This is a genomic window from Microcoleus sp. Pol10D4, from assembly GCF_036701555.1.
Lineage (GTDB): Bacteria > Cyanobacteriota > Cyanobacteriia > Cyanobacteriales > Microcoleaceae > Microcoleus.
The window spans coordinates 1-57,671 of the sequence record NZ_JAUBRA010000044.1; the positions used below are offsets into that span (position 1 = coordinate 1).

General features: G+C 45.4%; 54 protein-coding genes and 4 pseudogenes (1 of these 58 running past the window's edge). 28 read left to right on the forward strand and 30 right to left on the reverse strand.

Annotation, left to right across the window (positions count from 1 at the left end; genetic code table 11):
• Positions 1-10: 10 nt before the first annotated feature.
• Complete coding sequence (locus QUA36_RS20230; protein WP_333458870.1) at positions 11-658, reverse strand: phytochelatin synthase family protein; 648 nt, start codon at positions 656-658, stop codon at positions 11-13.
• A 746-nt stretch (positions 659-1,404) separates the two neighbouring features.
• Between QUA36_RS20230 and exaC the strand changes: the two are divergent.
• Positions 1,405-2,925: pseudogene (gene exaC, locus QUA36_RS20235) on the forward strand (acetaldehyde dehydrogenase ExaC).
• A 179-nt stretch (positions 2,926-3,104) separates the two neighbouring features.
• A complete protein-coding gene (locus tag QUA36_RS20240) occupies positions 3,105-3,452 on the forward strand; it encodes a DUF779 domain-containing protein (protein ID WP_333458871.1) in 348 nt (115 codons plus the stop codon).
• Between the two features lie 83 nt (positions 3,453-3,535).
• On the opposite strand, the gene QUA36_RS20245 is transcribed toward QUA36_RS20240, so the two are convergent.
• The 3 genes from QUA36_RS20245 to QUA36_RS20255 form a co-directional block, all read right to left on the reverse strand.
• Positions 3,536-4,027 carry a DUF3598 family protein gene (locus QUA36_RS20245; RefSeq protein ID WP_333456116.1) on the reverse strand — a complete coding sequence of 164 codons (492 nt, stop codon included), beginning with the start codon at positions 4,025-4,027 and terminating at the stop codon, positions 3,536-3,538.
• A gap of 113 nt (positions 4,028-4,140) precedes the next feature.
• Positions 4,141-5,211 (reverse strand): FAD-dependent monooxygenase, encoded by a 1,071-nt coding sequence (locus tag QUA36_RS20250; RefSeq protein ID WP_333458872.1) that lies wholly within the window; start codon positions 5,209-5,211, stop codon positions 4,141-4,143.
• A 211-nt stretch (positions 5,212-5,422) separates the two neighbouring features.
• Positions 5,423-5,974 (reverse strand): DUF2854 domain-containing protein, encoded by a 552-nt coding sequence (locus tag QUA36_RS20255; protein WP_333168292.1) that lies wholly within the window; start codon positions 5,972-5,974, stop codon positions 5,423-5,425.
• Between the two features lie 80 nt (positions 5,975-6,054).
• Between QUA36_RS20255 and QUA36_RS20260 the strand changes: the two genes are divergently transcribed.
• Positions 6,055-6,555, forward strand: coding sequence for a hypothetical protein (locus tag QUA36_RS20260; protein ID WP_333168291.1), 501 nt, complete (start codon positions 6,055-6,057; stop codon positions 6,553-6,555).
• A gap of 202 nt (positions 6,556-6,757) precedes the next feature.
• The gene (locus tag QUA36_RS20265; protein ID WP_333168289.1) at positions 6,758-6,928 is read left to right on the forward strand and encodes a hypothetical protein; all 171 of its coding nucleotides are present in this window, start codon (positions 6,758-6,760) and stop codon (positions 6,926-6,928) included.
• 158 nt (positions 6,929-7,086) lie between these two features.
• On the opposite strand, the gene ppk1 is transcribed toward QUA36_RS20265, so the two are convergent.
• The 3 genes from ppk1 to QUA36_RS20280 form a co-directional block, all read right to left on the reverse strand.
• Positions 7,087-9,270, reverse strand: a complete 2,184-nt coding sequence (gene ppk1 / locus QUA36_RS20270; protein ID WP_333458873.1) for a polyphosphate kinase 1 — start codon at positions 9,268-9,270, stop codon at positions 7,087-7,089.
• 287 nt (positions 9,271-9,557) lie between these two features.
• A complete protein-coding gene (locus QUA36_RS20275; RefSeq protein ID WP_333458874.1) occupies positions 9,558-13,550 on the reverse strand; it encodes a HEAT repeat domain-containing protein in 3,993 nt (1,330 codons plus the stop codon).
• Positions 13,551-13,712: 162 nt separating this feature from the next.
• Positions 13,713-13,931 (reverse strand): helix-turn-helix domain-containing protein, encoded by a 219-nt coding sequence (locus tag QUA36_RS20280; protein WP_006632503.1) that lies wholly within the window; start codon positions 13,929-13,931, stop codon positions 13,713-13,715.
• 291 nt (positions 13,932-14,222) lie between these two features.
• Here QUA36_RS20280 and QUA36_RS20285 point away from each other — a divergent pair, with 291 nt between their 5' ends.
• A complete protein-coding gene (locus QUA36_RS20285; RefSeq protein WP_333458875.1) occupies positions 14,223-14,693 on the forward strand; it encodes a hypothetical protein in 471 nt (156 codons plus the stop codon).
• Positions 14,694-14,798: 105 nt separating this feature from the next.
• On the opposite strand, the gene QUA36_RS20290 is transcribed toward QUA36_RS20285, so the two are convergent.
• From QUA36_RS20290 to QUA36_RS20320, 7 genes and pseudogenes are all read right to left on the reverse strand, one after another.
• Entirely contained in the window at positions 14,799-16,187 is a 1,389-nt protein-coding gene (locus QUA36_RS20290) for a UDP-glucose/GDP-mannose dehydrogenase family protein (protein ID WP_333168281.1), read from the reverse strand.
• Positions 16,188-16,321: 134 nt separating this feature from the next.
• The gene (locus tag QUA36_RS20295) at positions 16,322-17,260 is read right to left on the reverse strand and encodes a UDP-glucuronic acid decarboxylase family protein (RefSeq protein WP_333038674.1); all 939 of its coding nucleotides are present in this window, start codon (positions 17,258-17,260) and stop codon (positions 16,322-16,324) included.
• 592 nt (positions 17,261-17,852) lie between these two features.
• Entirely contained in the window at positions 17,853-18,245 is a 393-nt protein-coding gene (locus tag QUA36_RS20300; protein WP_333458876.1) for a DUF5615 family PIN-like protein, read from the reverse strand.
• A 6-nt stretch (positions 18,246-18,251) separates the two neighbouring features.
• Positions 18,252-18,563, reverse strand: a complete 312-nt coding sequence (locus QUA36_RS20305) for a DUF433 domain-containing protein (protein ID WP_333168278.1) — start codon at positions 18,561-18,563, stop codon at positions 18,252-18,254.
• A 62-nt stretch (positions 18,564-18,625) separates the two neighbouring features.
• Positions 18,626-18,844 (reverse strand): annotated as a pseudogene (locus tag QUA36_RS20310) (type II toxin-antitoxin system RelE/ParE family toxin); the annotation flags it as partial.
• 91 nt (positions 18,845-18,935) lie between these two features.
• Positions 18,936-19,193, reverse strand: a complete 258-nt coding sequence (locus QUA36_RS20315) for a type II toxin-antitoxin system ParD family antitoxin (RefSeq protein ID WP_333458878.1) — start codon at positions 19,191-19,193, stop codon at positions 18,936-18,938.
• Positions 19,194-19,530: 337 nt separating this feature from the next.
• Positions 19,531-20,058 (reverse strand): helix-turn-helix domain-containing protein, encoded by a 528-nt coding sequence (locus tag QUA36_RS20320; protein WP_333458879.1) that lies wholly within the window; start codon positions 20,056-20,058, stop codon positions 19,531-19,533.
• A gap of 164 nt (positions 20,059-20,222) precedes the next feature.
• Between QUA36_RS20320 and QUA36_RS20325 the strand changes: the two genes are divergently transcribed.
• From QUA36_RS20325 to QUA36_RS20345, 5 genes and pseudogenes are all read left to right on the forward strand, one after another.
• A complete protein-coding gene (locus tag QUA36_RS20325; RefSeq protein ID WP_333458880.1) occupies positions 20,223-21,197 on the forward strand; it encodes a hypothetical protein in 975 nt (324 codons plus the stop codon).
• Between the two features lie 11 nt (positions 21,198-21,208).
• A complete protein-coding gene (locus QUA36_RS20330) occupies positions 21,209-21,613 on the forward strand; it encodes a hypothetical protein (RefSeq protein ID WP_333458881.1) in 405 nt (134 codons plus the stop codon).
• A 138-nt stretch (positions 21,614-21,751) separates the two neighbouring features.
• The gene (locus tag QUA36_RS20335; protein ID WP_333458882.1) at positions 21,752-21,970 is read left to right on the forward strand and encodes a DNA-binding protein; all 219 of its coding nucleotides are present in this window, start codon (positions 21,752-21,754) and stop codon (positions 21,968-21,970) included.
• Between the two features lie 15 nt (positions 21,971-21,985).
• A pseudogene (locus QUA36_RS20340) lies at positions 21,986-22,357 on the forward strand (type II toxin-antitoxin system death-on-curing family toxin); the annotation flags it as partial.
• A 54-nt stretch (positions 22,358-22,411) separates the two neighbouring features.
• Positions 22,412-22,858 carry a DUF5958 family protein gene (locus tag QUA36_RS20345; RefSeq protein WP_333458883.1) on the forward strand — a complete coding sequence of 149 codons (447 nt, stop codon included), beginning with the start codon at positions 22,412-22,414 and terminating at the stop codon, positions 22,856-22,858.
• Between the two features lie 55 nt (positions 22,859-22,913).
• Here QUA36_RS20345 and QUA36_RS20350 read toward each other — a convergent pair whose 3' ends face one another.
• The 3 genes from QUA36_RS20350 to lepA form a co-directional block, all read right to left on the reverse strand.
• Positions 22,914-23,333 (reverse strand): type II toxin-antitoxin system VapC family toxin, encoded by a 420-nt coding sequence (locus tag QUA36_RS20350; protein ID WP_333458884.1) that lies wholly within the window; start codon positions 23,331-23,333, stop codon positions 22,914-22,916.
• Complete coding sequence (locus QUA36_RS20355; protein WP_333458885.1) at positions 23,330-23,902, reverse strand: type II toxin-antitoxin system HicB family antitoxin; 573 nt, start codon at positions 23,900-23,902, stop codon at positions 23,330-23,332. Before QUA36_RS20355 ends, QUA36_RS20350 begins: the two co-directional genes overlap by 4 nt.
• A 221-nt stretch (positions 23,903-24,123) precedes the next feature.
• A complete protein-coding gene (lepA, locus tag QUA36_RS20360) occupies positions 24,124-25,938 on the reverse strand; it encodes a translation elongation factor 4 (protein ID WP_333458886.1) in 1,815 nt (604 codons plus the stop codon).
• A gap of 328 nt (positions 25,939-26,266) precedes the next feature.
• On the opposite strand from lepA, the gene QUA36_RS20365 reads away from it, so the two are divergent.
• The 3 genes from QUA36_RS20365 to QUA36_RS20375 all read left to right on the forward strand — a co-directional run bounded on the left by QUA36_RS20365 (position 26,267) and on the right by QUA36_RS20375 (position 30,546).
• Positions 26,267-26,494 carry a hypothetical protein gene (locus QUA36_RS20365; RefSeq protein WP_333458887.1) on the forward strand — a complete coding sequence of 76 codons (228 nt, stop codon included), beginning with the start codon at positions 26,267-26,269 and terminating at the stop codon, positions 26,492-26,494.
• Between the two features lie 545 nt (positions 26,495-27,039).
• Positions 27,040-28,938, forward strand: coding sequence for an ATP-binding protein (locus QUA36_RS20370; RefSeq protein WP_333167630.1), 1,899 nt, complete (start codon positions 27,040-27,042; stop codon positions 28,936-28,938).
• Positions 28,939-29,736: 798 nt separating this feature from the next.
• On the forward strand, positions 29,737-30,546 hold the full coding sequence (locus QUA36_RS20375; RefSeq protein WP_333458888.1) for a GAF domain-containing protein: 810 nt from the start codon (positions 29,737-29,739) through the stop codon (positions 30,544-30,546).
• A gap of 306 nt (positions 30,547-30,852) precedes the next feature.
• Here the strand turns inward: QUA36_RS20375 and QUA36_RS20380 are convergent, their stop codons facing one another.
• Positions 30,853-32,391 (reverse strand): PAS domain S-box protein, encoded by a 1,539-nt coding sequence (locus tag QUA36_RS20380; protein WP_333452072.1) that lies wholly within the window; start codon positions 32,389-32,391, stop codon positions 30,853-30,855.
• 320 nt (positions 32,392-32,711) lie between these two features.
• On the opposite strand from QUA36_RS20380, the gene QUA36_RS20385 reads away from it, so the two are divergent.
• The 7 genes from QUA36_RS20385 to QUA36_RS20415 all read left to right on the forward strand — a co-directional run bounded on the left by QUA36_RS20385 (position 32,712) and on the right by QUA36_RS20415 (position 41,429).
• Positions 32,712-33,362, forward strand: a complete 651-nt coding sequence (locus tag QUA36_RS20385; RefSeq protein WP_333458889.1) for a DUF3386 domain-containing protein — start codon at positions 32,712-32,714, stop codon at positions 33,360-33,362.
• A gap of 662 nt (positions 33,363-34,024) precedes the next feature.
• A complete protein-coding gene (locus tag QUA36_RS20390) occupies positions 34,025-34,261 on the forward strand; it encodes a NifU family protein (protein ID WP_006632519.1) in 237 nt (78 codons plus the stop codon).
• Between the two features lie 206 nt (positions 34,262-34,467).
• Positions 34,468-36,714 (forward strand): glycoside hydrolase, encoded by a 2,247-nt coding sequence (locus QUA36_RS20395; protein ID WP_333458890.1) that lies wholly within the window; start codon positions 34,468-34,470, stop codon positions 36,712-36,714.
• Positions 36,715-37,071: 357 nt separating this feature from the next.
• On the forward strand, positions 37,072-39,639 hold the full coding sequence (locus QUA36_RS20400; protein ID WP_333458891.1) for a PAS domain S-box protein: 2,568 nt from the start codon (positions 37,072-37,074) through the stop codon (positions 39,637-39,639).
• Between the two features lie 397 nt (positions 39,640-40,036).
• A complete protein-coding gene (locus QUA36_RS20405) occupies positions 40,037-40,429 on the forward strand; it encodes a response regulator (protein ID WP_333167616.1) in 393 nt (130 codons plus the stop codon).
• Between the two features lie 462 nt (positions 40,430-40,891).
• Positions 40,892-41,110 carry a hypothetical protein gene (locus tag QUA36_RS20410; protein ID WP_333139831.1) on the forward strand — a complete coding sequence of 73 codons (219 nt, stop codon included), beginning with the start codon at positions 40,892-40,894 and terminating at the stop codon, positions 41,108-41,110.
• A gap of 106 nt (positions 41,111-41,216) precedes the next feature.
• Positions 41,217-41,429 carry a hypothetical protein gene (locus QUA36_RS20415; protein WP_333167614.1) on the forward strand — a complete coding sequence of 71 codons (213 nt, stop codon included), beginning with the start codon at positions 41,217-41,219 and terminating at the stop codon, positions 41,427-41,429.
• A 195-nt stretch (positions 41,430-41,624) separates the two neighbouring features.
• Here QUA36_RS20415 and QUA36_RS20420 read toward each other — a convergent pair whose 3' ends face one another.
• Positions 41,625-41,768, reverse strand: coding sequence for a chlorophyll a/b-binding protein (locus tag QUA36_RS20420; RefSeq protein ID WP_333127568.1), 144 nt, complete (start codon positions 41,766-41,768; stop codon positions 41,625-41,627).
• Between the two features lie 810 nt (positions 41,769-42,578).
• Here QUA36_RS20420 and QUA36_RS20425 point away from each other — a divergent pair.
• From QUA36_RS20425 to QUA36_RS20435, 3 genes are all read left to right on the forward strand, one after another.
• A complete protein-coding gene (locus QUA36_RS20425) occupies positions 42,579-43,043 on the forward strand; it encodes an NYN domain-containing protein (RefSeq protein ID WP_333458892.1) in 465 nt (154 codons plus the stop codon).
• 358 nt (positions 43,044-43,401) lie between these two features.
• Complete coding sequence (rnc, locus tag QUA36_RS20430) at positions 43,402-44,115, forward strand: ribonuclease III (protein ID WP_333458893.1); 714 nt, start codon at positions 43,402-43,404, stop codon at positions 44,113-44,115.
• A 219-nt stretch (positions 44,116-44,334) separates the two neighbouring features.
• Entirely contained in the window at positions 44,335-44,763 is a 429-nt protein-coding gene (locus QUA36_RS20435; protein ID WP_333458894.1) for a DUF1824 family protein, read from the forward strand.
• Between the two features lie 112 nt (positions 44,764-44,875).
• On the opposite strand, the gene glgA is transcribed toward QUA36_RS20435, so the two are convergent.
• From glgA to hemC, 4 genes are all read right to left on the reverse strand, one after another.
• Positions 44,876-46,303: a glycogen synthase GlgA gene (glgA, locus tag QUA36_RS20440; RefSeq protein WP_333458895.1), complete on the reverse strand. Its 1,428-nt coding sequence runs from the start codon at positions 46,301-46,303 to the stop codon at positions 44,876-44,878.
• Positions 46,304-46,344: 41 nt separating this feature from the next.
• Positions 46,345-46,515, reverse strand: a complete 171-nt coding sequence (locus QUA36_RS20445; RefSeq protein WP_333458896.1) for a hypothetical protein — start codon at positions 46,513-46,515, stop codon at positions 46,345-46,347.
• A gap of 197 nt (positions 46,516-46,712) precedes the next feature.
• Complete coding sequence (locus QUA36_RS20450) at positions 46,713-47,540, reverse strand: S1C family serine protease (protein ID WP_333458897.1); 828 nt, start codon at positions 47,538-47,540, stop codon at positions 46,713-46,715.
• A 360-nt stretch (positions 47,541-47,900) separates the two neighbouring features.
• On the reverse strand, positions 47,901-48,872 hold the full coding sequence (hemC, locus tag QUA36_RS20455; protein WP_333458898.1) for a hydroxymethylbilane synthase: 972 nt from the start codon (positions 48,870-48,872) through the stop codon (positions 47,901-47,903).
• A gap of 136 nt (positions 48,873-49,008) precedes the next feature.
• Here hemC and QUA36_RS20460 point away from each other — a divergent pair, with 136 nt between their 5' ends.
• Together QUA36_RS20460 and QUA36_RS20465 are read left to right on the forward strand one after the other, a co-directional pair.
• Positions 49,009-49,233: a hypothetical protein gene (locus tag QUA36_RS20460; protein WP_333458899.1), complete on the forward strand. Its 225-nt coding sequence runs from the start codon at positions 49,009-49,011 to the stop codon at positions 49,231-49,233.
• Positions 49,234-49,310: 77 nt separating this feature from the next.
• Positions 49,311-49,766 (forward strand): annotated as a pseudogene (locus QUA36_RS20465) (Panacea domain-containing protein).
• 34 nt (positions 49,767-49,800) lie between these two features.
• On the opposite strand, the gene QUA36_RS20470 reads toward QUA36_RS20465, so the two are convergent.
• The 5 genes from QUA36_RS20470 to QUA36_RS20490 form a co-directional block, all read right to left on the reverse strand.
• Positions 49,801-49,941 carry a hypothetical protein gene (locus QUA36_RS20470; protein WP_333458900.1) on the reverse strand — a complete coding sequence of 47 codons (141 nt, stop codon included), beginning with the start codon at positions 49,939-49,941 and terminating at the stop codon, positions 49,801-49,803.
• Between the two features lie 54 nt (positions 49,942-49,995).
• A complete protein-coding gene (locus tag QUA36_RS20475; protein ID WP_333458901.1) occupies positions 49,996-50,238 on the reverse strand; it encodes a type II toxin-antitoxin system VapC family toxin in 243 nt (80 codons plus the stop codon).
• A complete protein-coding gene (locus QUA36_RS20480; RefSeq protein ID WP_333458902.1) occupies positions 50,235-50,414 on the reverse strand; it encodes a prevent-host-death family protein in 180 nt (59 codons plus the stop codon). Before QUA36_RS20480 ends, QUA36_RS20475 begins: the two co-directional genes overlap by 4 nt.
• A gap of 135 nt (positions 50,415-50,549) precedes the next feature.
• Complete coding sequence (locus tag QUA36_RS20485) at positions 50,550-51,554, reverse strand: hypothetical protein (RefSeq protein WP_333458903.1); 1,005 nt, start codon at positions 51,552-51,554, stop codon at positions 50,550-50,552.
• A gap of 146 nt (positions 51,555-51,700) precedes the next feature.
• Positions 51,701-52,261, reverse strand: coding sequence for a hypothetical protein (locus QUA36_RS20490; protein ID WP_333167829.1), 561 nt, complete (start codon positions 52,259-52,261; stop codon positions 51,701-51,703).
• Between the two features lie 190 nt (positions 52,262-52,451).
• On the opposite strand from QUA36_RS20490, the gene QUA36_RS20495 reads away from it, so the two are divergent.
• The 3 genes from QUA36_RS20495 (at position 52,452) to QUA36_RS20505 (ending at position 55,269) form a co-directional block, all read left to right on the forward strand.
• Positions 52,452-53,537 carry a T4 RnlA family RNA ligase gene (locus tag QUA36_RS20495; RefSeq protein ID WP_333458904.1) on the forward strand — a complete coding sequence of 362 codons (1,086 nt, stop codon included), beginning with the start codon at positions 52,452-52,454 and terminating at the stop codon, positions 53,535-53,537.
• A gap of 228 nt (positions 53,538-53,765) precedes the next feature.
• Positions 53,766-54,614: a phosphatase domain-containing protein gene (locus QUA36_RS20500; protein WP_333458905.1), complete on the forward strand. Its 849-nt coding sequence runs from the start codon at positions 53,766-53,768 to the stop codon at positions 54,612-54,614.
• 70 nt (positions 54,615-54,684) lie between these two features.
• Complete coding sequence (locus QUA36_RS20505; protein WP_333458906.1) at positions 54,685-55,269, forward strand: Uma2 family endonuclease; 585 nt, start codon at positions 54,685-54,687, stop codon at positions 55,267-55,269.
• Positions 55,270-55,522: 253 nt separating this feature from the next.
• Here QUA36_RS20505 and QUA36_RS20510 read toward each other — a convergent pair whose 3' ends face one another.
• Positions 55,523-57,058, reverse strand: a complete 1,536-nt coding sequence (locus QUA36_RS20510) for a mercuric reductase (RefSeq protein WP_333458907.1) — start codon at positions 57,056-57,058, stop codon at positions 55,523-55,525.
• A 16-nt stretch (positions 57,059-57,074) separates the two neighbouring features.
• On the reverse strand, positions 57,075-57,671 hold the 3' portion of the coding sequence (locus QUA36_RS20515) for a TVP38/TMEM64 family protein (RefSeq protein ID WP_333458908.1). The gene runs 135 nt beyond the window's last position; 597 of the gene's 732 nt are visible here — the last part of the coding sequence; the start codon falls outside the window, past its right edge — the gene reads right to left on this strand; it ends in the stop codon at positions 57,075-57,077.

Sequence of the window (57,671 nt, forward strand, 5' to 3'; positions counted from 1 at the left end):
TTGCTTTCTATTATGCCATCAACTTAGCCAGACAATTGTCTGAGTATTTATACTGATTGCAAAAGTGGGATGCTCCCGGCAGAGAAACCCAGTGAGGTGGATATTTGAAACGGGCAACATCCAGCAGAAGAACTAGATCTCGCTGTGGATGATAACCACCAATTGGCGAAAAGTGACCATCACCCGTTTGTCCCAATACCTTTCGGCTGTAAGAAACAACTAGATGAATATCACCTGGCGCCGTAGTCGCCTCCTCAACTGCTTGCCGAAAGTTTTCCAAGCTGCTTTGGTGGTAACGGTTAGGTTTTACCACAGCACCGTTGCAACGTGCTATACAGACAAACTCATCAAAGGTGATACCGTTTTCTTTAATTACTGAAAGAGGTAAACAACAGTCTAAAAATTCCTCTCCATACCATCTCCACACCCCTTTCCAAATGCGACCCGGATCGATGGATAAGGCATTAAGAACAACAACTAAACTACCCAATCCACAAAAAGCGGGTTCTGCTTGAGTATGAAACTGTTCCGCTAGAGCAAAATACCCTTCCATACCTCCTAATGCCAACGCTTCTCGAAATATTTGCTTTCCCTCTACGGAGGAAAAGGCAATAGCAGAATCGGGGAGTGAACGACGATAAAACCCTTGAGCAGACATTGAGCGTTTTAACCCTTATTGCTTATGGTGCTAATAAATATTATGCAAAATCGTCACATTGATAATGATGAATGCACTTATTTACTATTTTTTTCGATTTTAGCAATAAAACGCTGCGAAGATTTGATTTTGTGGGTGCAAATTTAAAAAACGTGACCATTTGCGACGACGGCTAGGCATCAAGGTGATGCAATAATTCGGCAATTTGCCACAGATTGAGCGTTATGCAGCTCGAATTAATCAAGCTTTTCTGAATAGCCTCACTCACGCGATCGATGTTTTAGAAGAGTCGGCTCAAGAGTTGTAATAGTTGCAATAAATCAAATTTAAGCCGGTGATTTTGGTTGGCAATGAGGTGGTCGATTTCAGGTGATTTATATTGAGGTTGCTGATAAAAATATGGAAATTAGAAAATACCTTACAGCGCCCCTTCCTGCTCCATTGTTGGCTGGCATAACCAGCCATCCCGTCAAAAATTACTATCAACTATCGGCTAATTCTATGGTAGCATAAAGGAGAGTTTCATCACAGTTAATTTATCGTGTTTACCGTTGGGTGGGGCGGGTTTTTGAGATTGTTGGTTTTAGCCTGAAAAGGTTGGTGAACCCGCCCCTACAGGGACTGCAAAATTTTGAAAAAATGTAAAATTTTGTATATGACTTGACCGAATTTCAGGAAAATAGACGATAGTTGATATGCCAGAGATTTTAAGCGTCCGCGAAAACAATTTTTAATCAGGTAATAAAATGGTGGTAGCAGCACCTGTTCAATCCGGCAGTCAGTCGATTTTTCAAACTCGCTACGACAACTTTATCGGCGGCAAGTGGGTGCCACCTGTGAAAGGGAAATACTCGGAAAACCTGTCTCCAATAACAGGAAAATCAATTTGTCAAATCCCCCGATCGACCGCCGAGGATGTAGAATTGGCACTGGATGCCGCCCACGCTGCGAAAGACAAGTGGGGTAAGACTTCCCCAGCCGATAGGGCGCGGGTTTTACACAAAATTGCCGATCGCATCGAAGAAAACCTCGATCGCCTCGCCATCGCCGAAACCTGGGACAACGGTAAACCAATTCGCGAAACCCGCCTCGCAGACATACCGCTGGCGATCGACCATTTCCGCTACTTTGCAAGCTGCATCCGAACTCAAGAAGGGTCGATCGGCGAACTCGACGAAACCACCGTCGCCTAACACTTCCACGAACCCCTAGGCGTCATCGGACAAATCATCCCCTGGAACTTCCCGATATTAATGGCCGCCTGGAAAATCGCCCCAGCCCTCGCCGCCGGCAACTGCGTCGTGCTCAAACCAGCAGGCCCCACGCCCGCTTCAATCTTGGTACTGATGGAAATCATCGCCGACTTAGTACCAGACGGCGTAATCAACGTCATAAACGGGCCCGGCGCCGAAATCGGCAAAACCCTCGCCACCAGTCCCCGAATTGCCAAAGTTGCCTTCACCGGCGAAACCACCACCGGCAGGCTAATCATGCAATACGCCTCCCAAAATGTCATCCCCGTCACCCTAGAACTAGGCGGCAAATCCCCCAACATTTTTTTTGAAGATATCTGCGCCCAAGACGACGAATTCCTCGACAAAGCAGTGGAAGGATTAGTCATGTTTGCGTTTAATCAAGGAGAAGTGTGCACCTGTCCCTCCCGCGCCTTAATTCAGGAGTCAATCTACGATCGATTCATGGAAAGGGCGATCGATCGCATCCGCCAAATCAAACAAGACAACCCCTTAGATCCGACAACTGCCCTCGGCGCGCAAGTCTCCATCAACCAGATGGAAAAAATCGCCGAATACGTCAAAATCGGTCACGCCGAAGGCGCAGAATGTCTCATTGGTGGCGAAAGAAACATCTTATCCGGTGACTTGCAAGACGGCTATTATTTCCAGCCAACAGTCTTCAAAGGAAACAACAAAATGCGAATTTTCCAAGAAGAAATCTTCGGCCCAGTATTAGCAGTCACCACCTTCAAAGACGAAGCCGAAGCATTAGAAATTGCCAACGATACTCTTTACGGTTTAGGTGCAGGAGTTTGGACTCGCGACATCAACACCGCCTACCGCATGGGCCGCGCCATTCAAGCAGGGCGGGTGTGGACAAACTGCTATCATTTGTATCCCGCGCACGCAGCATTCGGCGGCTACAAATCATCTGGTATCGGTCGGGAAAATCACAAAATGATGTTAGATCACTACCAGCAAACTAAGAATTTGTTAGTCAGCTACAGCCCCAAAGCATTAGGCTTCTTCTAAGTCATATCAAATCCCGTACAACTGTAATTGATCTAATTCATCTGCGTTAATCTGTGTTAATCTGCCCTCATCTGCGGTTAAAAAAAGAGAATTTTGTAACCGCACATGACAAGGGATTAACGAAGATTAACGCAGATGTCGAGCTTCCATCTTCCTTCTTCCTTCTTTCTTCTTCTAAAATGGAAACCCTCGCAAAAGTCACCGCAACAGAAGCCGCTTTAAAATTAATTAACCATCTCAAAACTCAACACGGAGAATTGATGTTTCACCAATCCGGCGGCTGCTGCGACGGTAGTTCCCCCATGTGCTTTCCCGATGGCGAATTGATAATCGGTGATGGTGACGTATTGCTGGGCGAAATAGGCGGCTGTCCTTTCTATATCGCCGCGCAGCAATACAAATATTGGCAGCACACGCAGTTAATTATAGACGTGGCATCGGGGCCCGGAGGCAGCGATTTTTCCCTGGAGGGGCCGGATAGAGAGCGTTTTATTACTCGTTCTCGCTTGTTTGCCAATGCTGATTAATTAGTTATTGAAAACGCTAGATATGTTAGATTCCCGACTTTTTAAATAAGTCGGGAATCTGGGTATTTTTTATGCGGGCTTAGTTATACACGCATTTCCTCAATAAATGAGATGCCATCAAAAACGCCATCTTTAAAAGCTTGAGTGCTGCGAACTCGGTGATTTTCGGCGAGTAAAGTCATTGTTTCCACAAAAGTAATCAGTGCGTCATCCTGAGTTTTAGTTGCTCGAAAGCAAATAACTTCCTGGCCCGCATCCCACGCAATGGCCGAAAAATCAGAATAACTGCTAGAAGACATTTTCAGAATCCGATTTTCAAATTCACCTTGAAAATTTAGCTGGAGGCGAGAACCATCTGAATATTCATAATTGTTAACTTGTCTGTAGTGACTTCCCTCAATTGAGATGGTAAAATTACCGAAGAAGCTGCGAGTAAAATGTCCGCGAGTATCAGTCTTAATATATTCACCTTTCCAAGTGCCAAGATGACGGGTAAAAATCTCAGGAACTTTATCCAAATCGGGAGAGTTGAGAGGGTTGACGGTATTTTGATGAATTACAGGATCGTTACTCATTAAATCAGCCTCCAGTTTTTCTACAAAACGCGATGAGTAAAATGCTTTTTTCGGAAATACGCGATTTCTTCAAGAAGTCGCGTATCTGGGTATATTGATGATTTTTCATGGGGCTAGCGGCGACCTATTTTCAAACTCATTTCGCGGCTAGTGCGCTGATATTCGTGGACAATCGGCAATCTTTCAGTTTGAAAATTTTCTAATGCTTCTGCAATGCTAGCACTGGATACGAGATGTTGCGCTAAAGACAGGCCGTCTTCCCAGCCGGAAGTCATACCTCTAGCGCGTGTGGAGCTTTTGGCGTGGGCCGCATCTCCAATTAAGATCACACGACCATTATAGATTTTTGGTAAGGGGTCAATGTCATAGGAAAAACGACATACAATATTTTCCACAGGGGTTGATTCAATCACATTTCGCGCATCCTCTGGGAGTTTTGCTAATTCTTGGGGAGGAATGGTAATATTATTAGGTTGGAGTTTCCCTATTTCGGATTCTGTCCGCTCTTTTTCAATAAAGAAACCCCAATGAGTGCGACCTCCGCCAATGTGAAAGAAGTTGGCATAAATTCCCCTACCGCGCACGTAAACAAAAAAGTTTCCTTCGGGACAGAAGCTGTGGTCTTCGACAATTCCTCGCCAGACGATATCGCCTAAATAGAAGAGTTCAACGCCTGGAACTATATATTGACGCACTTTTGAGACGATTCCATCGGCACCAATTAAAAGATCACCTTCCCATTTACTGCCATCTTTAAAGTGGGCGATCGCACTGTGATCGGTTTGGGCGATCGATGCTAATTCCGCATTAAAATGAATACACTCAGGGGGTAACTTGTCGAGGAGTGCTTCTAGAATAGCTTTGCGGTGTACCAGCATTCCTGGAAGTTCATTTTCTTCGTAGGTGACGGGTTCGGAATTGATGACACCGCCGCGCAGGTTGCGAAACTCGAATACTTTGACTCGATCGCCTGAGTTGATAATTTTTTCGGTGATTTGAGGGTTGCCTTGATGAAGTGCTTGCATACCTGCTTGTACGATCAGGATACCACAGCCATCGGTGCGCGCATGGGGTGCTTTTTCAAACAAGTCAACTTGAAACCCTTGTTGAATCAGCAGAATTGCCAGATAAACTCCCGACGATCCTGCGCCGATAATACCTATCCTGCTTTGGGGCGAAACCATTTGTGTTTCTCCAGATTTAAGATTGCCGATCGCTTCTCAACTACTATTTTAATTAAAAAAAATCCAATTGGGGCAAAAGCTCAATTGCGGATTGAGCTTTTGTTGATAGCGACAGGTTTCACGCTGCCGCTAAAATCAGTATCTGAGCCGGTGCAGGATTAATTATTAATTGGCGACTTCAAAAATTCTGCACTCAAAACTTTAGAATACTTTAAGCTTGAGTATTTTTAATGAGAGCCAATTCTATTTTGTCACCAGCATTTTGAGTCACTTGTGCGCGCAAACCAGGCCCAAAAAAAGTAGCTATTTTGTCTTGCTTTTCTTCCCATAAGTCGATCGGGAGTAGTGGCGAATAAAACTCTAAAATTAACCCATAAGCACCGTCAACATCAACTTCCCGCAACCCTTGCAGGAGGGGCCGTTCCTCGTCTGTCGGGGCCAGGCCCAAGCGCTCCAAAGCATCATCTAAGTGCGCGGGTTGGCCGTAGCGAAATCGGGTGACATCTTTGCGGACTTGGTTTTGAGTATCTGTTGCCTGACTTTCTCGCAGGAGGAGAACTTCAGCAGAGGTAGGTTCGGTGAATTCCACTGGTTCGAGTTCGGCCGCTTTCAGGGCCAAACCTCCCAGCAACAGCGGAATTCCATAAAAAAAACCGGCTAGGTTCAGGGTAGGTCTGTCTGTGAAGTAGGCTCCAAACCCGACTGCTGCTATAATACCGCCAACAACTAAGGCTAGGTTTGCTAAAGAAATTTTGCGTAACATATTAGTGAGGTAAGTAGTCGGACAGAAATAATATACTTTAATTATTATCTGTCAAAAAGTCTTGAATAAATTTAGTTTTTTTGCCAAAAGACCTGCAAAAACTGCTAGCATCTATGAGCGCGGGAGCGGTGTGCATCCACAGTCTTGTCTCTAGCTTCAGAAGCTTATCCAGCCGGACTCGCCCGGGCGCGCCATCGGTAAATATCCGTGTTAATTGCGCGGCGTTGGTTCCAGAAGGCAATCGAGATCGGCAGTATCATCAAAGTATACAGAGTGGCGATCGCGATCGACCCTCTTGCCCTTTCAACCATTTTTTGGACATGATTAAAGACGAAGACAAACAAACTGCTGGAGCAAACAAGGCGGTTCTGGAGCAGATTAACTCGCTCAAACGCGAAGATGAAAGGCTTTATAATATCTTAGCGATCGATGTCTGGGCCCTAGCCAAGACGATGGATGAATATCAACCAGGATTTTGGGCTGCTTTTATGAAAAACCGGGAGAAGGCCCTGAAGCGATTTTTAGCTGGAATGATGAAAAATAAACCCGCAGATACCAAACGTCCGCCTTTTTTGCGCTAAAATTTGGCTGAAGTTTGGGGGAAGTTTTGATGTACAATCAAACTATAACACAGACCCAAAAACCCTGAGCAGGTTCATCACTTTCCCTATAAAAACAGTGAAGGATTTGCCCATAAAGGTAGGTCGGTGAATTAAGAATCTCCGTCTGTTCGCAGGGGGGAATGTCAAATATTTTTGTTAATAGTAGCAGAGGCAAAAAACCATGGATGCACAAACAATCAAAGAGCGCGTAGCACAGATCGAGAGCAAGCGGGAATCCCTCGTGCGGCTGTTAGAGCGATCGGACTTGGGAGCCGTGAGAATAGATGTGAGTCAGGCGATCGAAGAAATTGATGATCTCTTAGAAGAATTCAAGCGCACTTTTAACAGTTAGGGCCATTAGGAATAGGGCATTGGGAATGGGGCATGGGGCATTGTTGACTGTTGACTGTTGACTAATAGCTAATAACCAATAACAGATAGCTAATAACCAATAACAGATAGCTAATAACCAATTCCCCATGCCCCATGCCCATGCCCCATTCCTAATGATTAATTCATCACCATATCCATCAAAATTTGTTGAGAGCTTACTTCCGGGCAATTAGCAGGCGGTCGCCGCTGAGAATAGTGTCCCCCAGACTGCAAATCCCAAGCTTGGCGGTTGTCAGCCAGCATTACCCCCAAAATTTCTTGCAATTCCTTGGCAATTGTCGGGTCTTCCACCTGAACGATCGCCTCAACCCGTCTTGTGAGATTGCGCTGCATCCAGTCAGCAGAACCAATATACACCTCTTCGTCGCCACCGTTGAAAAAATAAAACATCCGAGAATGCTCTAAAAAGCGGCCGATAATACTGATAACTCTGATATTTTCGCTAACACCCTCAACGCCGGGACGCAAACAGCAAATCCCCCGAATAATCAAATCAATTTTAACTCCCGCTTGCGAAGCTTCGTACAAAGCAACAATGATTTGAGGGTCAACTAAAGCGTTCATTTTAGCGACAATGCGGCCACAGCTACCGATGCCGCCTTCGGCCTGCAACCGGCAGAATTCTGCCTCGCGGCGGATTAAAGCTAAAAATCGATCGCGCATATTGACTGGTGCCACCAATAAATTGCGATAAGATATCTGCCGCGAATAACCAGTCAAATAATTAAACAAATCCGTCAAATCCGAACCCAAATCCTCGCGACAACTCAACAAACCCACATCAGTATAGAGTCCGGCTGTTTTGGGATTGTAATTGCCGGTGCCGATGTGGACGTAGCGCCGGATGTAATCGTCCTCCCGACGCACTACCATCACAATTTTGGTGTGGGTTTTGAGTCCCACCAAACCGTAAACTACGTGGACTCCCGCTTGTTCTAACTTGCGAGCCCAATTAATATTATTTTCTTCGTCAAACCTAGCTTTGAGCTCTACTAAAACGGCTACCTGCTTGCCGTTTTCCGCTGCTTGAATTAAGGCGCTGACGATCGGCGAATCTCCAGAAGTGCGGTATAAAGTCATCTTAATCGCTAAGACGGAGCGATCGTGCGCCGCCTCAGTAATAAACCGCTGTACCGTCGCCGCAAACGAGTGATAGGGATGGTGCAACATCAAATCCCCCTGGCGGATGGCGGTGAAAATATCCTCACCATCTTCAGCATTCAACATCGATTTCTCTAAAATCCTTGCCGATTCCGAGTTCCGCAAACGGGGCGGCACAACCGGAGTCCAAGGCGGGTCTTTCAGTTCCGGCACTGGCAGCCCCACAAAAGACATCAAATCCTTGAGGCCTAGCAGCCCCTCTACGACGTAAACATCTTGCTCACCGAGCTCCAGCTCCTCCATCAGCATATCTCGCAGCGCAGGCGGCATAATCGCTTGAATTTCCATCCGCACCGCAGAACCTCCAAACCGGCGCTTGCGGAGTTCCTGTTCTATTGCCAGCAGCAAATCCTCCGCCTCATCTTCCTCCACGGTCAAATCGGAATTGCGAGTAATGCGGAACGGGTGATATTCCTCAACGTCCATCCCCGGAAACAAAGCTTCTAAATTGTGGGCAATTACCTGTTCTAGGGGCACGCCAGTCCAAACAGGAGATTTGCCCCTCTGCTGCCACTGCAAATCCCCCGGTAGTGGCACAAACCTCGGCAAAACCTGCGGGACTTTGACACGGGCAAATAATTCTTCCCGCGTGTCGGGGTCCCTGACTACTACTGCTAAATTGAGGCTGAGATTTGAAAGGTAGGGGAATGGGTGGCTGGGGTCAACTGCGAGGGGAGTGAGTACGGGAAATACTTGTTCTTTGAAGTAGCGGTGCAAATAATTGCGCTGTTCTTGATTGAGGTCAATGTAGTCGAGAATGTAGATTTCGCTTGCTGCTAGTTTCGGCCGCAGGGTTTGCTCAAAATATGAGTGCTGCTGAGTAACCATCGGCAAAAGCCGCTTGTTCAGGGCATCTAGCTGTTGTTGGGGCGTGCGGCCGTCAGAGGTTAATTTGCTGACTTTTGCGTGTACTTGTTGTTTGAGGGCGCCTACGCGCACCATAAAATATTCGTCTAGGTTGGAGCTAAAAATAGCGAGAAATTTGAGTCTTTCTAGGAGGGGCGTGCGGGGGTCGAGGGCTTCGTGGAGCACGCGGTTGTTGAACTCTAGCCAGCTTTGTTCTCGGTTGAAGTAGTATTGGGGGTCGCTGAGGTTGATTTCAGTGTAGGTTTTGGGGGGGGTCTTTTTTGGCTTGGGCATGGTTTGAGGGAGTCTTTGGGAGGCTCGGTGATGGCATCTCTAGAAATAGTATTGTAGGTTAAAGGTTTTGTTCGCATCTGCTTTTGGTCGATCGCACGTTTTTGTCTGTCATCGGCGAGGGTCTGGTACGCAATATGTGTAGGGACACGGCAGTAGGGAAACGGCGAGGGCTAAGTCCGGCCCCTGCATCTGCGACTTATCCCCTCGCCCCAATCCAATTCTGTACCGCATTCAGCAAGTCCTCTTGATTTGGCCCAAAACCTGTTAACGGCAATTCCAGCGGTGGGTTAAGCGTGCCATGCTTGATAAAAGTCTGGGTAAGCCATATTTTCGGCACAATTCCAGATGACTCCGTGACATCTTTCATTCCGACCAAAATCATTTTTGTAGATTTCCGAAGTTAGGCGATTTTTCAAACCTGAGACTGCGGTGGCGAAGTGTTTACCTGTCATAATTTTCCCTAAGCAATCTGCTGGGTCAAAAATAGAATATTCAGGGTGATAATTAGGAATCAACTCTATTAAAGTCGCGAGCGCAACTGGGTGATATTTCTCTATTTTCCCTAAGCTAGATGCCGCTCGGCACCGGGTATCTGGGTTAGCTGAGTTGCGGATTAACTCGACTAAGGTGGCGATCGCAACTGGGTTATTTTTGTCTATTTTCCCTAAGAATTCTGCCGCTTGAATCCGGGTATCTGGATCACCTGAATTGCGGATTAACTCGACGAAAACGGCGATCGCAACTGGGTTATTTTTGCCTATTTTTTCTAATTTATTTCCCAATTCCCACCGATGATAGGCATTCTGAGAAGCGCCGAGCAACTCGACTAAAGTGGAGATTGCAACTGGGTTATTGTTATCTATTTTCTCTAAGCATTCTACCGCTATGCTCCGGGTATATTCACCTTGAGAAGTACCGAGCAACTCGACTAAAGCGGAGATTGCCTCTGGGTAATTTTTGCCTATTGCCCCTAAGCTTTTTATAGCTTGACACCGGGTACTTTCAGCACCGGAGTTGCGGATTAACTCGACTAAAGCTGCGATCGCAACTGGGTTATTTTTGCCTATTTTACCTAAGCTATCTGCCGCTGACCACCGGGTCCTTTCATGGGAATTGCGGCTTAACTCGACTAAAGCGCTGATTGCAACTGGGTTATCTTTATCTATTTTCCCTAAGCATTCTGCCGCTCGCCACCGGGTAACTTTATTACGTGAAGTGCGAATTAACTCGACTAAAGCGGAGATCGCAATTGGGTTGTTTTTGCCGATTCTTGCTAATCTTTCTGCTGCTTGATAGCGGGTATCTTTCTCACGGTAGTTGCGGATTGACTCCAATAAAGTTTCGATCGCTACCGGGTTATCTTTGTCTATCTTACCTAAAATTTCTGCCGCGAAGCATTGAGTAATTTTATTATCTGAAGTGCGAATTAACTCGACTAAAGCGGCGATCGCAACTGGATTATTTTTCCCTATTTGCACTAAGCTATATGCCAATATTATACAAGTAGGTACGTTGTACCGACAGTAATGCGGGTAGAAATGGTTATGATCTGAAGTGCGGATTAGTTCTACTAAAGCTGCAATCGCTTCTGGGCTATCTTTGCCTATTTTTCCCAAGCTATATGCCACTTGCTTCCCGGTCTTTTTCTCAACAGACTTGCGGAGTAACTCGACTAAAGTCGCGATCGCAACAGGGTTATTTTTTTCTATTTTCCCTAAGCTCTCTGCCGCTACACACCGGGTATGTTCATCCTGAGAAGTACCGATTAACTCGACTAAAGCCGAGATAGTTTCAGGGTGATCTTTGCCTATTTCCCCTAAGCTTTTTGTCGCTCGCCTCCGGGTATATTCATCACCTGAATTGCGGATTAACTCTGCTAAAGCTGCGATCGCCTTTTCCCGATCCGTCTCTTTCAGAACTTCCCTTGCTCTATCGACAATTGGATCGATAAATGTCCGCCAATCCTGTTTTTGCTTATTAAAATAACCAAATCCCCAAATAACAATTTGCGACACAATCTCATCAGCAAGACTACAATCTTTAAACTCAGCAATCCCCGCAGCCGCTAGAAAATATGCCCGATATCCATAAAATTTATCCCACCTAACCTTAAACTTAACCAACGCTTTAATAAACGCTTCCTTCTCCTCCTTCCCAACCTCCTCACGCCCCAACCACAGCAAAATTACCTCTTTCCACTGCTTCTCAAAAATGCGGTATCGAGCATCAGGATGTTGCGGATTCTTAGGAATATGATTCAAGAAAAAGTGCCAATCCTCAACCGCTAACGCCACAAAATATTCCTGAAACGTCGGATGGTAAAAAGCATAAGTTCCCTCCGCCGTCTCCGCATCCCTCGCCACTAAATTCAGCAAACCCAAACGACAAGCTAACTCAAACTGCGATGCACCCATCACCCCATATCCCACACTTTCGGTAAACTGAAACCGCGACGTTTCATTTAACATCCCTGAAAGTGCCAATTTCCCCAAAGCCGCATTCAATTCCTGCTGCTGAATCCAATTCAGGCGCGGTTTTTTCCACTGATACAAAGTAGTCACAAACCGCCGATAAAGCTTAGCCTTAGTATCCGGTAAATCCCCATCCAACGACTGCCAAGTACCGCACAGCAGCGAACATCTCAGGGGATTTTTTACTAAATCTCGAATTCGCTCTTTTCCCGATGCTGCTAATGCTTCGCGTAGCTGTTGAGCGAGAACCCCCCCAGCCCCCCTTGCTAAGGGGGGAGCAAGAGTTTCATCTTCTCTTGTCTGCTCCCCATCTTCTCTTGTCCCCCCCCTTAGCAAGGGGGGGTTAGGGGGGGTTCCAAACCATTTATCAATAAATATCTCCACCTGTTCGGGATAGGAAAACTCCAGAGTGCGATAAGTATCAAAAGTATCCAACGCAGTGCCGATCGCATCCCAAACATTCTGCCGACAACTTAGCACAATTCGCGCCTTTTGAATACAGCCGCCCGTTCTAATTTGCCGCTGAATTTCCGCCAAAGGATTTTCATCCCCGACAGCCATCTCATCCGCCCCATCCAACACCAACCAAACGCGCTCAGCATTAAACTGTGCTAAAAAATCATCCTTAATTTCCGCAGTCGCCTCAGCCTTCCCAATTCTCTTAATAGCCGCCAGCAGCCAATTATCAAATAAATACGATTCTAATTCCTTACCCTGCAAATCCGCCAAGGATACCCAAATTACAATCGCCTCGGAAATGCCCGCCGCTACCCAATTCGCAATCTGCCGCAACAGCGTTGTTTTCCCCGCCCCCGCTTCCCCAATAATTCCTAACCGCTTCCCATTGCTTTTCGGGCTACTTCCTTTCTGGATAACTTGCTCAAGAAACTCGCTGTGTTCAAATTTTTGAGTAACTTCCTTTTCCCGGTACAAATCCGAACCTTCTTCAGCCGCAACATCCTCGCGTCGCTGAGTCACTTTCTGCCGTTCCACCAATCCCAGCGGCACATAAACATCATCTATTTCATGGTTGCCAAAAGTTAGTTGGTTGCTACTCAGTCGCTGCTGTTCTTTCTCGTCTAATATCTGCTGGCAAATAGCTGACCAGTCAATCGCCACGTAAGCAATCTGGCTCTTTTCAACTATCTCCTCAAGCAAAGTCTTTAGCTGTTCAATCAAAGCGTGAGTTTCGGCGGTTTGGGTATCATTCCGCGTTAAACTTTGCGCTGTAAAAATCTGGAATACCTTTTCATTGTCCTTGATTTCCTCGGAAAAGTACGCAGATACTAAGCTAAACAAATTTTCGGTTAATTTAGCTTGATAAAGTGTGACATCACAATCTTTTAGGGCAATTTCCAGCAGTTTATTTTCAACTTCTTGAAATCGATTTTGGCTTAACTCGTTTCTGGAACTTAGCAGCAATTCTATCTCATCTAAACCTTCTATGGGAATCCCAGAAGGGGGTGTTTCTTTGTTAACCTGCTTTAATTCAGATTTTAACTGCTTAATCTTCTTATCTAGCCATTCTAAATAAGAACGGTCTTGAGGCAAGTAAATAACGATACCTCTAGAAGCCCTGCGAGACGGCTCAACCAATTCTTTATAACATTCTGAGGCGATTTGTTGCTGAGCTTTCAGGAAAGAACGTTTTAGCGCTTTTTCTAAATCGTGATTGACAATTTTACCATTTCGTGATAGATTCTTTACTCCCTTCAAACAGAGGTGCTTGACTGCATCATTGGCTTGAGTGCCCACTATCCCATCGAAAGCGACCTTCAGAAGACCTCCCAATATCGCAGCTTCTAGCATTTGACGGTTCTCCTAATTTCAGGCTGCAAGCGGGTTATTTCAATGATAGGCGATCGAGTTTGGTTGCGGGCGATCGACCTATGCTGAAATCATCACATCAAAACTTCGATCGTCCGATCAAAAGTCGATCGCTCAAACATTGAATTTAGGCAAAACTTTCAACTATTTTTCGAGGATTACCACGAAATCCTCAATCATCACATCAAAAGTTCGAGCCAACTTGTGGACTGCTGCAAAGTCAACCATTGCCATACCCTGAGAACGGGCATAATTGCTAATCGTACTGTAGCCCACGCCCGATCGCTCCGCAACTTCCTTGAGCGTCCATCCCTTCTCGGCAGCCAACTCTCGAACCCGCAATCTGACTAAGCCTTTGCTCATATTCACTATTTACAAAATTTTGGATTTAGTATAATATATCAAAAAGCGATCGCCCCGGTCATTCGATTTTAGATTTTAGATTTTAGATTGACTCTAAAGATGAATCTTGGAGCTTGAACGTTGGTCGAAAATTTTGCGCCTCTCATGGCAAAAGTCGGGGCTTGTCTCCGTTTTGCGGCGGAGTCAACGAAACTAATGACGATCGCCAGCTAAAATTAATCCCGACAGATTATTTCTGTCGATCGCACTTAGCAGAGATAGATTTACCTACTACCACCAGATGCAACTACAATGATATCAGAAAATCAGCTAAGATCATCAGCGATCGGCGCATCAAAAATTATTCACAAATCGTCGATCGTCAATCCGCGATCGAGATTTGTCACCGAAGAAACAGTGGCACTTCTGTTCAACATATCACCCGAACAGATATACCGGATCGATTGCTGCCACAACGTGGTGTATGTTCATGCCAAAGGCCTCAGTCGGTTTGTCAGCTACGCCGATTTCCCGCCAATCCTAGAAGTAAAACGGCCCTGTGCTCAAGATTTTGTCGCATGGTACAAACGCTGGAAACGGACACAAGCACCAGAATTTTGGACTAAATTCTATACGTACAACTTCAAAACGGCTGTTTCAGTTGACAGCTTGCTTGAGTGGGGTAAATTAGTCGCTACAGTGAAATCGGTAATTTCTCCCTCAGCGCTGCAACAGCTACGAGATGTTTACGCCCAAGAAAAAACATTGATGGAAAATTTTTAAAGCAGTCGGGGCGAGTAAACCCGCGCTTGTTGGCCACCAGCAAGATAAATGTAAGGTGCGCTTCGGCGCACCCTACGAAATAGAGATTCTACTCAAAACTCTTCTTTACCTTCCAATCCCCACATATTGGAAACCAGCCGCTTCTAAAGCCTTCTTGTCTAAGAAATTGCGGCCATCAATCATCACCGGATGGTTCATCAACTTCGCCATTTTATCGTAATCTAAATTGCGAAACTGTTCCCAGTCTGTCACCAGCACCAAAGCATCGCAACCGTCTGCCAACCTTTCGGGGTCAGTTTCTACCAAAACTCCCGACAAACCGTGACGCATCCCAGTTTGAGAAACAATCGGATCGTAAGCTTTAACTTTCGCTCCCAATCGGTTCAAACTCTCGATTAAATTCAGCGCTGGAGCATCCCGCAAATCGTCAGTATCCGGCTTGAAAGTTAAACCCAAAAGTCCGACAGTTTTACCTTTGAGAATCTTCAAAACGTGCTGTAACTTTTCAATAGCAATCAAGCGCTGGCGTTCGTTAACTTCCACCGCCGCTTTCAGCAAATGCGCCTCGTAACCGTAATCCTCAGCAGTGTGAACTAAAGCCGAGACATCTTTGGGAAAACAAGAACCGCCCCAACCAATGCCAGCTTGCAGAAACTTGTTGCCAATTCGTGAATCTAAACCGATACCTCTGGCAACTTGAGTAACATCTGCACCGACACGATCGCAAATATTAGCAACTTCATTAATAAAGCTAATCTTCGTAGCCAAAAAAGCATTAGCTGCGTACTTAATCATCTCCGCTGAACTGATATCAGTCATCACCACAGGAACCTCTGGCAAAGACGGATTTTCTGCAAACTTGCGATCGACAATCGGCCGGTATAACTGTAGCATCATATCCATAGCCCGCCGAGAGTTGCTGCCGAGAACAATGCGATCGGGATTAAAAGTATCAAAAACAGCACAGCCCTCCCGCAAAAACTCAGGGTTACTAACCACATCAAATTGAACACCTTTTTTTGCTGCGACTTCTTCACCAGTAGCGCCATCACCACTTTGAGGTTTTTGACGTTCTGCTAAACCGTCTAGTACAATTCTTCGCACCCAATCCCCCGAACCGATTGGCACTGTCGATTTGTTTACGATTACTTTGTAATCGCCGTCGAGGTGAGCTCCAATTCCGCGAGCAACCGCTTCCACGTAGCGAGTATCGCTTTCCCCAGTAGGCAAAGGAGGCGTCCCCACGGCAATAAACAAAATGTCGCCGTGAGCCACTCCTGCGGCTAAATCAGAAGTAAATTCTAGATTGCCAGACGCAGATGCAGAGGACATTAATTCAGACAGTCCAGGTTCAAAAATAGGCGACTGTCCCGACTTCATTAATTTAACTTTTTCTTCGTTGTTGTCTACGCAAATCACGTGGTGGCCGATGTGGGCCAAACAAGTGCCTGTGACTAAGCCAACATATCCTGTACCGATGACGCAAACCTGCATAGAAATCTCCTCAAAGCTAGTAAAAAAATCAGATGGGAATCGGGAATTGGGAATCGGGAATTGGGAATTGGGAATTGAGAATAAGGAAGATTTTTCCCCTCCCCCACTCTCCCAGTCTCCTCCTCTCCCAGTCTCTACTTTTGGTTTCCCTCAATGCGATCGCGAAAATCCTTTATAGTCAACTCTAAACCTTGATCCAGCGGCACAGTTGGCTCCCACCCTAACCAATTTTTAGCACGAGTAATATCCGGTTGTCGCTGTTTTGGGTCGTCTTCCGGCAGCGGTTTAAAGATAATTTCTGCCCCTGGATTAATCGTGTTTTGAATTTTTTGTGCCAGTTCCAATATAGTGTATTCGCCGGGATTTCCCAGATTCATCGGCCCGATTTGGTCGCTATTCATCAAACGAATGAATCCTTCCACCAAATCAGAAACGTAGCAAAAACTCCGGGTTTGGGAACCGTCGCCGTATACAGTCAGTGGTTGATTCCGCAAAGCTTGAGCAATAAAATTGCTCACTACTCTGCCGTCATTTTCCAACATCCGGGGGCCGTAGGTATTGAAAATTCGGACAACTCGAATGTCTACCCCATTTTGACGGTGGTAATCAAAAGATAAGGTTTCAGCTACTCGCTTCCCTTCGTCATAACACGATCTGATCCCGATACAATTAACGTTGCCGCGATAATCTTCTGTTTGTGGATGTACGTCAGGATCTCCGTACACTTCGGAAGTGGAAGCGAGAAAAAATCTTGCTTTTACCCGTTTTGCCAATCCCAACATATTCATCGTGCCGATGACGTTTGTTTTAATTGTCTTGACAGGGTTGTACTGATAGTGTATAGGGGAAGCGGGACAAGCCAGATGGTAAATCTGATCTACCTCTAACCGAATCGGTTCCGTGATGTCGTGGCGGATCAGCTCAAAGTATGGGTTGTCCAGCCATTTGAGGATATTGCGTTTAGTCCCGGTGTAAAAATTATCCAGGCAGACTACCTCGTGTCCTTGGGCCATTAAGCGATCGATTAGGTGGGAACCGAGGAAACCCGCACCGCCTGTGACTAAAATTCTCATTGTGGAAACTGCCGTTCTGTTTAGGGGTAGGACTGGAGTACAAAAATTCAGTCGCTCGAATGAAACTTACTAATAGAATAACAAAATTGCGATCGACAATGTAAAGACTTATGCGTCACTTTTATAAAATCTTTAATTAACTTAGCATTGTCAAATACTTTGAACAAAGTGCTATAGTTCGCAAATGTCGGTAGCAATTTTTATTTAAGATTTAATATTTCCGAAAAAATACTGTTGACAATAATTCACTTTTGAGTTAATAGGTATTAATTGTTTGTTATGTGTGATTGGTGATGCGATCGCTTCTGTCTTGAGTTATCTAAGAAAAGACTGATTCCCTAGGCATTGCTACGCTTCACGGGCTTGTTTGAGAATAGGTTAATCCAGTTTATGTAAACAGGGCTGACGCGCGTCGAGGCTAGAAACTGGGTTTATTCGTAGATATAGTTGAGAAAGCAAATATTTTTCAGAGAAACCAGGTTTATTTGGTCTTAGTCGCGATGAACCAACTGCGAAGACGGGAATTATAATTATACAGTATCGCTATCCGATCGCGGTGGAATCTCAGCAGCAGTTAAAGTCACAATTATTTTTAAGAAAACGTTAGGTATTCCTGAAGTATAAATGTCTGTTGACTACCTTTAAGATTCTGTTTCATCACCCGAAGCAGACGATTATCCATTTGCTGTGTATCTTGGGTGAAAAAATCATGAAGTACCTGCACTTTGCCTGCATAGTCTCGATCGGCTTTACAAATTACCATTCCTGCATGATTTGAGGTTGTAGAATGGAGATTGATGAAATCTTGACGATTTTCTGTAATGACTACTCGCCCTGCATTTGTCGGGTACATCAAGACTTCATCATCGGGAATTTTTTGATTGGCTTGTCCGGCGCCCGAGGATGTCAAAACATCATAGCCACGCGATCGCAGTAAATCCACCATTGCGATCGGAAAGTTTTCATTCGAGTAAAACTTTAGCATTTTTAGTTACTCATTTTCAGCAAGCCACAGGTCGATTTCTTCTCGGTTGTGTTCGTAATAGTTCGCAACCGCTTGCAAATCTTGAAGGGTGAGTCCTGGATAATTATAGAGAAGTTCGGATTCAGTTGCGCCCTGTTGTTGGTAGGCGATAATCGTCCAAACGGGAATGCGGGTATCGCGAATTCGCGCTGCACCGCCACAAATTTCTGGAGTTTTGTGAATGGGATTCTGAAGGGTTTGGATGAATTGTAGGGTTTGTGCTAGCAAGTCATCAGGCAGTGTTTCAATGGTTTGGAGAAGTTGTTCTTTGATGGTCATAATCGAGCGCCAAAATCTAAAATAGTATCGAGCAAATCCATTAGAATTGCAAATTTCCTAACCTATGCTCCATTCTCTTCAAAAAAAGCTTCTAAATCCCGATCGCCTCTGATAATTCTCATAATTTCAATTCCATCGTTCGCGATGCGGTAAAAGATAATGTAGTTTTGCACAGGAATACCGCGCAAGTAGGGGCGAAGTTGACTATAAGTGCGTCCCATCAGAGGAAATTGTGTCAAGTAGCGGCATTTTTTAGTGAATTCGTCGATGAATTGTTCGCCTGCTTCAACGTTGCGTGCGACTTACTTAGTCTGCGATTTCGTCCAGGTCGCGAATCGCTTCAGGTGAGATGATATATTGGCTCATTGGCGATTATACCGATCGAGCTTTGTGAAATTTGGCTCTAATTTGAGCGATCGCCGTTTCACCATCCACTCCTTCACCGCGATTGAGTTGTGTGGAGGCGATGTCGATTTTGGCGCAAACTTCTTCTATCCAGCTATTGTATCGATCGCATTTTTCCAGTAGCCGTAGCGCGTCAGCAATGATTTCGGTAACGTTGGTATAGCGCCCGCTAGCGAGTTGGGCTTGGATGAGTTGTTCTTGTTCGGGGGTGAGGGTGATACTCATAGGTAAAGATCGGCTGGCTATTTTTTTATGGCAGTTCGGGGGGATTGCACGTTTGTCTCTATTCTATTCTAATCTATGACTGATGCGTTACGTTGCACTAGCAATACCTACTACTATTTATCGATCGCGATCGCTAGTTCATCGCGAATTTGAATGGTAATTCTTGCTATTGTTGTTAGTCACTGATGCTCCGATCGAATCATAGCACAATAGAAGTGCGATCGCCCTTTTGTGAGAAATGCAGTGTGCGATCGTCCGCGCGATCGGGTAAAGGTGCGATCGCCCTTCCTGATTTTAGTCGCTTCACGCTACCAATCTGTTGATTGGTGGCAAGATTTTAGTTACCGTTGTTATCGTTGATGTCTAGATTTTGTATTGACAATTCTGAAGGTATCGGTACAGTTATTTGTAGGTATACACCAATTTTTATTTGATTGTTTTCAAAAGTTATATTAGTTACATTAACTTTACTATTTTCAGATAAACCGTCTTGCATAGGGAATTTAGCAGGTGGCTTAGTTTTATATCCAGCATCCTCAAGCCATTCAGCAATGTTTCTCCAGTTTTCTATTTTTTCAACGCCTTTACCCACCAGACTTTTGACGTACTTATATAAGGTAGCGCATAGGTCAGTTTCAACTCCCTTGGGGTTCTTTTGGCGTTTTTCCGCTATTTCTCCGGGACTATGACCGCACAGAAGCCCCCGCAGGTGAAGCTTTTCCATTGGGGTGAGGCGTTTTCCCTTGGCTGAGGCCAGGTCTGCATAGAGGTTTTCTAAGTCCCAGTGGTTTGCGGCTTCGGTAAATTGCTCGTCGGCTGGCGGCATAGCGGAGTGGGGTGAAAATTCCTGATATAAGTCTAACATAATTACTGATGAGTGTAAGATAAAAGCTATGGTTAGTTAGATTATTATAAGTAGAATATCCCGATCTACGTGCAATGAGTCAAAATGACGAGAGAGCTAGCTTGAAGTAGCTAATAACTAGACTCATTGAGCATTGCTGAATCATTAGTTTTGAGGAAAATTTTATGATTTTTATAATCCCGATTATTTTGGGTGCTGCTGCTATAGCTGCTTCCGCTCTTGGGATTGGAGCTGGTATTGCAGGTGTTTCCGACATGAACGATGCAAAGAAAAGGGGCAAGAGCGCTCAAGAACAGCATGAACGTGCTTGCAATCGTTTGAAAAACGAATGGGAATGCACTCAAAATCTTGCAGAAGAGTACGGTCAACTGCAACTAAATATTAAAATTCGTACAATTGGGCGATTTGTCAAATTTATTGAGCGTATTGGTCAGCGTGGTTCTCTAAGCGACAAGCAGTTTTTGGAGGGATTAGAAGGCATTTCTATTCAGCAGATTAATGAGTACAAAGCTGCGGCTTTAGAAGCAGAACAATTTGTCAAAGGTGGTTTTAAAGCTGCTGGGGCAGCAGTAGCGGCAGGTCAAGGTGCAGTTGGCTTGATCGGACTGTTTGGGACAGCAAGTACCGGCACTGCGATCGCTGGGCTCAGCGGTGCAGCAGCTTGGAATGCGACTCTTGCATGGCTGGGAGGTGGTTCTCTGGCTGCTGGTGGCGGTGGCATGGCAGTTGGTACAGTTGTACTTGGAGGTATTATGGTTGGTCCAGCCTTGGCAATTGGTGGCTTCATGCTTGCTGGTGAAGGTGAAAAAGCTTTGACTAAAGCACGAGAATATGAAGCCAAGGTCTATACAGAAATCGCTAAAATTGATGCTGCTAAAGACTTTTTGGAAAGAGTCCAGCGACGGATTGATGAACTTAACTATGTGGTGAATAACTTGAACTCTCGTGCTGTTGTCGGACTTAACGAACTTGAATCCCAGGCATTCGAGCGAAATCAAAATGCAGATGTGCGTAAGTTGCAACAGGTAGCGCTTCTGGTAAAATCGCTTGCAGAAATTATGAAGACCCCTGTCTTAGATAGCGAAGGAAACCTCAACCCTGCGACTGCTAAAATCCAAGCTAAATACGGTACTATTTGAGGCAAGTTGACATGATAGCAAAAGAAGTTTCGCGAGGCATCTCAAAAATCACCAGTCCTGCTGAATGCTTAGAGGAACTTGTCTCAGCTTACACTGAGTACAAGATGGTGGCAGAGCAGGAGCAGACTAAACGGCGTGAAATTGAGGCATGGGAGAAAACAACTATCGCTCAGATTAAAGCCCAGAGCGATTGGATGATGGAGTACCTCGATCGCTCATTTGATGAGCGTGCAGAAAATTTTCGCGCTCTTTTTAGCGTAGTGGATTCGGCAATAGCTAGTGGCAATAATGAACAGTTAGCATTAGCTTTACATTCAATTACAGAAATAGCTAAGTCGAGTCCTTTCCAAGACCTTGCAAACTTAGCATCAGTAAAAGCTGCACTTAATAATCCAGACCATGAATGGGTGTTTTGATTCACCTTTATGAGTGTGGGTTGCCCCTTCACCTATCCCCTTAAATTGAAAAGCGATCGCCCTTAATCTCCAAAAGTGCGATCGCTCTTTCAAAAACCCTAACTTTTGCTCAGACAGTTGACGTGCTACACTCAGAGTATGGTCACAGCCACAAACAGAATGCAAACCATTACCATCACAATTCCAGGCGATCGCCTGCACAAGCTCCAAGAAACCGCCAACCGCCTCGGCGTTTCCCTAGAAGCATTACTGCTTGCGGGTGCTGAAAACTTGCTCGCACCACCAGAAACATCCTTCCAAAATGCTATGGAATACGTCCTCAAAAAGAATGCTGAACTTTACCAAAAGCTCGCGTAATGCTATCTAACTTTAACAGAAATCTTAGAACTTTATCGGCGCCTTATCGAGCAGTCTGGCGGAGGATTTGGCATCGCTAATTTAGGAGCATTAGAGTCAGCTTTAGCTCAGCCACGCATGACGTTTGGCGGGGAGGAACTTTACCCAACTATCGTCGAAAAAGCTTCAGCCCTTGGATTTGCTTTGATTAAAAATCATCCTTTCTTAGATGGTAACAAACGCATCGGTCACGCAGCAATGGAAGTCTTTCTAGTTTTGAATGGCTTTGAGATTTCTGCACCTGTGGAAGAGCAAGAACAAATTATATTACAAGTGGCATCAAGCGCGATCGCCCGCGATGAATTTACTGAGTGGCTGCGCTGTCATATTGTTCCTAATTCTATTTGAGAAATTATGACGGAGAACCTCACGTTAGATTTCAGCCAGACTTAGGAGAGGCAAATGAATCTAGCCGATGAAATTCAAATCAATCAAATTCAACAAGAATTAATTAGCCAAGAAGATGCAAAAAACTGGTTTTTAAGCTTCCCAACCGAATACCAGCAGGAAATATTGCAGCGGCTATCCTACATGACCCTCCAAGCAGGGGCGCGAGAAGAAGATGTTTCCCTAGCAATTGCCAAATCAAAACTTCGCCCAACTTACACCCCTTGTGTGTTGCTGAGTAGAGGGCGATTAAAAGAACAAATGGCAAAGCTTTTGAAACTGCCGCCCTCCGAATCTATCAAAACCTTTTTCCTGTTAATGAGTTTATTGGCAATTGCCGATGCGCGCAGGTACTGCAAATATTGTCAAGATGGCTGTAGCCACTGGTGGCATCGCGATTTGAGCGATCGCAAAGTTGTAGATGAAATTCAGCGCGAGTTTCAAGAAAGCATTCTTGTTTAAGTTGTAGTAAGCTGTGATGCGATCGGGCGATCGCCCTTCATCCTCACCCGACTCCTCAAATTGTCCAATCTTCAAACCTCAAATCCGGTACTCGCTCAAAATCCCGCCGGTTCCGCGTCACCAGAATAGCATTTCTTGAAATCGCAATAGCAGCAATCCGCAAATCTTTTGTGCCGATGCGAATCTTTTGACGCACCAAATCTGTATAACAATTGTAAGCATCACGATCGAACTTCAATACATTAACACTGTTGAAATACTCTACTCCATCCTGAAATCCCTTATAACCCCAGATTACTCGCTCCGATTGAGAAGATTGATTAATCGCATTCAACCATCCCCGCATTTGTTCCTCAACCGTAATTACTGTTACTGCAATCTCTTCAGGATTAGCCTGACTAACTCGTAGCTTTACCAGCGGATGCTCGTTTTGAAAAAGGGTCAAACAATCCGTATCTAGTACCCACAAACTCATTTTACTTGGCTCTCCACATCAACTTGCGGGTAATCTGTTCCCATTTCCTGAGCGAGGGTATTGCGATCGGCTTCCATATAAGCAACCACCTCATTAAACAGCGGATTGTCTTTATACATTCCCGCAAATTTCATCCACGGATGCTCTGGTTTTGGCGGTTGAATTGCCAGAGAAATCAGTTCTGCTTTTTCTAGCCGATCGCCCGCAATTCTGCTAATATTGGTAATAACTTCTTCCCGGCTATTACCCTCAGCTTTACATTCTTCCCAACCCAAAACCACCGCTTGATACTTTCCCTCTGTTTCCTGTTCGATAATAGCTGTCAAGGCTGGGCGATCGGGTTTTTGCTCTTGGATTTCCAGAGAAACGAGTTCAGCTTTTTCTAAACGATTCGTGACAAGCTGGCTGAGATTTGCGATCGCCTCATCACGAGTATTTCCTTCAGCTTTACATTCTGGCAAACCCAATACAATCGCTTGATACTTTCCCTCTGTTTCCTGTTCGATGACGGCTGTCAAGGAAAAGTCAGTTAATTTGTCCGACGGCTTTAGTAAAATTTTTGTACTCATAGTAGTAAATTCAAGTAACAATTATATGTTTAATTATACCTGACATTTTACACCATTTTCAATTGGCTTTTCAGGGACGGGCAAGATGCCCATCCCACGATCAAATAGACTCTTTGTGGAACAGGCATCTTGCCTGTTCTAGATGACTGCCAACAACTACAAAAAAACAGACTCTTTGTGGAACAGGCATCTTGCCTGTTCCTAACAAAATGCCACACAGATTACGAATCTCGATCGAGCTTCAGCACAGCCATAAAAGCCTCCTGCGGCACATCAACAGTACCCACAGACTTCATCCGCTTCTTACCCTTCGCCTGCTTTTGCAGCAACTTCTTCTTCCGCGAAATATCACCGCCGTAACACTTCGCCAACACATCCTTCCGCAAAGCCGGAATGTGCTCCGAAGCAATCACCTTCGCGCCAATTGTCGCTTGAATCGGCACCTTAAACTGGTGGCGGGGAATCAACTCCTTGAGTTTTTCAGTCAACCCGCGGCCCACATTGTAAGCCTTATCCCGGTGTACGATCATCGCCAAAGCGTCAACCGGATCGCCATTAATTAAAATGTCCATTTTCACTAACGGATTTTCGCGATAACCAATTATGTGATACTCCATGCTGGCATAACCGCGCGATCGCGATTTCATCTGATCGAAAAAGTCAGTCACCACCTCCGCCAAAGGCAACTCGTAAACCAGCGTAGTTCGGCCTTGACTCAGATACTTCATATCCATAAAAATGCCCCGCCGACTTTGAGACAGTTCCATCAGCGCGCCCACATAAGTTTCCGGCGACAGCATTTCTACCCGCACATAAGGTTCCTCAATTTTCTCGCGATACTGAGGATCTGGCAAGTGGCTGGGATTGTCAATTGTTAACACTTCCCCTTTAATTGTTGTGATTTGATAAACCACAGAAGGAGCCGTTACAATCAAATCCAAATTGTATTCTCTCTCCAGTCTTTCTTGTACAATTTCCATGTGCAGCAAACCCAAGAAACCGCAGCGGAAACCAAATCCCATCGCACTCGAAGTTTCCGGTTCGTAAGAAAGCGCCGCATCGTTGAGTTCGAGTTTTTCTAAAGCTTCCCGCAAATCGGGAAATTGGTCAGCATCGATCGGGAACAAGCCGCAAAAAACCATCGGCTTTGCCTCTGTATAACCCGGCCAAGGCTCCGGTGCCGGCTTTTTGACCAAAGTAATCGTATCGCCGACGCGAGCATCAGCTACGGCTTTAATTGCCGCGCCCAGATAACCCACTTCCCCCGCGTGCAGTTCGTCTACTTGAACTTGAGTCGGTGAAAGGATGCCCAATTCATCGATGACATATTCCTTACCCGAAACCATCAACAAAACTCGATCGCCCTTTTTGACACTTCCGTCCATCACTCGGAAATACACAATTACCCCGCGATAAGGGTCGTAATAACTGTCAAAAATTAGCGCCCGCAGCGGTTTGTCAACAGTATCCTGCGGCGGCGGCACCAATTCGACGATCGACTCCAAAATCTCATCTATACCAATTCCTTCCTTAGCCGAAGCCTCAATCGCCCCGCTACAGTCGAGACCGATAATTTCTTCAATTTCCCCTTTTACCCGTTCCGGTTCTGCCCCCGGCAGGTCAATTTTATTTAAAACTGGAATAATTTCCAGATTGTTTCCCAAGGCAAGGTAGACATTTGCCAGGGTTTGTGCTTCTACGCCCTGAGATGCGTCTACCACCAGCAGCGCCCCTTCGCAAGCAGCGAGCGATCGCGACACCTCGTAAGAAAAGTCCACGTGTCCGGGAGTGTCGATCAGGTTGAGAACGTACTCCTGACCGTCCTTGGCAGTATAGTTCATCCGAGCCGCTTGCAGCTTGATCGTAATGCCGCGTTCGCGTTCGAGCTCCATATTGTCTAAAAACTGCTCCTTCATCTCCCGTGCCTGCACAGTCCCAGTCGCCTGCAACAGGCGATCGGCCAAGGTTGATTTTCCGTGGTCGATGTGAGCAATAATCGAAAAATTACGAATGCGAGATACAGGAACGTTAGTCATGTTTTTTATCTAAGAGCTAATCGGCAAAGGATACTTTTTGTTGTATGATTACACAAGCAAGAGTCGAGTGCTTACTTCAACCTCTTACTGGGCATTGAGATGAAACCACAACTGAGGCAAACCTCAAGAGTATCAGTTATTAGCCTTTCAAGTGTCCGACCGAGCCCGGACACCCAAAAGGAAAAAACTTTTCTCTGTCTCATTGTACAGAAAGCGGTTAAGCGGTTGAGGAAAGGTTGGGTGCAAATCAGGGACTGCAAATATCTAGTCCAGTCGGTTGTCATCAAAAGAATTGAAACTTAAGAATTAAAACTAGGATTTTTTAACTATGAGCCAGTCAAGTATACCCCCCCACAGTTCGTCAGAAAAAGTGGAACTATCTATCCATATAGATCCTGAACTGCTAGACCAAATTAAGCACTTGACGAATGACCCCAGCAAAGTCATTGAAACAGCAATCAAGCAGTGGCTCAGAGGCGAGCGCCGCGAAGACGAGCTGGCTCTGAGTTTACGCCGCAACCCCCCAGTCCCGCCACGCGGTGAATGGAACGACTGAGGTTTCCCGGTACGAGACGGCGCGCACAAATCTGCTGGCTGTAAAGTTTCTGGCTATGAAATTTCGATCGCGCGGGCGATATCCTGCAGATTTCGTGGCGAAAGCTACAAGTTGTGGGCGAGCGAACTAGGCTAACTCACAACCTCGGAACTCTTCCAGGTGGTGGTTCGCAGCCTCATATTTTGGCGTAATTTTCACACTTGATAGTTAATCAGTGCAGATTCCTAATTTCTCAATCTTAATTTTTATCTTTAAATTACCCAAAACGGCTGAGAACGAATAATTTTGAGTTTTGAGTTGAGTTCAGAATTAAATCATTAATATTTTATGAGTTCATTAATCACTCAAAACTCAATAATAAAAGCCTAAAATTCTTGCAAATTGTGAGTTTTGAAGAATTAATGTTTGAATTAAAAAGACAACAACTTTTTAATTGATTACTAACTCACAAATTAACAGTAGAAGCCCCAAACAATGGGGAGTCTTGAGATATTTATTAAAAACTCAAGACTCCAAAATCCGAACTACTTTCATCCCCTACTCTGATGGACTCTAACACAGATTTTCGGCGATCGAGCCTCGCCTCTACAGGTTTTTTTCAAGAGTTAGGGGCAGAATTAGTATTTACCCAAGACGCCTCTGGTCGATATCTATCTTTTTACTGGCAAAAAGCTGAGCAGTACAACCTTACAGCAGAACAAATTGTCGATCGCCCGCTCAGCGAAACCCTGCAACCCCTCCCCCCTGCGCCTTATCTCGATATCCTGCGGCGGGTACTCGAAACCCTCGTACCGCAACGGTTCAGCTATCCATTTTGCCACGCCGGACAATATTTTCTCTTCGATTTGACACTCACTCCAGCGATCGACTCAAACGGCAAAGCTACAAAAGTCTTAGTTATGGGAAGGCTGCTGTCTGACAAACCCACAGACAGACGGCCCGACTCCCCAGAATTCATGCTCTATCGAGCTTTGCCATCTCCCTTGGACGCCCGCCAACAAATGTCGCTTCCAGCGAGCCGTATCCCCGGTCGATCGCTCCCTCCCTACTCCGAAATCGATCGTAAAGTCATCTCCCAAATCGCTCAAAACCTGCACAAAACCCTCGATTTAGCCACCATTTGGCAGCAAACTGTTAACAGCTTGGGTCAAGTTTTAAACGCGAGTCGCTGCATCATCTGTTCCTACAAAAAAGACAGCGAAAATCTCGAAACCTCCCCCTTCCTTGCCTCAGAAAATCAGCAAAAATCTACCGCCGCAGCAGCCGAATTACAACAGTCAATAGCTAGCGATTCCTCGTCCTCGCTTTCTCCAGCACAAATCGAAAATCTCCAATCGAAAACTTTTAAAGTAGTAGCTGAATACCGCCAAGAAGCTTACTCTTCTATGCTGGGATTAGAACTGCGCGCAGCCGAACAACCAGGGTGGATTCAAACTTTAGCCACCTTAAAACCAGTAGCAGTCGATTACGCCTCCCCTGCCGCCGATCCCTTCCACCGCCATTCCGTGCTCGTAGCAGCTACCTCCTATGAAGACCAACCCAATGCACTGATATGTTTGCACCGCTGCGGCAGTTCCCCGAAATGGAGTCCAGTCGAACTCGAATTCGCCCGTGAGTTAGTGGCTCAAGTCGGCAGTGCGATCGCCCACGCTACACTTTACCAAGAATTAGAACAGGCGCGCGCCGAAGCCGTGGCTCTTTCCCAACTTAAAAGTCAATTTCTTGCTAATACTTCTCACGAACTCCGCACCCCCCTCAACGGCATCCTCGGCTTCCTAAAACTGCTTATGGACGGCATGGCAGATGACCCGGAAGAAGCGCACCAATTTATCGAAGAAGCTTACCGATCAGCAGTACATTTGTTCAATGTGATTAACGATATTTTGGATGTCGCTAAAATCGAAGCTGGCAAAATGGAGTTAGATCTCGCTCCCGTCAAACTCGGTGAACTGTTGCAACAAGTTGAGAATTTTACACGGGTTCAAGTCGAGCAAAAGCGATTGCAATTTCAAATCCAAAAACCCCCTGTGGAGGACGAGATTATTGTGTACGGCAACTACCAACGCCTGCTTCAGGTAATCTTGAACCTCACGGGCAATGCGATTAAATTTACCGGGGAAGGGGGAATTCGCATCAGTGCCGAGGTTATTAAGAAAAAGGTGACTGTTCACAACCAGCAGTTCCCCGGAATGGTGAAAATCCGAGTCGCTGATACTGGCATTGGGGTTTCTCTCGACAAGCAAGATAAATTATTTGAGTCGTTTTTTCAGGTGGATGGCGATCGTACCAGACAATACGGCGGCACCGGTTTGGGATTGGCTATTTCTCAAAAACTGGTAGAAGCAATGGGGGGTACAGTAAATTTTTACAGTATGGGGGAAGGACTCGGCTCGACGGTTACTTTTACTGTGCCGCTTTATCAAGAACCACTATTTAAAAATTAATCATATCGATTCCGGTGCAACCGGCATCATTGTTGACTGTTGACTGTTGACTGTTGACTGTTGAAGGAGGGGTCAAAAAAATGAAAATTGCGCGAATTATTTGTGGGCATCTTGATTAGACTTTATGCCCGACGATGAAGGACGGATTTGATATCATTCCGGCGCAGCCGGAATTGATATTACCAATTACCAATTACCAATTACCAATGTGTACCTTACTCACTTAAAAAGGCTATATTCCTGTATTCGTAAGTTCCGTTGCGTGAATAAAAGTCATCGATAATTGGTAATTATCCTACAAACACAGTTCGATCGCCCACCAGCGTATCAATTTTGACTTTTATCCGTCGCCGAGATCCCTCCTTGGGAGTTTTGGACTCATATCCATCACCCCCGCCACTTCCGATCCCAGCCCAGAATTGGCATAAATCAAATCCGGGGGATACGGATAACAGCAAATCTTTAATCTGTCGGCTGGCAGCTCACACCTCCGAGTAAACCCCCACAAACCGCCAACTTTACAAAAACTTAATGCCTATTTTTAGGACTGATTCAGCTTTCCAATCCCCTACTGTAAAGGATTTTTAATAAAACAGGACGCTCTCCCTTCTTTGTGAAAATCATAAAGATATTGTAAAGACACCGCAACTACTTAGTAATGTTTGACGACCTGTGGCAATATTTAAGTAGAATTACGTAATCCATAAGTCGGGCAGCGGCAGGCTGGCAAATTAAGTAACTCCCTGCTCTGTTGCCGGAGTGGTAAACTTTTGCCAGTCTAGTAGAAAAAGGGTTGCTATGAATCAGCAAATATCAGCTCAATCGCAAAAGCTTTTACTCCAAATTGGCAGAAATATTCGTCGCACCTTGGATCTCAATACCATCTGGCAGCAAACAGTTAACAGTCTGGGAGAAACACTAGGCGTCAGCCGCTGCATCATTTGTCCCTATGAAAGTTCTAGCCTGCAAGTCAAAGTAGCTGCTGAATACTGCCAAGAACCATTTTTACCCATGCTGGGAATGGACATCTCGCTCACAGCAGCACCTCATTTTCTTCAAGCTCTAGCTACCCTCGAACCGGTGGTAGTAGACTCCTTTGCAGCCAATGACCCTTTTGGGGCGCAGTCGCTGCTAGTGGTGGCTACCGCTTACCAAGAGCAACCTAACGGCATAATTAGCTTGCATCAGTGCAAGGGTCGATCGTCGGGGAAGGGTAAGACCGATCGACCTTGGACTCAATCGCAGATCGAATTTGCACAAGAACTTGCCGAGCAAGTAGGAAGTGCGATCGCCCTCGCCACCTTGTACCAAGAGCGCAGCAAGCGAGTACAAGGACTATCCCAGCTCAAAAAGCAATTTTTGTTGAAGGCCTCCCACGAGCTCCGCACTCCCCTAAATCACATCATCGGCTATCTACAACTAACCATAGATGACCAAGCTGACGATCCCATAGAGGAGAGAGATTTTATCGAAGAAGCTCACCGTTCGGCTATCCACCTTTCTCAGGTAATTTCCAATATCTTAGATTACATTGAGTTAAGTGAAGCTTGCCAAACTCACGCAGAGTTAGCCACTTTCAGGAGTCAGGAAAAATCGGGGCATCAGTAAAGATTCGAGTGGCTTATTCAACAAGTCTAATATTTACCGTGCCAACAAGTTTTACCCTGAAAAATCTGACACTTTATCGATAGATTCCCTCAATAAATTCGGTAGCTGGTTCATCAATTATTTTTAGGGAATTATAGTTTTATACGGTACAGCATAGCAACTACTACACGTAGTAGTCCGGTGTATTTATCATATTATGTCCGATCAAACGACTCCCATGAAATAGGTTATTTAACTAGGAAGGATATTGCAAGCATAAGATTGCACTTTCGCACTTTTAATGCTTTTAAATTGTGATTGGTAGAATTACCCGTCGCCCTTTTTTTTCGGAGTTTTTGGAGGGCTGACATAGCGCGCCCAAAAAGGTTCCTCCATATCTTTCATCGCTGCTAGTTTTTGGCGCTCTTCCTCTATGCGCTTGCGTTCTGAAAGATTAGAAAATATGTTGATACTACCGACAGTCTGGCCGCCCGCATCTCGCACCCGTGCGGCCCAAAGCCAAACATCGATCGAACTACCGTCTTTTTTCAACAAAGATATTTCCAAACCGTTTTGCGGTTTGCCATTAGACGCAGACTTTAGCAGCGCGTAAAAATCTTGCTTTTGGCCTTCAGGAATATTCGGTAAAGGTTTCCCTAAAACCTCAGCCGCAGTCCAGCCAAAAAGTTGTTCGGCGGCGCGGTTCCAAACAACGGTATTGCCGTCATTGCTGGTACAGTTAATCGCCAGCGGCGCCGATGCTATCTGGGCTTGTAAAACTTGGTTAACGAGTTGCAGTTTCAATTCTACTTGCTTGCGATCGGTAATTTCCTGACAAGCGCCCCACAAACGGACAACCCGTTCAGCAGTTTTGTCCCACACCACTTGCCAGTAGTCCTGCACCCAGCGCACCTCGCCTTTTTGATTAATAATGCGATACTCATTAGCTCCAGTGCGGCTGAAAGTACAGCCTTCTAATTGTTTAATTAACATTTCCCTGTCGTCGGGATGAACGAGTTCTGAGTTCCACCAACCAAACGATTCTAATTCTTCAGGAACGATCCCAGTGCAGCGCTCAAAAGCTTCTGTCACCCACTCGCAGGCGAACTTGCCGTCGGGCAGTCCCTTAAAAGAATAGGCAAAATCCGAAGTGATTTGCGACATAACTCTGTAGTGGAGTTCCGACTCTCGGACTGCGATTTCGGCTTGCTTTCGTTCCCCTATTTCTCGCGAATTAATTATAATTCCCTGTACACTAGAATCGTAAAGCAAACTGTTGCCTATCGACTCCATGTAGATCCAAGAACCGTCAGCGTGGCGTTTCCGATATTCGATTGTCCCCCCAATTCCTGGAGATTCTAACAACTTACCAAAATACGTCTGCCAAGCCAGCAAATCGTCTGGATGGATTAACTCACCGTGAAATTTGCCAATTCTTTCTTCTGGGTTGTAACCCAAAAGCCGCTGTAGGGCTCCGCTGTGGTATCGAACTCGCCCGTCGGAGCCGACAATGGTAATTAGATCGGGAGAATTACGCAGCATAGCTTGCAGTTTGGCTTCACTTTTAGTTAATGCTTGAGTGTCCCTGCGATGCTGGCTGATTTGTTTTTCCAACTGCTCCCGTAGCTGTCTGATTTGCCCTACTTGCTGGGCTACAGTGCGTTCCAAAAGGCGATTATTTTTTTCAATTTCAACGAGCTTTGCGGCGTTATTTGTGGCGCTTTCAAACAAGCGGCTGCCTGCCATTTCCTGTAGAGAATTTGATAAATCTTCCAAAACTTTTGTGAAAATTGCCTGTTGCGGGTGTGGCAATTCCCTAGCTTGTTCCTGCAATGTTTCTAAGTGTTTGTAGACAGTTTCTAGCATTTTATTAAGGGGGGAATCTAATAGTTGCCTGCGGGTGCAACCCCTAAAAAGCGGACACAAGTTTTTTCAACGTAACCCATAACTAAGACTGGTGTCTGGCTTGCGACCCATCGCGCTCTCAATAACCAGGCATTTTGGGACTTTATCTTCAAATCATAGCAACCGATAGAGAAAGTAAATTCTTGTTGCGCCCTAATTGCCAGCCCAGCACCCCCCCCAAGAAGTGCTCGCCAGGAGTGCGGGTAACTCCCCTATCCAGTGAATGTGGGGCTTCTCGCGGTTAAGCTAAACTAGATGGGTGTCAAGAGAAAGAGGGATTTATGACAGAGCAAGCCAACGCTCGCGATTTGTTTCGCGCTGCTTACGAACACCGCTATACCTGGGATGCCAATTTTCCCGGTTACAGTGCCGATATTGAACTCAAACAGGGCGACGAAGTATATACGGGTCATGTTTGGATCAAACCCGACATGAGCGTGGAAGTCAGCGGCATTGAAGATGAGGAAGTGCAGCAAAGCGTTTACACCCAAATGCGGGACATTGTTACCCACCGCAAACGCTCGACATTTGAAAAATCTCACGGCAAAAATAGCTTCACCCTGGGCGAGAAAGACAGCACCGACGCTGTGGACATCTTGGTGCAAGGCGACTCAATGGGATCGAATTATAAAATCCGAGGTCTCTCAATTTGTCAAGTCAGCCGGGTGATGGGTCGCATGGCTTTCGTAATTGACACGCACAAAAGCTTAGAGACACCCGAAGGTTCTTTGGCGAGCCACTACGATGCCGTTTTCCGCAACCCCCAAACCGACGAAATCATCAGAGAACTCGAATTTGAAGATACCTTTGAGAAGATAGGCGACTATTATGTCATGACCAAGCAAGTAGTTCGAGCCAAAGAAAAAGGTCAACTGACAACAACCGAGTTCAACTACTCCAACGTCAAACTGCTAGAACCAGCAGTAGTGTAGTGCGATCGAAAACCCAATTTCTTAAATAAAAGGGTTTTTTTGGTTAACGTATCAGAATCAACTTGATTTGGCGGCAAGTAACGCTACGATCGAACGAGAGAGCGAATTGGGATCGAGCATCAGCGTAAGGAACCCCACGCCTAAAGGCGGAGGCTTTTAAGACTGTCCGGCTCTTTGAGCGGGATTGAATCGAGAGCTTACCTTACCAGCCTAAGTCTTTACTGACTACGTTTTTTGAGTCACGACACCGGAGAATGCGAAGCTAGTTTTCGGCTCTGTCGCTAGTGGTTAAACATCTGTAGAAGGGTTAAGGACGTGCTGCTAGCCTAACAAGCTCTTAAAACATTGGCGAAGCTAACATTACCCCGCAAGGGAGTTTGAGGCAACCATACCTCACTGGAGAGGCAACCATACCTCTCCAACCCCGAAAGGGGATTTTAATGCGACGGTCGTCGCTGCCGCTGTCCTCCCCATGCCTAAAGTCAGGGGCTTCTCGCTCGTTTTTCGGTGACAGAAACCGGGTTTGCTGCAGCCAGCTCATTTGAGTACGCAAGTTTTTTTTCAACAAGCCCGGTTTCTTAAATCCCGCGCGGGTTGAGAATGCTTTCCTTGAGTCAAATCGAACTTTCATCAACTGCAAGAAATCATCACAGAGGCGAAATATGACACTAGCACTAACCAGAGATAACGTCGAAACAGTTCTCGATGAAATGCGTCCCTACCTGATATCCGACGGTGGCAACGTCGAACTCGTAGAAATTGACGGCCCAGTGGTACACCTGAGACTGCAAGGAGCTTGTGGCTCTTGCCCAAGTTCCACAATGACTTTGAGAATGGGCATTGAACGTCGCCTGCGCGAGGCTATCCCAGAAATTGCCGAAGTCGAACAGGTAATGTAATTAGTCAGTTGGCAATTGGCAGTTGGCAGTTGACGGTTGGCAGTTGGCAGTTGACGGTTGATTGTTGACTGTTGACTGTTACCAATTACCTGTTGACTGTTGACTGTTACCAATTACCAAATTTAATTGCCAATTACCAATTACCAAATTTAATTACCAATTACCAATTACCAATTACCAAATTCAATTACCAATTACTAAATTCAATGTCTCATCCCCTTTATGTAGCCTTCATTTGGCACCAACACCAACCGCTCTACAAATCCAGAGTATCAGCTAGCGCAGGAACAGCCCAGTACCGACTGCCTTGGGTGCGTTTGCACGGAGTCAAAGACTACTTGGATTTAGTGCTAATGCTGGCAAAATATCCCAAGCTTCATCAAACCGTAAACTTGGTTCCCTCCTTGATTTTGCAGATAGAAGACTGCATCGCAGACAGAGCATTAGACCCTTACTTGGCGGTGACATTAAAGCCAGCAGAAACTTTAAATAGCGAAGAACAAGAGTTCATTTTAGAACACTTCTTTGACGCCAATTATCACACCCTGATTCAGCCACACCCTCGCTACGCTCAACTCTACACTCAGCGGCAGGAAAAAGGCATTCAGTGGTGTTTGGAAAACTGGAAAGTGCAGGATTTTAGCGACTTGCTGGCCTGGCACAATTTAGCTTGGATTGACCCGCTGTTTTGGGACGACCCGGAGATTGCAGGGTGGCTGAAACAAGGACAAAATTTTAGTTTGGTAGACAGAAAAAACATCTACTCAAAACAAAAAGAAATCCTCGCTCGCATCATTCCCCAGCACCGTAAAATGCAAGCTGAGGGACAGTTGGAAGTCTCCACAACCCCCTACACGCACCCGATTTTACCGCTGCTTGCCGACACTAATGGCGGCCGCATAGCTATTCCAAACATGACGCTGCCACAACATAGGTTTCAGTGGGAAGAAGATATTCCCCGACACCTGAGAAAATCCTGGGAAATGTATCAAGATCGGTTTGATTGCCAACCGCGCGGTTTGTGGCCGTCGGAACAAGCAGTCAGCCCGGAAATTTTGCCCTATATTGCTAAACAAGGCTTTAAATGGATAGTCTCGGACGAAGCAGTATTGGGGTGGACAATTAAACACTTTTTCAACCGCGACGCGACGGGGAATGTCTACGAACCAGAATTCTTATATCGCCCTTACCGTTTAGAAACTCCTGACGGCGATTTAGCTATAGTATTTAGAGACCACAGATTGTCTGACTTGATAGGGTTTACCTACGGTTCGATGGAACCGGAAAAAGCAGCATCAGATTTAGTGGGACACTTAGAAGCGATCGGCAGAACTCTCAAACACCGACAGTCCGACGGTCAAACAGCTTTAGAAAATCCCTGGTTAGTGACGATCGCCCTAGACGGCGAAAATTGCTGGGAATTCTATCCCCAAGACGGCAAACCGTTCTTAGAATCCCTCTATCAAACTCTCAGCGACAATCCAGATATCAAATTAGTCACAGTCTCGGAATTTCTCGACCAATTCCCAGCAACCGAAACAATTCCCGCAGCCCAACTGCACACCGGTTCCTGGGTGGACGGTTCCCTCACAACTTGGATCGGCGACCCCGCGAAAAATCGCGCTTGGGACATATTAGGGCCCGCGAGACAAATGCTGGCAAACCATCCAGAGGCCACAGAAGAAAGCAACCCAGAAGCTTGGGAAGCGCTTTATGCGGCCGAAGGTTCCGATTGGTTCTGGTGGTTTGGCGAGGGTCACACGTCGAACCAAGATGCCATGTTCGACCAGCTATTTCGGGAACACGTAGCGGGAATTTACGAAGCTCTCGGCGAGCCCGTACCCCCGGAAGTGCGACGGCAAGTAGAGGTGCACGAGGCTCAAGGCGACCACCTGCCGCTGAGCTTTATTCACCCGGTGATTGACGGTATCGGCAACGAACAGGATTGGGACAAAGCCGGTCGGATTGAAGTTGGGGGAGCAAGAGGTACGATGCACCGGAGTTCGGCAATTCAGCGGCTTTGGTACGGGGTTGACCACTTGAATTTTTACATTCGCGCCGACTTCAAGGTAGGGGTGCGGCCCGGAATTGATTGCCCGCAGCAGTTAAATTTGTTCTGGTTTTATCCCGATCGCACGATGCACAACAGTGTGATTCCGCTGTCGGGTTTGCCTGACGAAGCACCGCTAAACTATCGATATCACCATCAGTTAGAGATTAATTTGCTGACCAAATCGATTTGGTTTCAGGAAGCAGAAGAGGGCGATCAGTGGCAGCCCCGCATTAGCCGCGCTCAAGTGGGAGTGGATAAATGTTTGGAAGTAGCAGTGCCCTGGGCGGATTTGCAGATTATGCCCGACTGGCAGGTGAGGCTGATTGCGGTTTTATCGGATGGGAGTCGTTACTCTAGCTGTATGCCGGAAGATGCTTTGATTCCGATCGGAATGCCGTAAAAAGTCATTAGTGATCAGTCATTAGTCATTATGCTGTAGGGGCGGGTAGCACCAGCTTTCATAGAACTGACAACCCAAATAAATATAAACCCGCCCCCTGAATTAGTCATTAGTCATATTTTGAACCAACAAACAATTAAATAATTATCAAATTATATTAAATTGGAACTTCAACTCTGGCTACTTAATGCCTTGATAATTTCGATCGCGTCCGGCAGAGCTAAGGCTATAAAATTTCTTTGTAGTGAGGTCTTAATTTCTCCTCTAAAAGAGGACTTAAGTCCTGACTACCAAACATATAATAATGGTTAAGTTACCAGACATCATATCATTAGTCATGGGGAAATCAACAAACTAATGAGCCGCATTTTACTCTTGGTCGATCGCCACCAACAACTTAATTTGCCGATCGCCCACCTCAACACCGAGCATGAGGTGATCGTACTCGATCACGCTTTAGATCCCAACTCCGAATTTCCCTTTCCCCAAATCGCTTTTGACTTGTGCATTCTCGACGAGGCAAATTTCGATCGCATCGGGCCGCTGGTAGAATCATTAAAAACTGCCGCCGAGCCGATCTTTTTACCGTTCTTGCTTGTTAGTAAATCCCAAACGCCTGCTCTTTTTGAGCAGCCATTTTCGCAGCAGGCAAAACAACTCGAAGGCAGAATAGACGATTTGATAGCAACTCCCCTCAATGCCGCCCAACTGCATTTGCGGGTAGAAAATTTGTTGGCCCGCAGGTGGCAGTCGCTAGAAATCCACAGACTTCAGGAAGTAATTAAAGAACAGACTTTTACAGAAAGTTTGTTAAAGGACTCGCTGCAAACGGCAAACGAAAACCTGCAACGGGAAATCGCCAAGCGGGCCCAGGTAGAAGCTGCACGACGAGAAAACTCCTATCTCGACTTGCTGATGAATGCCATGCCAGATATTGTCTGCTTCAAAGATGGCGAGGGCAGGTGGCAGGAGGCAAATCAAGCGATATTGGAAGTGTTCGAGCTAGAAAAAATAGACTACCACGGCCTTAAAGATTTTCAGCTAGGAGAACTCAGCAGTTTTTACCGCGAGGCGCTACAGGCGTGCGAGGTGAGCGATCAAGAAGCGTGGGAAAAAGGTGAGCTTTCTAGGGGAGAAGAAGTAATTCTCCGCTCAAACGGTACTGTGAAAATCTACGACGTGATTAAAGTACCGGTATTTCACCCCGACGGCAGACGCAAAAGTATAGTGATTTTGGGTCGCGACATTACCGAACACAAGCAAACTAGAGACGAACTCGTGCGCTTGGCGTCGATTGTCGAGTCTTCCGACGACGGTATAGTCGGCAAAACCCTTGCTGGGACAATTCAGAGCTGGAATGCAGGAGCTGAGAAAATTTACGGCTACTGTGCCGCAGAAATCAAGGGGCAGTCGATCGAGATTTTAGCCATACCCGAACGTCCCAAGGAAATGCCTCAAATATTGGAAAATATTAGGGCAGGAGCCAGCATCGACCATTACGAAACCGTACACTTGCGGAAAGACGGTCAACAGATAGATGTCTCCCTGACGATTTCTCCGATTAAAGACGCGACTGGAGCGGTAACGGGCGTTTCGACAATCTCTCGCGACATCAGCGACAGCAAGCGAGTCGAAAAAGCCTTTGAACAACTCCGCCACCAAACAGAAATGATTTTGTTCTCCGCAGGAGAAGGAATTTGCGGGTTGAACAAAGAGGGAAAAATAACTTTTGTCAATCCTGCGGCGGTGAGAATGGCTGGGTGCGAATCGAAGCAATTGATCGATCGAGCACTCTATGAAAGCTTACACCGTGCACAGGAAGAATGCTCAAGGGCGATCGAGCAACTGTCACCAGCAACAGACATCAATTCAGGATCTGAACTTGTCCCACACTGCGCCGCACCGCAGGCGGGCAAACGGCTGCCGTCGAGGGTAAATTCTCAAATTTTAGCCACCTTGGAAGACGGAGAGGCGCGGCGCGTCACCGATGAGATTTTTTGGCGGCGAGACGGCAGCAGTTTTCCGGTTGAGTACGTTGTCGCTCCGATGCGAGAAGGAGGCGAAATTATTGGAGCTGTGGTGACTTTTAAGGATATCACGGAGCGGCTTGCCGTCGAGCGCATGAAAGATGAATTCATCTCTGTTGTCAGCCACGAACTGCGGACGCCCATGACCTCGATTCACGGCGCCCTCGGCCTCCTCAACAGCGGCCTGCTTGACGCTTACCCCCAGAAAGCTAAGCGGATGCTGGAGATTGCTGTCAGTAACACTGACCGTTTGGTGCGCTTGGTCAACGACATCCTAGATTTAGAGCGGATGGAGTCGAGTTACAGCACTGCGATCAAACAAACTTGCAATGTGGCTGAGCTGATGTTGCAGGCGGCTGACGAGATGCAGGGAATGGCTCAGCAGGCGGGAGTTACTCTGTCGGTGAAGCCTGTGGGGGCGCAATTGCAAGCTGTTCGCGATCAACTAATTCAAGCCTTGACAAATTTGCTCAGTAATGCAATAAAATTTTCTCCCTCCGGCGCTACAGTTTGGCTGAGCGCGGAGTTGACCCACAATCCGGATTTGGCAGAAAAAGCAGCGCACAAGTCGGTTTCGTCTCCGTCTTTGTTGTCTCCTGAGCCTGCCGCCACGCCTCCGCATTTGCCAGTTCCGAGCTCGTGGTACATCGTGATTGCTGTGAAAGACCAAGGGCGGGGTATTCCGCCAGACAAACTGGAGATGGTCTTTGAACGCTTTCAACAAGTTGATGCTTCTGATTCTCGCCAGAAGGGAGGTACTGGTTTGGGGCTGGCTATTTGTCGCAGTATCGTGCAGCAGCACGGGGGGCGGATGTGGGTGGAGAGCGTTTTGGGGGAGGGCAGCACTTTTTTCTTAAGTCTGCCACTTCTCAGGGAGGGGTTTGCAACTGAAAGTTAATTTCTACCCAGGTGTACCCAACGTTACTGATTTTGTGCAGATTGTTCGATCGAGTAATCGACAAACAATCTCAGCCTTTTCTGCAGTTTGGGAACTGCGGGCAAAAAGCACAATTTGAGGTCGAAAAGCGGCTTTTTTTGGGTGGGATATTTTACAGCAACCCGGCCAGACGGTTAGGATATTCTTAATTGTTGAAACCCAGGCGGTCGATTGCAACGGAGGTCTTCTTTTTTCCTTATTTTTACCCGCTCACGAAGCCTCCGGCAGCCGAAGGGCCTTCAACATCTGCTATACAGTTTTGAAAATTTACTGTAAAGTCCGATCGGGTAACATAATTTGCTTTATAAAATATTCGCATTTCGCTTCTAATCTGTGATCAGTTCTCATTGCTAAAAAGATGTTAATTTTGACTGCCAAGCGCATCTTGGTTATTGACGATGCGGAAGATATTCGGGAAGTGGCTCAAGTCAGTCTTGAGATGGTGGGGGGCTGGGAAGTCCTGACCGCGAGTTCGGGTCGCGAGGGTGTTGCTAAGGCTCTTGCCGAACAGCCTGATGCGATTCTATTGGACGTGATGATGCCCGACCAAGACGGGCCTACTACTTTTCAACAGTTACAAGCTAATAAGGCTACGCAGCACATTCCGGTAATTTTATTGACAGCTAAGGCTCTGGCTGGGGACAGGCGGATGTTCGCGGATTTGGGGGTGGTGAGCGTGATTGCTAAGCCTTTTGAACCGATGTTTTTGGCGGCTCAGGTCGCTCAGGCTTTGGGCTGGGAGCAAGAATAGATCGATCGCCCGCATTGAATTGTGCAGCTTTTCAAGCAGTAGTTTTGCAGGCAAAGAGAAGTAAAAAAACTTAGTTTCTTTGGTATGGTGCCGAGCGAGCGAATCGGGTGGATCGGACAGGATATATGTAGCGACTTAGACGCCGTGCCTTTCGTCCTGTCAGCTTAAGACTAAAAGCCTCAGTCCGGTATCAGTTTCAACCCTGTCGGCTTGGGGTGAAATTGATACCAATTAGGGGTGCCTAAATCCCTATTGGTAGTGCGTTCATTTAACCGAATTCGGACTCAGCCATGAGCTCAGTATTCCTACTTATTTATCGGGAAAATATAAGCTGGCAGGATTATTTTACTTTTTGTAACAACTCACTCATCTTCATAAGTTCTTCAGGTTTTAGTTTTAAGTTTAAGCACATGGTCAGGGATCGCTCCTGACTGTTGGCAGACACATTGGGAGAAGACGACTATGCCCTCAGCTTACATTTTGCTACTAATAGTTTCTCTGGCAGCAGTCTGGGTTTACTGGCAAACCTCTCAAGATATTTTTGTTCTTGTGGCTTGGGCAGGGCTGGGTTGTTTTATTTGGGGTTTTTCTTGGGCTCCTTGGAGCGTTCAGCTTTTGATTGTGGTGTTGCTGTTGGGCATCCAAAAGTGCTACTTGCGAGACGCTCAAAGCTGTGAGTGAAAGAGATTTTTTATTTTTGTGCCTGGAATTGAGATGTGCAGGCATTCGTGAATCTCTGTAATGACTTGGTTATCGCTTCATATCTTCAAAAAAGGTTTAAAATATCATGAATAGTTGCCCTTGTTGCTCCTCTAAATTGCTCCGCCACGCTCGCCACAATCGCGTTTATTGGTTCTGCTCACACTGCTGGCAGGAAATGCCGGATCTGTCGGAGATGATTTTACTTAACACCGTGCGGAATCACAAACGCGACGGTTTGGTGAAACATCCGGCTTTGACTCCTAAATTGAGGATGTTTGATTCTGTAGAAATTGCTTAGTTTGCTGGAGTTAGTCTCGCGATAAATATTGAGACAGAAAAGATTTTTGTTTGTGGCATCTGTTGGATTTTTTGATAAAAAATGCAAAAGCCCCTTCCGTGTGAAGTGAAGGGGACTTATTAGCGGGGGGCTTTTGCACTTGTGATGGGGTCGATCGCCCGACTGAATTTCAGCTATTGTATGCAGTTAAGCTGATTACATCAAACCGATTTGAGAGAGAATGCCTTGACCGGTGATGAATTCGGTAGCTAGGCCGATAACGAAGCCCAACATTGCCAAACGGCCGTTCCAGGTTTCAGCAAACTCAGTGAAGCCAACTTTTGCGTCTTTGTTTTCCATGACCAGAAACCTCGTTTAATTTCAACCTTATGTAATTAAACTTAACACAGCAGTACAAAGTTTGCAACATATTTTTACATTTACTGTTCAAATGCCGGAGATAAGCGGGATGGGCCCGCAGGGAGAGGGGTTCGCGGGCGAGAGGAAGAAGGTTTTTGATGTGGGAACGGTCGATCGGTGTCAGGTTGGCGAAAACCTTGGTGAGATGTCTAAGGATGTAAGAAAATTTTTTTGAGTGAATACTTGACATCCAATAATGAGAACGCTAGCCTAAAAGCACAGCTAAAACTAAATATCGCATTCAAAATTGAGGAATGTTGATTGAGTCGTCTTAGCTACACGGTTTATAAAACTGGGGCAAGTTTCTAGCACCCCGTTGAGCGGAATGTGAGTCTAATGTCGTTTTAACAAGTTGATACAAGTTTGAGAAAATCGAAATATTATTGAGTTCCATTTCCCTGCGCGGAATGTGAGTCTAATGTCGTTTTAACAACTTGAGACAAGCTTGACAAAATCGAAACATTATTGAGTTCCATTTCCCTTCAACGGGCTGCTACTAAGCTCGTTCCAGTTCTGTAAACCCTGTAGCTAAGACGCTAATCAAATCCCTACAAAATCAAAGTGTTTTGTGGTAACAGATTGTCTTGCGCGGAGATGTTCATTTTTGAGCAAACCCATAGACAAAACTCCCTTAATGCTAGATGCGCGATATGTCGAGGCTGTCCAGCCCACCTAATTTTAGGAAATAATACAATGGCGGACAATCATCGAACCACAGGAAAACAAAAAAGACAGTCTCAGCGAGTTGCTATGTCTTGGGATACTCAGAACGTCTACTTAAACCAAGATCAAGCCGAATTCCTACTGGCTTTTGCCAAATCACAAGGACGTTTAGAACCGCCTAAAATTTACTATAACTCGCAGGACAAAAATCAAGTTAACGACAAAAATCGGCTAGAAAAGCTTGGTTGTATTGGCGTTGATGTCTGCGATTCCGCCAAAAACAGTCTAGATAAACAATTGGTGTTTGACTGTAGTAAGCGATTTGCAATTAAGCCTTCTCCGGACCTAATTATCCTAGTTTTAGGAGATCGGGACTTTGCAGGTTTAATTACCTTTTTGAAGGCTTTGCGTATAACAGTCATCGTTTTTGCACGGCGCAAAAGTGCAAGCAAAAAACTGATTAACCTGGTTGGTGAGGATAACTTTCATGATGTAGACGAATTGTCTAGTTTGTGTGCAGGATTGAAAGCGCAACGTGAAAATCAAAAATAGTTATCAATTGAAGCAGATAAATTATCTGCTTGAAGCAACACAGTCCGCCAGGGAATGAATTCCCTGTCTAATAGCTAAAGTCGGTTAAAACCGACTGACTGACAGTTAAAAAACACAATCTTCAGTCGTCTTAAGACGACTTTAGCTATGAGCCAGGGGTTTTAACCCCTGGCGGACTGACGGACTAACGGGCTAATAGTAGAACCGCCACATATCTGTTAAAATTTACCTCACCGCAGATAGCAAAAATTCAGTTTATTTGATAAACTAGATTCTCCCAAGCAACCGCTATCTGCGGCTCTTTCCTGTCCAAATAATAACACCAAACTCCAAAAAAAATAACCCTTACAAAACTCCTATGCCATTAACTAATCCAACACAAGAACTCAAAATGACCCTTCCAGAATTCAACAATGAAAAACTGCTGCGCCAAGCACTAACCCACCGTTCCTACGTCAACGAAAACCCCACATTCAGCGAAGAAGACAACGAACGCTTAGAATTTCTCGGCGATGCTTTGCTGACTTTTCTCAGCGGCGAATATCTCTATCAGCGTCATCCAGAAATGGGAGAAGACCAACTGACTCGCCGACGTTCTGCATTAGTAGATGAAAAACAATTAGCCAGATTTGCTACTGAAATAGGTTTAGACTTAAAAATGCGGCTCGGAAAAGGAGCTTATCGAGAAGGTGGGATTACTAATCCAAATTTGCTCAGCAGCACTTTTGAAGCATTTATTGGCGCTTACTATCTCGACACGCAAGACATGGACAAAGTTCGCAACTTTGTGCAACAAATGTTTGATTCTGTTCCCGAAAATGTTGTGGAAACTCGATCGACTGTAGACTCGAAAAATCGCTTTCAAGAATGGGTACAAGCCAACGGTGACACGACTCCCCCTAAATACGTGACAGTCCAAGCAGGAGGCACACCTCACAAGCCGGAATTTCTCGCTAAAGTTTATGTTGCAGAGAAACTCTATGGAGAAGGTAAAGGCAAAAGCAAAAAAGATGCTGAGAAAAATGCGGCTGAAGATGCGCTAGCAAAGCTGAAAAAACGCGGACTGATCTAAATTTGAAAACATCGGTAAAAACTACTAGCTTTTTTGTGCGATACGGCAGTTGGCAAAGCCCTCGAAGACGATCGCCCGAATTGATGGCCAGAGCACACAATGGGCTATAATCAAGACTTGCGTAAGTGTTACCGCCGTCGATCGAGGGTTGCAAGGGCAGAAATTCGTTGACGAGTACCTGAGTGTCGATCGTAATTTTGGGAAATATCAGAGCAATTCATGTCTACTCAAAACCCGACTACCCTAACTGTTGAAGAAGCACAGCAAATCCTCAAAGATTTCACTTGTCTGGATATGCAATCTGTAGCATCGCCGCTGGAAAAACAGGCACTCCGTCAAGCGATTTTGCTGGTAGCAAGTTTGTCGGATTATCAAATGTTGGGAGTGTGCGCTGCTTCGACGGATGAGGGGTTTTTAGCTTTAGAAGCTTATTTAAAAGCTTTGGGATATCAAGCTGTTTTAGATCCCAATGCTGTCTCGACTTTTGCTGGTTCGGTTTATATTAAGTTCAATACTTTGAAGGGGTCGTATTATGTTGATGGCTATCCCGGAACTTACCGGGGCGTTTTGGTATCGTGTCAATCTTCCTTAGAAGGTGGAGTTAGTGGCACTTACGGTCATTTACCTCTCGATTTATTTGTTGATTAATCGGGCATAGGGCATAGGGCATAGGGCATAGGGCATTGGAACAAAAAACTAACAAAAAACAACAGTCAACAGTCAACTGTCAACTGTCAACTGTCAACTTACCGATTACCAATTAACCCTTGCCAACGATCAATTCTGCCTCTGGTGCCGGTGTGGTTTCTTCCGGTGGCAGTCCCAAAATATCGCTGTACAAGTTGATGTATTTCCGGGCAGAAATATCCCAGCTAAAATCTTCTCTCATGCCGCGCTGTTGCAGTTCTCTCCACTTATCTTTGTAGCGGAAACCTTCCCAAGTTCTGATCATGCAGGTGAACAAATCGAGGGGTTCGTAGCGATCGAAACAGTAACCGGTACCGGTATTGTCGATCGGGTTGTTGTGGGAAACGGTATCGACTAAACCGCCGGTGCGACGAACCATTGGCACGCACCCGTAGCGGAGGGCGAGCATTTGGCTAATGCCGCAGGGCTCGAAACGGCTGGGCATTAGGAAGCTGTCGCAGCCTGCGTAAACGCGCCGAGAGAGAGCCTCGTTGTAAAGTAGTTGGGTGGACATCCGACCGGGATAGCGGGCTGTCATTTGCCAGAGTTGGGTTTCGTAGTAGCGATCGCCCGTTCCAAGTACAATAAATTGAGCGTCCGTATAGGCCATGAACAGATCGAGCATTTGAATTATCAAATCCAATCCCTTTTGTTCTACCAGCCTTGTCACCATGCCGATCAAAAAGGCATTTTTATTTACTTCCAAACCGACTTCTTCTTGCAGCGCAATTTTATTAGCGGGGCGCTTTTCAATAGTATCAACACTAAATTGTTGATGGAGGTACTTGTCAGTTGCTGGGTTGTAAGATTCTGTATCAATTCCGTTCAAAATGCCCGATACTTTACCGCCGAGGTAAGACAGCAAACCTTCCAAAGTTTCCCCATAAGCTGGGGTTTTGATTTGCTCGGCGTAAGTCGGTGAAACTGTATTTACTCGATCGGCAAACTGTACTGCGGCTGCCATTGTATTGTGACCTTGCATATACCAAGGACACCAAGTCATCTGTTCCAAACGCCAGCGCCACGGCCCTTGATAAGCTAAATTGTGAATAGTAAAAACCGTGCTGATATCGGGGTCTTGGCTCATCCAAACAGGTATCATCCCCGTATGCCAGTCGTGACAGTGGATAATTTGGGGCTTCCAATGATTCCAGGCAAATTCAGCCGCAGCATTGGCAAAGAAAGTGAACCTCCAATCTTCATCTACACCGCCGTAAACGCGGCGCGGCAAGAAAGATGGATGTTGTAATAAGTATAAAGGTACATCGGTTCCCGGCAAAACAGTTTCAAAAACCGAGAAGCTTTGGAACATGGCAGACCCATCCCAAACAGGTTTTTTGGGAACGTCCATTTTGTCGGGGATGAAACCGTAGTAGGGCATGAAGATGCGGACATCGTGGCCCATGCGCCGCAGAAATTTCGGCAAAGCGCCGACGACATCGCCCATACCGCCCACTTTGGCGAGGGGTGATGCTTCGGCGGATACAAATAAAATACGCATTATTTTTTTGTGTTCCTTGAGATTGTTAGTCTAGATTAAGTTTAAATGGCGAGTGGCACAATATTAACGCGCCTGCCAAAAACAAGTATAAATCTGAGTTGCTGTAGCGATCGCAGTTTACTCAAGAATGCGATCGCCATTTTTCCCTCCGCGTCGCTGTGCGGTGAAAAAAATAGCGATCGCCCGGACTCCCCTCCCGCGACAATTTTCACGATATAATCAAATTTATATGTCACTTTCTGATTGACGGTAAACATCAAAAATGGTAGACAGTGTGAGAATTTTTACGCATTAGTAAAACTGAACGCAAAGCCATCAATAATGTAATTAAGGAAATAGCGATCGCCTTTTTTATCCCCTCTGAGAAAAAGGGCGATCGCCCGAATCACATATTACGGATAACTCCCGACTAATTCTGAGAATTGTCCTCAAAAGTCTCCTCAAATCCCGCTAGAAAATCATCCAAAGCTTCAGAGGCGATCGCCAAATTAATATTATCAGCATCTTCCCATCCCCACGTATTCACCCCAACCACTTGACCAGCCATATTAATCAGGGGCCCGCCGGAATTTCCAGGATTAATCGCCGCATCAGTTTGCAACACCTTCACCTCAGCAACATCATCTTCTTCATCGTCGCCTTCTTCATATTCCTCTGGTTCGCGAATTGCACTCACAATACCTTGAGTTAGAGTTGAAGCAAACTGCCCCAAAGGATTGCCCACAGCAATTACTCTATCTCCCACTTTCACATCAAAAGACAACTCTAGGGGAGGATATTCTTGGGGAGAATCCACTTGTTCCCCTGTGTTCGGGTCGAAGGTAAAATCGCTAATTAAGAGTAATGCTAAATCTTCTTCGGCATTACCAGTAAACACCACCTCTGCCAATCTCAATTTTCCGTCGTGAGTTTCGACTAAAACCTGTTCGATTTCATCTTCTTCATAGAAGTAATCTTCATCGGCAATATCTTCTACCACGTGATAGTTCGTGACAATTATGTCCGGCGATACAAAGAACCCGCTTCCTGAAGAAATCTCTTCTTCTGTATCCCAATCCATGACGTAAATTGAAACTAAGGACGGCAAGACTTGCTCGACTGCATCCGAAAAATTTCCTGCTTGAGTTTTGAACTCTTTCAATTGCTTCTGCAAAGCTTGTTGGTCTGCTTGCATTTTGCTATAGAGTTGCTGAACCTTTTTCACTTCCAGCTTTAATTGAGTTTCTCTAGCGCTCATATTTGGCTTTTACCTGAAATAAATTGCTGATTAATTTTGGATGTTTGATTGTAGATTGTGGATGGGGATGTTAAGAATTATAGGACTTACGAAAAAAAACCGGTTTTTACCATAAATCTTGGGCTATACAGCGAGACTTACATCAGAAACCGGGTTGCTCCACTCGTGCGGAGCGTCCTAAATTAGTCAGATATTTTTGAAATCTATCGCGCGAGTCCTATCTAATAAAATCCCCACCAAAAATCTACAATCATACTGCTACTCAACCTGTGAAAGCAAAAGCAAACCGCCTGTTATTTTTATTTTACAAAAGGCGATATATTGCGTCTAAAAGCATTGACAAAAAGATGCGGATCGGTTTTAGGAACCGCGTTGAACTTGGACAAATATTTCCTCCAAAATTTCACTAGCTCCCTGTTGGCGCAAGCGGTGAGCGAGGTCAATTCCCAGCAGTTCAGCAGTTTCGGCAGCGCCGGAAACAGTATCTTTGACGAAGCGCTGGCCGTCGAGACTCGATACCATTCCGGTTAAGGTTAATTGACCGTTTTCTATTTTGGTATTGACGCCGATCGGCACTTGACAGCCGCCTTCTAATTCCCGCAGAAATGCGCGTTCAGCATAACATCTTTGGGCGGTTTCCGAGTGTTCGAGAGCTTTAATCAGTGCCATGATTTCTGTGTCTCCGGCGCGGCATTCGATGCCCAAAGCACCTTGTCCGACGGCGTGAAGGGAGATTTCAGCAGGGATAATTTGGTGGATGCGATCGCCCATTCCCAATCTTTCGAGGCCGGCAACTGCTAAAATAATCGCGTCGTAACCGCCCTCATCTAATTTAGCGAGTCTAGTATTGAGATTGCCGCGAATATCTTTAAATTCAAAATGAGGGAAATGGTGTCGCAGTTGAGCAAGCCGCCGCAGGGAAGAAGTGCCGATTACAGAACCTTCTGGGAGGGTGTCGAGTTGCTTGTCTTTGTGCTTGGAGTGAACTACCAAGGCGTCAGCGGGATTTTCCCGTTCGGTGACACATCCTAAAATTAAACCTTCGGGCAAATTGGTAGGCAAATCTTTGAGGGAATGAACGGCAAAGTCCGTTTCATTGTTAATCATCCCCGTTTCTAATTCTTTGGTGAAAAGTCCTTTATCGCCAATTTTAGCTAGGGCGACATCAAGAATTATGTCCCCTTGGGTGGACATGGTGTGGACTTCAAAAGTGTGTTCCGGGAAGTGTTTCTGTAGCTGTTCTTGCACCCAGTGGGTTTGCACGAGAGCGAGTTGGCTTTTGCGGGAACCGATGCGAACGGTTCGGGAAGGGGCAGATGTGGTTGGGGACATAAGATCGATCGGAGGATAGCTTGAAATCAGCCAATATATTCACCTGATCTAGCGTACCGCAGGTGGGGACTTTAATTGCTGGTTGGGATAATTCGGGCGATAAAATAGAAATACCAGATTTTGACCGCCAGTAGCAGTGAGTCTTGATGATGTTTCCCATCCAGCATTCGGAGTCGCTGGCATCGGGGCGATCGACATTCCAAAGCAAAGGCTGCGGGCGATGTACGATTTACCTAGGGTCGGGCCGGATGAACCTGGTTGGCAGGAGCAGTTAGCTCAGCAGCAGCGCGAAAGAATTAGCTCAAAAGTTGCGAGATTTGGAGAGAGAAATGTAGTTGCGAGGGGAAAAGGGCGATCGTAATTGCGATCGAACTTCTCAAGCCACCGAATAGTTTACCATAAAAAGTCAATTTGTCAAATTACTAAAATTCTAAAACTATGAAAAGCGCTCTGGATGTAGCTCGTTACTTTTTATCTCGTGTCGATCGAGAAGCAGGCGATACTATTTCTCCTCTGAAACTGCAAAAACTCGTTTATTACGCACAAGCTTGGAGTTTAGTCTTTAGAGGCCAGCAGCTATTTTTTCAAGATATTGAAGCTTGGGTTTTCGGCCCCATTGTCCGCCATGTTTGGGATGAGTACAAAGCTTACAAATATACCGATATTCCCGCTCCTGATAATTTTGAGGGATAATTTGAAGAAGATGAGATTGAGGTACTCGAAGAAGTTTGGAATGCTTATGGAGAATTAAGTGCTAAACATTTGGCAGAATTGACACAATCTGAGACACCTTGGCTCAACGCCCGCCAGGGATTAGAACCTGCGGAAATATCAACTAAAATCATTTCCCACGAGGATATGAAATCCTGCTATGCACCTTTGGTGGAGGCGTAAGTGCAGCTTCGCTGACAAAAGGTCGATCGAACTTTTAGCCCTCAGTTACGGCAGTCAATAACTGAACTTCAATTCCTAAAGTCCGAGCACTGCGAGCCCAAGCCTCATCGCCAGTCACCAAAAGCAACTGATTAGAACTTGCTACTGCTAAATGCAGTGCATCTAAGGTACGCAACGGTACTTCAAAGTGGCTAATCCAATCGCGAGCTAAATTGTAATGAATTGACTCTCAGGGGATGCGAGTATAAAAATCACCGTCCAATTCTGCCTGAAACTCTATTGCTATTTGTCTTGCCCTTTCCTGAGAAATTTCTCTCATTCGCACTCTGCGAGACAGTGCGGAAAAAAATTCTACCTCAACTAGCTGACTTAACCCTAGTTCAGTCTCAGTCCCCAGTAACTGCTGAGATGCTTTCCTAAGACCTTCTGGCCAGTAATTGCGAGCAATGACGCTAGTATCCAAGTAAATCAATAGCGTTCCTTCTGTCGTAGCCTAATGACTGTTGCACTCAGGGGTTCACCCTTTACTTGAATAGAGTCTCGGAATCTCTTGAGTTCAGCTAACCGCTGCTTTTTCGTGAGCGGCGGGACTACGCGAGCTACTACTTTACCTTCGTGTACGATTGTCACTTCTTCTCCTTTGGCCACCTTTTCCAAGATAGCTTGCAGGCTCTACTTGGCTTCTTCAAGACTAATCGCAGGCATCTTATTGGTTTTTTTAGGTACAATTTAATTGTACATCAAGGAAAACTTCAAACTTCAAATTTCAAATCTAAAATAGTATTAACGTGACCCAGCTTGAAGTGCAGAATTTGCTATCCCAACAACTTCTGACTGCCTTCCATTTTTGAGACTTACTCGGTAAAGTACACCCAGCCTTTGCCACTCCACATAAGAAATGCAGTAATTACCACAAGTCTGGAAATAAATTCCCCTAATTCCGCCTGCTAATTCAATGCTTCTATAAGTATCCCTAGGCAATTGCGAGGGAGGCGAAAACGGTTCATTTTTTTTAGCTGTGATTGTGCCAAAAGCACAAGCTCCGCCGCGGCAGTCTTTGCCTAAATACATTTCAACAATGTAACCGTGGGAGCCAGCTTGCACGTCAAAATCAAGTTGCTGAGTGTCAGATAAAGGAAGTAGGCTCGGTAGAAAAACAGGTACTCGTGTTTTGCCTTTGATTTGCTGAGAAATGTTACTTACTGGAAAACGAGTATTAGCTTGATTTGTACCTGAATTGTTGGGAATTGGGGGGAATTTTTGGACAAAGTTTCTCCATTGTACAACTCTAGTTTTCTCAACGTTCAGAGTAGGAATAGAATATTTTTCTACAGCAACAGATGGCTGGCCGCCTGGAAGGTCGAAATTGCGGCGAATTACTGTAATTTCTGGTTTACCTAACCCGTAAGTTGTGGCTGTGGTACGGGCGAGATTGCAGCTAATTTTGAAGTTTCCCATGTCAATGTTGCCATTTGCGGCTCCGTAAGACCAATTGTAACCGGCCCAAGTGCGATCGCGATCGCACAAAAAACGCGAAATCTCAAACATCTTGGCAATATGAACATCGTACAACCGCAACTTGGAGCTGCCGGCAGATTGTGTAGTATTGCGATCGGGTACAATAAATTGTATCGGTTGCCAGCTATCTTCACGGGAATAATTAAACCAGCGGATTTCTGTAATCGGGAGTTCAGTCCTTGCTAACGCTGAGTTTGGTGTCAAAGGTGCGATAGTAAAAGCAGTCACCACACAAGCAAAAATCGCCGCAAATAGCCATCTTCCCCTCATCCTGATTTCTCCCTAAGTAGGTCAGCGCAAAAAAACAATAGCATCTTGTAAGGGGCGAGTGCGAGTTAAGATATATTATACAATAAGGGTAAGGTGCGCCCTTACGCACCCTACATATAGAAGTTGCGCCTCCCCGACTGCTAAACTTAACGCTTCCCAGCTTTAATAGCAGAATTTCCTATTAAAATTACATCGGATTCTCGTCCGTTCTTAATGGCGACGGTATACATAAAACCCTGAGTTTTCCACTGAAGAGTTGCTGTGCAGTAAGCCCCGCAACCGTTATGATAAACTCCTTTCACTCCGCCCGCAAGTTTGACATTTTTTAACGTCTTAGTTACCCCTTCTAGTTTTGTAGTAAACTCCCCGCCTTTTTGACCTAGAATTGACCCAAAAGAGCAAACTGTCGTACCGCCGCAATCTGGTTTATAATCGATTGAAATAGCATAGCTGTTTGCTTGTGCTGTAGTTGGATAGTACATTTTTCCCGAAAGCGGAATCCTGCTGGGAATAAAAATAGGCACTTGCGTTTTGCCTTTTAACTTTTGCAAAATTTGATTTACCGGAACCGCAGTGCCTCCTTGAGCAATTTGTGTTTTTCCCGATTGTCGCTGCGACAATTGCGAAGAGCCAAAAACAACCGAGGGAGGTACTAAAGCCGTCAATACACAAGCAGAAGTAGCCAAAAGTAATAATTTCTTCTTCACGGTCTTTTCCCTTAATATTCCAATAGTTTAGTTGGGCGGCGAACCGCATTCACGTATGTACAACCATAATTCAAAATACCAATTTAACACTCGCTTTTCCGGGAAAAATGTTTTTTGACTATCTTGACAATGCTGCCAGAATATGAAGTCATATATAATATAGAGAAGGCGAGCAATTTAGGAGTCGATAGTGGAACTGCAAGAGTATTTGCGCCAGCACGGATTGGAAACTTTGTCCGAAATTTATCATATCAAAGTTACCCGCCACCGCCAATATCCCGATTTAGTCTGTCTGAAATACTCGCAGATAGAATCTCCCCTGGGCGAAAAAATAGTCCAGCAGTGCCGAGGCATTATTTTAGATTCATCTCAAGATTGGCAGATAGTTTCTTATCCCTACGACAAATTTTTTAATTACGGAGAAATTCACGCCGCTGCAATTGATTGGAGTCATGCCAAAGTTTATGAAAAACTAGACGGTTCTCTGACTGTACTGTATTTTTACAAGGGAGAATGGAGAGTGCAATCTAGCGGCACTCCCGACGCCAGCGGCGAAGTTAATGGTTTTGGATTCAGCTTTGCCGAACTTTTTTGGAAAGTCTGGCAAGAATTGGGATATCAATTGCCACAAGAAACCGACCAGTGTTTTATCTTTGAATTGATAACGCTTTACAATAGAATAGTTGTCCAGCCAAAAAACAATCAAATCGTGCTGCACGGGGTTCGCAACACTCAAACGCTGCTAGAAACCGACCCTAGTATTTGGGCAAATAAATACGGCTGGGAATTGGTAGCATCCTATCCTTTAACTAGCTGGAAAGAAGTTATTGAAGCGGCTCAACATTTAGATCCGATGGATTCGGAAGGGTATATTATCTGCGACGCTAACTTCAACCGAGTTAAAGTTAAGTCTCCGCAATATGTCGCGATTTCCCATCTGCGCGAAGGGTTTTCGACCCGCCGCCTGATAGAAATTGTTTTAACTAATGAAGGAGAAGAGTTTTTAGCTTATTTTCCTGAGTGGAGTGAGTTGTATCAACAAGTTAAGGAGAAATATCAATCTTTGGTTGAAGAAATCGAGGAAGCTTACCGACAGCACGAACATATCGAAGTTCAGAAAGATTTTGCATTAGCTGTGAAACATTTGCCGTATTCCGGGATTTTGTTTTCTTTGCGGGCCCGAAGAGTTGCGGGAGTGAAAGAAGCTCTCCGCGATGTTACTATTCATAAAATAGAAGAGTTGCTGGGTTTAGATTACATCCATTTAGGTTTGTAGAAGAAGAAGGCACGACACGGATTTTGACACGGATACACGGATTAATTATCGAGCGTGAGGCAAATGTTTAAGAAAGAGGGAAGAGGGAAGTTCGGCAACGAGCAATGTACGGGATGTAACGGATCTAACGGATGGAATGAAGAGGTAAGTATTTAAACAATGCCCAATGCCCAATGCCCAATGCCCAATGCCCAATGCCCAATGCCCAATTACCAATTACCAATTACCATGAAAAGAGTTATTGTACTGGTCGGTTTACCTGCTTCGGGAAAATCTCAATTTGCTAGGGAGTTGCTGCTGTCTGAACCTGCAAAGTGGGTGCGTAGCAATAAAGATTTGCTCAGAGAAATGGCTCACGCTTCTCATTGGTCGCCGGCAAATGAAAAGTTTATTGTGCAGTTGAGAGATACGATTATTTTGATGGCTTTGGAAAGTGGCAAGCACGTCATTGTTGATGATACTAATTTCGGGCCTCACATCGAGCATATCAAACAGTTGGTAAAAGGTAAAGCCATCGTCGAAGTTAATGATTCTTTCCTGCAAGTTCCGGTTGAGGAATGTATTAAACGGGATTTGAAAAGGCTTAATTCGGTGGGCAAAGATGTGATCATGAAGATGTACAATAAGTACGTGCGGGTTCCCGTTGCGCCGCCGGAATATAACCCGGATTTGCCGGATGCAATTATTGTTGATATGGACGGTACGCTGGCACTTCTAAACGGCAGAAATCCTTTTGATGCTTCTACGTGCGATCGCGATTTGCCCAATCCGCCAGTTTTAGAGACCGTTCGCAAGTGGCAGTCCAGCGCCCATATTATTGTAGTGTCGGGCCGCACAGATGATTGTCAGCCTCAAACTGAAAAATGGTTGCAGCAGTACGAGGTTAATTATGCCAGTCTTTATATGCGGAAAACCGGAGATATGAGGAAGGATTCGATTATTAAAGAGGAGTTCTATCGGCGGCATATTGCAGGAAAATATAACATTAAGTTTGTTTTGGACGATCGCCAACAAGTTGTTGATATGTGGAGAGGCTTGGGATTGACAGTATTCCAAGTAGATGAAGGGGATTTTTGATCTATGGTTTTTCTGAAAATTGTCCCATGCCTAATGCTATAATCAAAGTAACATTACAAAAAATTTTGTTATGGTAGCCATTCCCCAAGCACCACAAAAAATGACCGTTGACGAATATCTCGAATGGGAAGCTCAACAAGAGATTCGCCACGAATATGTCAACGGCGAAGTTTTTGCCATGACAGGCAGTACAATTCCCCATAACGATCTTGCACTCAACTTTTACAGGAACTTGTACCCGCATCTGCGTTCTAGAGGCTGTCGGATCAACGTGTCAGACGTGAAATTGCAAGTCAGTTTTCAAAGCCGTTACTACTACCCTGATGTGATAGTCAGTTGCGACCCTCAAGACATGAATTCCCGCACATTCATTCAGAATCCTAAAATCATTGTGGAAGTTCTTTCTCCCAGTACAAGTGCTAAAGATCGGGATGAAAAATTCACTTGTTACCTAAAAATTCCGACTTTGCAAGAGTATATCTTGATTGATTCACAAAAGATTTTTGTTGAACGTTACTGTCGGGGCGAGGGCAGAATGTGGCTTTACTATTCTTACACTGCTGGAGAGATTATCACTTTATCAAGTATTGGGTTTGATTTGCCGATCGCACTTTTGTATGAAGGTGTTGGATTTGAAACAGAAACAGAAACGTAAATGGGAATATTGAAAAGCGCAATCTCTGTAGGGGCGGGTTCACCGAAATCTTTAACACAAATCAAACAATCTGATAAACCCGCCCTCCAACACCCTATTTTACATCAACATTTGATTCAAGAAATTAATGGTAAATTTGTATTTTCTATCGGGTGGGGGCGAGTTTAGGAGGTTATTAATTTTTTCCATAGATGGTTGGTGAACCCGCCCCTACGGTTCAATTGTACCTGGTGTTGATTCAATACAGTTCAAACTACCGCGTCCAAGCCAGCCAGCGATTAAACAAATTCTTCACAAACGGAGTCAAACGAGTGCGATTGTAAGCATCTCCGGCTTTCCGAATTGCATCAGCTTGTGTCGGATACGGGTGAATTGTGCTAGCAATCTTTCCCAAACCAATATTGTTAACCATTGCCAAAGTAATCTCGCTAATCATATCCCCAGCGTGTCGCGCTACAATAGTTGCACCTAATATTTTATCGCTGCCTTTTTTGACGTGAATTTTCACAAATCCTTCCTCTTCGCCGTCAATAATTGCCCGATCGACTTGATGGAAAGGAATTAAAAATGTATCGATATCAATGCCTTTTTCCTTAGCTTCGTGTTCGCCCAATCCGACGCGCGCAATTTCCGGGTTTGTGTAAGTACACCAAGGTATCGTTAAAGCGCTGAGCTTTTTGCGCCCGAAAAATAGAGTGTTTTGAATTACCATTCTCGCGGCAAAATCAGCAGCGTGAGTAAATTTATGTTTCATGCAAATATCACCTGCGGCATAAATGCGGGGATTAGTAGTTTGCAAATTGTCGTTGACAAAGACGCCAGTTCGTGTATCGTATTCGACACCGATCGCCTCTAGATTCAATCCTTCGACGTTGGGCGATCGCCCTGTACTCACAATAATTTCATCTACTGTTACCGATGCTTCCTCACCTTGACATTTATAATAAATTACTTTGCCTGCATTTGTTTTCTCAACGCGCTCTATTTTGGATTCAAGTATTAACTGAATTTTTTCCTTTACAAAAGCCTGTTGTACAATCGTAGCAGCCTCCGCATCTTCTTTGTCTAAAATCTGAGCATTTTTGTGCAGCAATACGACTTCCGAACCCAGCCGCCGAAAGGCTTGGGCCAATTCGCAGCCGATCGGCCCTGCGCCAATTACAGCTAAGCGTTGTGGCCTTTCCGTGAGGTTAAAGACAGTTTCATTTGTCAGATATTCAGCTTCCTGTAAACCTGGAATTTGCGGTTGTAGCGCCCTTGCACCTGTGGCAATTACTGCTTTTTTAAAGCGGAGAGTTTTGCCTGCAACTTCTACTGTATTATTGCTAGTAAAACGACCAGAACCTAAAAAAACATCAACTCCTAATTTGTACTGGTAGCGTTCAACAGAATCAACATCGCTGATTCCCGCCCTGATGCGGCGCAGCCGTTCCATCACAGCGGCAAAATCCACTTCTACACTGTCAGAAACATTAACACCAAATTTACTTGCTTCCCAGATATCGCCGACAGTACGAGACGATCGAATTAAAGCTTTTGACGGCACACAACCGACATTCAAACAGTCACCGCCCATTAAATGTTTTTCAATCAAAGCAACTTTCGCGCCCAAACCTGCGGCACCTGCAGCAACAATTAATCCAGCGGGCCCCGCGCCAATTACTACTAAATTATAAGAACTAGCCGGCTGCGGATTTACCCAATCTGGCGGATGCAAATAGGAGACTAATTTCTGGTTGTGTTCGTCCATCGGGGGGACAGTTACGCGATCGAATTCTGACTGGGGCATTCGCAAATCCTCCTAATTAAATACTTTCTTCCAAAGCTTTGCTGGCTATGCGAGTGATAAAGACAGTAACAGCGACAGTAGCAAGAAAACTGATAATATTAATCAACCATTTTACTGCGGAATCTTGAGGACTTGCATACACAGTTTGCGTGCCTATCGCAGCAACCTCTCCCACCAAAGAGCCGGAGTAGACGTACATAATTGTACCCGGTATCATGCCAAAGGAACCCAGCACGTAATCTTTCAAAGAAACTTGAGTGATTCCCAGAGCGTAATTCAATAAATTGAAAGGAAATAAAGGACAAAGACGAGTTAAAAAAACTATTTTTAATCCTTGTTGGGAAACAGCGCGATCGAGAGCTTTAAACTTGGGGTGAGATTCCATATATTTTACCACGCGATCGCGGCACAAATAGCGCCCGATCGCAAAAGCAAATACAGCACCTAAAATGGACGCCGCAAATACGTAAACTGAACCCCACCACAAACCAAAAATCGCCCCCCCTCCCAGCGTCAGTACCGAACCCGGTACAAACAGCACAGTAGCCAAGTTATAAGTAGCTACGAAAGCCACTGGCCCCCACCACCCTAAATCCTCAATCCGCATTAACAG

Excerpts from the sequence above, each read along its gene's own strand:
- QUA36_RS20230 (WP_333458870.1), bottom strand. The coding sequence starts at position 658 with ATGTCTGCTCAAGGGTTTTATCGTCGTTCACTCCCCGATTCTGCTATT.
- QUA36_RS20240 (WP_333458871.1), top strand. The coding sequence starts at position 3,105 with ATGGAAACCCTCGCAAAAGTCACCGCAACAGAAGCCGCTTTAAAATTA.
- QUA36_RS20245 (WP_333456116.1), bottom strand. The coding sequence starts at position 4,027 with ATGAGTAACGATCCTGTAATTCATCAAAATACCGTCAACCCTCTCAAC.
- QUA36_RS20250 (WP_333458872.1), bottom strand. The coding sequence starts at position 5,211 with ATGGTTTCGCCCCAAAGCAGGATAGGTATTATCGGCGCAGGATCGTCG.
- QUA36_RS20255 (WP_333168292.1), bottom strand. The coding sequence starts at position 5,974 with ATGTTACGCAAAATTTCTTTAGCAAACCTAGCCTTAGTTGTTGGCGGT.
- QUA36_RS20265 (WP_333168289.1), top strand. The coding sequence starts at position 6,758 with ATGGATGCACAAACAATCAAAGAGCGCGTAGCACAGATCGAGAGCAAG.
- ppk1 (WP_333458873.1), bottom strand. The coding sequence starts at position 9,270 with ATGCCCAAGCCAAAAAAGACCCCCCCCAAAACCTACACTGAAATCAAC.
- QUA36_RS20275 (WP_333458874.1), bottom strand. The coding sequence starts at position 13,550 with ATGCTAGAAGCTGCGATATTGGGAGGTCTTCTGAAGGTCGCTTTCGAT.
- QUA36_RS20280 (WP_006632503.1), bottom strand. The coding sequence starts at position 13,931 with ATGAGCAAAGGCTTAGTCAGATTGCGGGTTCGAGAGTTGGCTGCCGAG.
- QUA36_RS20285 (WP_333458875.1), top strand. The coding sequence starts at position 14,223 with ATGATATCAGAAAATCAGCTAAGATCATCAGCGATCGGCGCATCAAAA.
- QUA36_RS20290 (WP_333168281.1), bottom strand. The coding sequence starts at position 16,187 with ATGCAGGTTTGCGTCATCGGTACAGGATATGTTGGCTTAGTCACAGGC.
- QUA36_RS20295 (WP_333038674.1), bottom strand. The coding sequence starts at position 17,260 with ATGAGAATTTTAGTCACAGGCGGTGCGGGTTTCCTCGGTTCCCACCTA.
- QUA36_RS20300 (WP_333458876.1), bottom strand. The coding sequence starts at position 18,245 with ATGCTAAAGTTTTACTCGAATGAAAACTTTCCGATCGCAATGGTGGAT.
- QUA36_RS20305 (WP_333168278.1), bottom strand. The coding sequence starts at position 18,563 with ATGACCATCAAAGAACAACTTCTCCAAACCATTGAAACACTGCCTGAT.
- QUA36_RS20315 (WP_333458878.1), bottom strand. The coding sequence starts at position 19,193 with ATGAGTATCACCCTCACCCCCGAACAAGAACAACTCATCCAAGCCCAA.
- QUA36_RS20320 (WP_333458879.1), bottom strand. The coding sequence starts at position 20,058 with ATGTTAGACTTATATCAGGAATTTTCACCCCACTCCGCTATGCCGCCA.
- QUA36_RS20325 (WP_333458880.1), top strand. The coding sequence starts at position 20,223 with ATGATTTTTATAATCCCGATTATTTTGGGTGCTGCTGCTATAGCTGCT.
- QUA36_RS20330 (WP_333458881.1), top strand. The coding sequence starts at position 21,209 with ATGATAGCAAAAGAAGTTTCGCGAGGCATCTCAAAAATCACCAGTCCT.
- QUA36_RS20335 (WP_333458882.1), top strand. The coding sequence starts at position 21,752 with ATGGTCACAGCCACAAACAGAATGCAAACCATTACCATCACAATTCCA.
- QUA36_RS20345 (WP_333458883.1), top strand. The coding sequence starts at position 22,412 with ATGAATCTAGCCGATGAAATTCAAATCAATCAAATTCAACAAGAATTA.
- QUA36_RS20350 (WP_333458884.1), bottom strand. The coding sequence starts at position 23,333 with ATGAGTTTGTGGGTACTAGATACGGATTGTTTGACCCTTTTTCAAAAC.
- QUA36_RS20355 (WP_333458885.1), bottom strand. The coding sequence starts at position 23,902 with ATGAGTACAAAAATTTTACTAAAGCCGTCGGACAAATTAACTGACTTT.
- lepA (WP_333458886.1), bottom strand. The coding sequence starts at position 25,938 with ATGACTAACGTTCCTGTATCTCGCATTCGTAATTTTTCGATTATTGCT.
- QUA36_RS20365 (WP_333458887.1), top strand. The coding sequence starts at position 26,267 with ATGAGCCAGTCAAGTATACCCCCCCACAGTTCGTCAGAAAAAGTGGAA.
- QUA36_RS20370 (WP_333167630.1), top strand. The coding sequence starts at position 27,040 with ATGGACTCTAACACAGATTTTCGGCGATCGAGCCTCGCCTCTACAGGT.
- QUA36_RS20375 (WP_333458888.1), top strand. The coding sequence starts at position 29,737 with ATGAATCAGCAAATATCAGCTCAATCGCAAAAGCTTTTACTCCAAATT.
- QUA36_RS20380 (WP_333452072.1), bottom strand. The coding sequence starts at position 32,391 with ATGCTAGAAACTGTCTACAAACACTTAGAAACATTGCAGGAACAAGCT.
- QUA36_RS20385 (WP_333458889.1), top strand. The coding sequence starts at position 32,712 with ATGACAGAGCAAGCCAACGCTCGCGATTTGTTTCGCGCTGCTTACGAA.
- QUA36_RS20390 (WP_006632519.1), top strand. The coding sequence starts at position 34,025 with ATGACACTAGCACTAACCAGAGATAACGTCGAAACAGTTCTCGATGAA.
- QUA36_RS20395 (WP_333458890.1), top strand. The coding sequence starts at position 34,468 with ATGTCTCATCCCCTTTATGTAGCCTTCATTTGGCACCAACACCAACCG.
- QUA36_RS20400 (WP_333458891.1), top strand. The coding sequence starts at position 37,072 with ATGAGCCGCATTTTACTCTTGGTCGATCGCCACCAACAACTTAATTTG.
- QUA36_RS20405 (WP_333167616.1), top strand. The coding sequence starts at position 40,037 with ATGTTAATTTTGACTGCCAAGCGCATCTTGGTTATTGACGATGCGGAA.
- QUA36_RS20410 (WP_333139831.1), top strand. The coding sequence starts at position 40,892 with ATGCCCTCAGCTTACATTTTGCTACTAATAGTTTCTCTGGCAGCAGTC.
- QUA36_RS20415 (WP_333167614.1), top strand. The coding sequence starts at position 41,217 with ATGAATAGTTGCCCTTGTTGCTCCTCTAAATTGCTCCGCCACGCTCGC.
- QUA36_RS20420 (WP_333127568.1), bottom strand. The coding sequence starts at position 41,768 with ATGGAAAACAAAGACGCAAAAGTTGGCTTCACTGAGTTTGCTGAAACC.
- QUA36_RS20425 (WP_333458892.1), top strand. The coding sequence starts at position 42,579 with ATGTCTTGGGATACTCAGAACGTCTACTTAAACCAAGATCAAGCCGAA.
- rnc (WP_333458893.1), top strand. The coding sequence starts at position 43,402 with ATGCCATTAACTAATCCAACACAAGAACTCAAAATGACCCTTCCAGAA.
- QUA36_RS20435 (WP_333458894.1), top strand. The coding sequence starts at position 44,335 with ATGTCTACTCAAAACCCGACTACCCTAACTGTTGAAGAAGCACAGCAA.
- glgA (WP_333458895.1), bottom strand. The coding sequence starts at position 46,303 with ATGCGTATTTTATTTGTATCCGCCGAAGCATCACCCCTCGCCAAAGTG.
- QUA36_RS20450 (WP_333458897.1), bottom strand. The coding sequence starts at position 47,540 with ATGAGCGCTAGAGAAACTCAATTAAAGCTGGAAGTGAAAAAGGTTCAG.
- hemC (WP_333458898.1), bottom strand. The coding sequence starts at position 48,872 with ATGTCCCCAACCACATCTGCCCCTTCCCGAACCGTTCGCATCGGTTCC.
- QUA36_RS20485 (WP_333458903.1), bottom strand. The coding sequence starts at position 51,554 with ATGAGGGGAAGATGGCTATTTGCGGCGATTTTTGCTTGTGTGGTGACT.
- QUA36_RS20500 (WP_333458905.1), top strand. The coding sequence starts at position 53,766 with ATGAAAAGAGTTATTGTACTGGTCGGTTTACCTGCTTCGGGAAAATCT.
- QUA36_RS20505 (WP_333458906.1), top strand. The coding sequence starts at position 54,685 with ATGGTAGCCATTCCCCAAGCACCACAAAAAATGACCGTTGACGAATAT.
- QUA36_RS20510 (WP_333458907.1), bottom strand. The coding sequence starts at position 57,058 with ATGCCCCAGTCAGAATTCGATCGCGTAACTGTCCCCCCGATGGACGAA.